The following is a 57001-nucleotide window of genomic DNA, read 5'->3' on the forward strand; positions in this document are numbered from 1 at the left end:
CCCCTTCCCTCGGCTCAGCCGAGGGAAGGGGGCCTTCACGCGCGTCCGGTCAGGATGGTGGCGAGCTCCGCGGGGCGCGACATATGCGGGCAGTGCCCGGCGTCGACCTCGACAGCGGTGACCCCGAGCCGTTCCCGGGCGGCCCGCCGCAGCCATTCCGGCCGAAGAGCGCGGTCCCGCGTGGGGACGATCACCGTCGACGGGATCTCCGGCGCCGCTCCGGCGGGATGCGCAGCCAGCACTGCGGGGTCGAACAGCCGCAGGCTGTCGAGCGCGAGCCGTTCGGTCTCGGGATCGCAGTCGTGGAAGAGGAACTCCGACGCCTTCGCGGGATCGGCCGCCGGGTCCACGCCGATCCAGTCCGGTTCGAGTACGTCCCGCGCCTCGTCCCGCAGGCTCCGCCCACCCGCGAAATCGGGGATGTAGGCGGCGAGCCATACCAACGCCCGCGCGTCGAGCGCTTCCGCGACCGCGGGCAGCAGGACCCCCGCGCCGGAATGGGCCACGACCACCGGCCGCTCGCCGTCGTACTGGTCTCGCGCGTGCTGCGCGTAGCCCTCGACCCGCAGCTCGACCGAGGTCAGCAGGTCCACCGCGATCGGCCGGTGCCCGGCGGCGGTGAGCAGCTTCGCCACCCGGTCCCAGCCCGCAGGGCTCTGCGTCGTGCCGTGCACGAGGACGAAGTCCATCGCACCATGCTGGCCTCCACCGGGTGAACGGTGAAGGCCAGCATCACGAGTCGTGACTAGGCCGTGTCCGGCAAGTCAGTTCGCGGTCTTCGCGCCCAGGTGGCCCCTGACGGCGCGGCCGGTCCGGTCGAGTACAACCCGGTACGAGTCCGAACCGGCCGCACCGTCAGGAACCACCTGGATCACGAAGCCCATCGAACCGACTTGCCGGACCCGACCTAGAGCTTCACCGGGTAGACGGGTTCCGGCACCTCGGGCTTGATGCGGTTCTCGACGAAGATGCCGTGCCACAGCATGAACACCAGCAGCGCCCACAGCTGACGGCTGCGGTCGAGCTGCCCGGCCTTGTGCTCTTCGAGCAGCGCCAGGACGGCCTTCTTGTCGAGCAGCGCGTCGGTCTGCGAGTCCGAGATGATGCCCTTGGCCCAGTCGTACATCTCGTTGCGCAGCCACAGCCGGATCGGCACCGGGAAGCCCAGCTTGCGCCGGTTCAGCACGTGGCCCGGGATGATCTTCGCCAGCGCCTGGCGCAGCGCGTACTTCGTGGTGCCGTGCGTGAGCTTCTGGTCGAGCGGGATGGTCGAGGCGACCTTGAACACCTCGGCGTCGAGGAACGGCACGCGCAGTTCCAGCGAGTTCGCCATGGTCACCTTGTCGGCCTTGACCAGGATGTCGCCGCGCAGCCAGGTGTAGAGGTCGACGTGCTGCATGCGCGCGACCGGGTCCCAGTTCTCCGAGATCTTGTACCAAGGCGCGGTGACGTCCTTGAAACCGATCCCGTCCTCGTACGTGCGCAGCACCTTGCGGAGCTGGTCGTCGCGGAAGTTGCGGGCGTTACCGTAGTAGCGGTCTTCCAGCGGCAGCGCCCCGCGGCGCAGCAGGTCCTTGCCGCGGGTGCCCTCCGGGATCTTCGTGGAGACCTTGCCGATGATCTTCCGCATCCCGCCGGGGATCTTCTCGAACGGCGCCAGCGAGATCGGCTCGTTGTAGATCGTGTAGCCGCAGAAGAGCTCGTCGGCGCCTTCGCCGGACAGCACCGCCTTGACGTGCTTACGCGCTTCGCGGGCGATGAACCACAGCGGCACGAGCGCCGGGTCGGCCACCGGGTCGTCGAGGTACCAGACGATGAGCGGCAGCGCCTCCATCATCTCGTCCGCCGACACCGTGCGGACCACGTGCTTCACACCGATCGCGGCGGCCGACTCGGCGGCGACGTCGACCTCGGAGTAGCCCTCGCGCTCGAACCCGGTGGTGAACGCGATCAGGTTCGGGTTGTGCTCCTTGGCCAGCGTCGCGGTCGCCGTGGAGTCGATACCGCCGGAGAGGAACGCGCCGACCGTGACGTCCGGGTCGGAGATCATGTGCTTGCCGACCGAGTCGCGCATCACATCGGCGATGCGCTCGTACAGCTCGTCGGCCTCGGCCTGGCTGTTCACCGGCTTCGCGTTGAAGGTCGGGTGGAAGTAGCGCGTGAACTCGACGTCACCGCCGGGGACGACCCGGAACGACGTGCCGGACTCGACGCGGCGGACGCCGGTGTGCATCGACTCGGGTTCCGGCACGTACTGCAGCACCAGGTAGTGCTGCAGGGCCGTCTTGTCCAGCTCGTCCTGGACGCCGAGCACGCCCGAAAGCTCCAGCAGGCTCTTCTTCTCGCTGGAGAAGGCGACCTTGCCGGGACCGGCCGAGTAGAACAGCGGCTTGATGCCGAACGGGTCCCGCGCGCCGAAGACGACCTTCTCCTGCGAGTCCCAGATCAGGAAGGCGAACATGCCGCGCAGCTTCTTGACCGCCTCGTCGCCGAGGTAGTGGTACGCCGCGACGATGGCCTCGCCGTCGCCTTCTGTGGCGAATTTCGCACCGTGCCCGGCGGCCAGCTCGTCGCGCAGCTCTTTGTAGTTGTAGATCTCGCCGTTGAAGTTCAGCGTGTAGCGCTCCGGAGCCTCCGGCGGGCCCCACACCAGCGGCTGGTGGGCGTGGTCGACGTCGATGAAGGCGAGCCGGTTGAAGCCGTAGACCACCTCGGCGTCGGCCCAGGTGTCGTGCTCGTCGGGGCCGCGGTGCCGCTGGCAGCGCATGGCCGCGTCGACGGCGTCACGGGCGCTCGCAGCGTCGGCTTCGGTCGAACAGATCAGTCCAAGCAGGCCGCACACGTCTAGTTCACACACCTCTTGTTGGCCGAGCGGGGAGAAGGGCCCAGTATGCCGGTGGGTGTGTACACCCGGATGTGGTGGGGGATACGCGTGTTGGGGTTACCCCTTAGTCAGCGCGGCGCCGCAACTCGGCTAGGCTCCGGCTGTCACGAAGATCGGTCGAGGAGGCTCTGGGTGAAAGGGCAAGGCGCAGTGGGAAATCCAGAGCGCACCCCAGTTAAGCGGGCTGGTCGCGTCGCAGCGCTCGCCGCGCTGGTGATGCTGACCGCGACGGGCTGTTCCGGGGACGAGATCCTCCGCTTCGGCTGGCCGGTCGGGGTGACCCCGCAGGCGCACGACATGCGGACGCTGTGGACGTGGACGGTCATCGCGGCGCTGGCCGTGGGTGTCATCGTCTGGGCGCTGATCTTCTGGACCGCGATCTTCCACCGCAAGAAGAAGACCGCCGACGGCGCGGAAGAGGAACTGCCCCGTCAGTTCCAGTACAACATCCCGCTGGAGATCTTCACGGTCGTCGTCCCGACGATCATGGTCTGCGTGCTGTTCTTCTTCACCGCGACCACCGAGAACCGGGTGCTCGCCGAGACGGACAACCCGGACGTCACGGTCGACATCGTCGCGTTCCAGTGGAACTGGGAGTTCAAGTACAAGAGCGACTCCAAGAACCACGAGGACCCCGAGATCACCACGGTCGGCAGCTCGACCGAGATCCCGCTGCTGGTCCTGCCGACGAACAAGACGATCCAGTACAACCTGCGGTCGGCCGACGTCATCCACTCGTTCTGGGTGCCGGAGTTCCACTTCAAGCGGGACGTCATGCCGGACCCGGAGAAGAACAACCAGGACTTCACCTTCCAGAACTCGATCGACAAGGAAGGTTCGTTCGTCGGCCGCTGCGCCGAACTGTGCGGCACCTACCACTCGGGGATGAACTTCGAGGTCAGGGCGCTCTCGCCGGACAAGTACGCGCAGTACATCCAGCTGCGTGGCACGGTGAACCCGAAGAGCGGCAAGCCGAACACGGCTTCCGAAGCGCTGACGGCGATGAACTGCGGCGAACTGTGCTCGCCCTACGCCGTCACCACCACCCCGTTCAACACCGACCGCACCGCGCGGGTCGCGTCCAACTGACCCGGCTGTTCGAGCCCGAAACAGGAGTGAGGCAACGTCCATGAAGGTCGAAGGACGGATTTTCTTCCTCGTCGCGGTCTTCTCCGTCATCGTCGCGGGTATCTACGCGTACATGACCGGAACGATGACCCGGGACGGCGTCGAGCCGGTCGGTGTGGTGGCCCTGATCCTCACCGGTGGCCTGGCCTTCCTGGCCGGGAGCTACCTGCAGTTCGTGGCGCGGCGCATCGAGCCGCGGCCGGAGGACCGGGAAGACGCCGAGATCAGCGACGGCGCCGGTGAGCTGGGCTTCTTCAGCCCCGGCAGCTACTGGCCGATCGGTCTCGCGGCGGCCGCCGCGCTGACCGGTGTCGCGCTCGCGTTCTTCCACATCTGGCTGCTGATCATCGCGCTGGGCCTGGTCATCATCGCCATCGGCGGGCTGGTGTTCGAGTACCACACCGGTCCGAACCACGAGTGACGTTCTGACGCCGGAAGCGGCGCCGCGGTCTTCGGACCGGGCGCCGCTTTTCGCATTCAGAGGACTAAACGCGGGCGGGCTGGGCCGCCGGGACGCGTTTCGGGGCCAGCGCGGCGGCCAGGACGGCCAGCATGCCGAGGCCTTCCGGCCAGGTCGGCCGGTGGCCGTAGGCGAGGACGTCGACGACCACCGCGACCACCGGGTAGACGTAGGACAGCAGTGCCACCGTCGTGGTCGGCAGCTTCCCGATGCTCGCGTACATCAGCACGTACATCAGCGCGGTGTGCACGGTTCCCAGCAGGACCAGCCACAGCAGGCCCGAGGTGTCCGTTGGCAGCGGCGTGACCAGCAGGGCGGGGGCGAGCACGATCGTGCCGGTCACCAGCTGTACGGCCGCGAGGACGTGCGGACGGACGTGTTTGAGCTGCTTCGCGACGAACGAAGCCCCGGCGTAGAGCGCGGCCGCGCCGAGGGCGAGCGCGATCCCCGCCAGTCGTACGGGCTTGCCGTCCGCGCCGTGCGCGGACAGTGAGATGAGGGTCACCCCGCCGAACGCGATCAGCGCCCGGACCAGCTGGCTCTTCGCCATCTTCTCGCCGAGGAACGCCGCCGCGAGACCGACCAGCATCAGCGGCTGAGTGTGGTAGATGACGGTGCTGACCCCGATCGACGACAGCGTGTACGAGGCGAACAGCAGCACCCAGTTGCCGACCAGGAACAGGCCGCCGAGCACGGCGAGCAGCAGGTCGCGGCGGCTGAGCGTCCATGGGCGGAGCCAGCCGCGAGCCGCGCTCCACACCAGGAGCAGCAGACCACCGACAAGGCTCCTCGCGAACGCCACGGCGGGGGCGTCGGCGCCGCTTTCGAGGACGACGGCGCCGATCGTTCCGGACAGCGCCATCGCGGCGGTCCACTGCAACACGGGGTTGTTCTTGTTCATGGCGACCACTTTCGCCGTCGCGTCCGCGTTCAACCAGTGTCAGAGATGACATCGACCGCAAAACTTGTGACACACTGCCCGCATGGATGTGAAGAAGGTCGCGGTGGTGCTCGCCGACCAGGTCTCGCCGTTCGAACTCGGGGTCGCCTGCGAGGTGTTCGGCACCGATCGCAGCGCCGACGGCATCGAGGGCTGGGACTTCGCGGTCTGCTCACCCGGCGGCGCGAACGTCCTGAGCTGGTCCGGTTTCGGGCTCGATGGGCTGCGGGGCCTCGACTTCGCGGCGTCCGCGGATCTGCTGATCGTCCCGACCTGCGCGCCGCGCAGCGCGAGCCCGCCGGAGCCGGTGCTCGAGGTCCTGCGTGACGCGGCCAGCCGGGGCGCCTGGGTGGCGGGCTTCTGCGCGGGTGTCTTCTCGCTCGGCTACGCGGGGCTGCTCGACGGGCGCAACTGCACCGTCCACTGGGTCTACGAGCAGGAGTTCCGGTCGCGTTTCCCGACGGCGAAGGTCGATCCGAAGGCGTTGTACGTCGACGACGGGGGCGTCCTCACCAGCGCGGGAACCGTCGCCGCCGTCGACCTGTGCCTGCATCTGGTGCGGGAGCTGCGCGGTGTCGCCGCGGCCACGACGCTGGCGAGACGGATGGTCGCGGCGCCGCACCGGGTCGGCGGGCAGGCCCAGTTCGTGCAGGCGCCGGTGCCCGAGACCGCCGCCCCGGACGACACGGTGCTCGCCGAAGCGCTCGAATGGATCGAGCGGCGGTTGGATCGGCCGTTCACCGTCGCGGAGCTCGCCCGTCGCAGCGGTTTGGGGGAGCGCACGTTCTTGCGCCGGTTCTCGGCGGCCACCGGTACGACGCCGCACCGGTGGCTCACCGAACGCCGCCTCGACCGCGCGCAGTCACTGCTCGAAGAGGGGCGTCTGTCCATTGAGGACATCGCGGTCGCCTGCGGATACGCCTCCGCCGCCGCGCTGCGGCATCAGTTCGGCAAGCTGCGCGGAACCAGCCCGAGCGCGTATCGCAGGACGTTTTCCGCCGGCTAGAAGGAGATTTCCTGTCCAACTGTCACTTGGACATGATCGGGGACCTCGTCGTGCTCGTCGCCGACGGAGAGTGTGCCGGTCGGCTCGAACAGCAGTAGCGACGCACTGTCCACTGAGGACGGTTTGTGAAATGTGCCGCGCGGGACCACGAACACCGAACCGCGCGGCAGCGTGACGACGCGTTCGCCGTCCTTTTCGCGCAACGCGATGTCCAAGGTGCCGTCGAGCACCAGGAAGAACTCGTCGGTGTTCTCGTGGACGTGCCAGACGTGCTCGCCGGCGACCTTGGCGAGACGGACGTCGTAGTCGTTGACGTTGGCGACGATCCGGGGGCTCCAGATCTCGTCGAACCCGGCCAGCGCGGTTTCCAGATCGATCGGCTGCTTGCTCATGTCCCGATCCTCGCCGCTGGACCGCAAGGGGAGTGAGTGCTAGGAATCGCATATGTCGCATGATTCCTCGCACAAGGTCGCCGTCCTGGTCGACGAGGGCTCCAACCCCTTCGAAATGGGCGTCGCGACCGAACTGTTCGGCCTGCGGCGGCCGGTGCTTCGCAAGCCTTGGTACGACTTCACGTTGTGCGCGGCCGAACCGTCCGTGCGCATGCACCTGGGCATGTTCACCCTCACCGGTGTCGCCGGGCTCGAAGCCGCGGAGACCGCCGACACGGTGATCGTGCCCAACCGGCCCGATCCCGAGAGCCCGGCCAGGGAATCGGTGCTGACTGCCATTCGCGCCGCGGCCGAGCGGGGAGCCCGGCTGGTGAGCTTCTGCACCGGCGCCTTCACCCTCGCTCAGGCGGGTGTCCTGGACGGGCGGCGCGCGACGACGCACTGGAAGTGGGCGGGGCTCTTCCGCGAGCTGTATCCCGAAGTGCTCCTGGAACCGGACGTCCTCTTCGTCGACGACGGCGACGTCCTGACCGCGGCGGGCAGCGCGGCCGCGCTCGATCTGGGGCTGCACCTGATCAGCCGCGACCACGGCGCCGAGATCGCGAACGCGGTGAGCAGGCGGCTGGTGTTCGCCGGGCACCGCGACGGTGGCCAGCGGCAGTTCGTCGAACGCCCGCTGCCGCCGGTGCCGGACACCTCACTGGCGCCGGTGCTCGCCTGGGCGCGCGAACGGCTGGACCGGCCGCTCACCGTCGCCGACCTCGCCGCGCGGGCGGCGGCCAGCCAGGCGACGCTGCACCGGCGTTTCCGCGCCGAACTGGGGACCACGCCGCTGGCGTGGCTCACGACGGAACGGATCGCGCTGGCCTGCCGGCTGATCGAGCGCGGGGAGCAGCGGCTGGACCTGGTGGCGCGGGCTTCCGGGTTCGGGACCGCGGCGAACCTGCGGACCCAGCTTCGGCGGGCCACGGGCCTGACGCCTACGGCTTACCGGGCGCGGTTCAGCACCGCCTCGTGAGTGGCAAGGACGGTTAGAACCGTCCTTGCCACTCACGAGGTCAGGCGAAGGCGATCCACCGGTTCAGCAGGTCCGCGGCGGCGCCCGAATCGATGGCCGCCGCGGCCCGTTCGAGCCCGGCGGCCAGATCGTCTTCCAGCGACCCCGAGAACCCGGTGAAAGCCGCCAGCGCGGCCGCCGAGTTGAGCAGCACCGCGTCCCGCACCGGCCCGGTCTTCCCGGCCATCACCTGACGGAACACGTCGGCGTTGTGTGCAGCGTCACCGCCGCGCAGGTCCTCCGCGGTCGCCCGCGCGATGCCCAGCGACGCGGGGTCGAAGCTCCGCTCGGTGATCTCGCCGCCGGAGACCACCCACACCGAACTCGTGGTCGTGGTGGTGATCTCGTCCAGCCCGTCGTCGCCGCGCACGAGCAGCACGGTCATGCCGCGCCGCGCGAACACCTCGGCCAGTACACGGGTCTTGTCCTGGTACGCGCAGCCGATCAGCGAGCTGCGCGGCTGCGCCGGGTTGGTCAGCGGGCCGAGCAGGTTGAACGTCGTCGGGACGCCCAGCTCGCCGCGGGTCGGGCCGGCGTGACGCAGGGCGGGGTGGAACTTCGGCGCGAAGCAGAAGCCGATGCCCAGTTCGTTCACGCTGCGCTGCACCGTCTCCGGCGGCAGATCGATGGTGACGCCCAGCTCCTCCAGCACGTCCGCCGCGCCGGACTTCGACGAAGCGCTCCGGTTGCCGTGCTTGGCCACCGGGGCACCGGCCGCGGCCGTCACCACCGTGGCCATGGTGGAGATGTTGACCGAGTTCGACCGGTCGCCGCCGGTGCCGACGATGTCCACCGACGGCCGGTCGATGGTCACCCGTTTGGCGTGCGCCAGCATGGCGTCGGCCATGCCGGAGATCTCCGCCGGTGTCTCGCCCTTCGCGCGCAGCGCGACGGCGAATCCGGCGATCTGGGAGGGCGTCGCCGCCCCGCTCATGATCTGGTCCATCGCCCACGCGGTGTCCTCCTCGGACAGATCCGTGCGCGCGATGAGCTGGTTGAGCAGGGACGGCCAGGTCTTCGCTGCCGAGCCCATCGGCTCAGCCGTGCACGGCCGGCACCCGCCGGGCGCGCAGCACGTCGGCGACGGTCTCGGCGGCGGTCAGCGGGTCGAGCGGGTGGACCAGCACCGCGTCGGCCTGCGACCAGGTCGCGAGCCAGCGGTCGTCCTTGCGCCGCACCGAGACCACGATGGGCGGGCAGTCCTCGATCTCGTTCTTCAGCTGACGGGTCAGCCCGATGCCGCCGGTCGGCTGGGCCTCACCGTCGAGGATGGCCAGGTCCACGTTGCCCGCGTCCATCTCGACGAGGACCTCGGAGATGCCGGACGCCTCGGTGTAGTCCACCCGGCCGAGGTCGGCGGCGGGCCTGCGGCCCACGGCGTTGATGATCGCCTCGCGCACCTCCGCCTTGTGGCTGAACACCAGGATCCGCATCGCCTGCTCGCCCATGAGCGCGCCTCCGCCTCGTCTAGTCATGTCGACCCCGCGATGTTATCCGCCATGACCGACATCACGTGGACGCACCCGACGGCTGGAGCGCGTCCCAGCCCAGCGAATCGCCGCCGAGCCGTTGCGCGAGCCCCGCCATCCGTGACCGTTCCTGCGCGCAGTGCAGCGCGTCGAGGGGCTGGACCCGCAGCGCGTGCGCGAGGACGAACCCTCCCTCGGGTCCCTGTTCTCGCAGCTCCCAGCCGTCCTGGGCGAGGATCGAGGCCGCCTCGGCGAGCTTTTCGGGCGGCAGCCTCAAGTAATGGCGCAGGATCGCGGGCGCTCCGGCGACCCAAGCGGGTGATCTCGCCAACGCCGACGAATCCGCCTCGGCCGGATCGAAGGCCTCCACGACGATCTCCACGCCGGGCGTGTCGACCGTCAGGCCCGGTACGGAAGGCTTCCTGACCAGGTCACGAAGCCGATCTAGTAAACCCATGAGTAGCCCGGTTCCCACTTTCGTTCAGATGTGACCCGACACGCACGCGACCCGCCGTGGACCCACCCGGCGGGCGCCATGCGTGAGAGGACATAATGCGACGCGTGACAACGGCAGCTCCCACCATCAGCCAGCGGGTCCACTCGCTGAACCGGCCGAACATGGTCAGTGTCGGCACCATCGTGTGGCTGTCCAGCGAACTGATGTTCTTCGCCGGACTGTTCGCCATGTTCTTCACCGTGAAGGCGCAGAACGCGTCCGGCCAGTGGCCGCCGCCGCTGCACGGTGAGCCCTTCCACCTGAACATCGCGCTGGCGATCCCGTTCACCGTGATCCTCGTGGCGTCGTCGTTCACCTGCCAGTTCGGCGTGTTCGCCGCCGAAAAGGGTGACGTGTTCGGCCTCCGCCGCTGGTACATCATCACGTTGATCATGGGCGCGATCTTCGTGGGCGGCCAGGGTTACGAGTACCTGAACCTGATCCACGAGGGGCTGACGATCCCGTCCGGCGCGTACGGCACGGTCTTCTACCTCGCGACCGGGTTCCACGGCCTGCACGTCATCGGCGGGCTCATCGCGTTCGTGTACCTGCTCATCCGCACCAAGCTGAGCAAGTTCACCCCGGCCCAGGCCACCTCGGCGATCGTCGTGTCGTACTACTGGCACTTCGTCGACATCGTGTGGGTGGGTCTGTTCGCGGTGATCTACATCCTTCCGTGAACGAAGCCGCCACCACGACCTATCGGCCTGAACTGACAGCAAGGGTTGCCGCAAGATGACCTCCAGCAAGAACAACACTCCGCCGACGGATTCTTCCGCGCGGAGGCGGGATTCGGCGCAGCGCCGCTTCCGCAAGCGGTCGAAGGCACGCAGGCGGTTCGCCGGCGCGCTGGCGCTCGGGATCGCGCTGCTCAGCGTGGGCGGGTTGTACGCCGTTTTCGCCCCGGAGCCGCAGACCGCGCAGGCGCAGGGCGAATCCGCCCTCCTGCGCGAGGGCGAGAAGCTCTACAACAACACGTGTATCGAATGTCACGGGCCGAAGCTCGAAGGTGTCACCGACCGTGGCCCGAGCCTCATCGGCATCGGCGACGCGGCCGTGTACTTCCAGACCTCCACCGGCCGCATGCCCGCGGTGCGTCAGGAAGCCCAGGCGCAGCGGAAGCCGCCGAAGCTGACCGAGGCCGAGATCAACGCGCTCGGCGCCTACATCCAGGCCAACGGCGGCGGCGCGCAGCGTCCCGCCGAGAAGGGTGACGCGCTGCGCGGCGAGGACGTCGCGCGCGGCAGCGAACTCTTCCGCCTCAACTGCGCCTCCTGCCACGGCTTCACCGGCCGCGGCGGCGCGCTCTCCTCGGGCAAGTTCGCCCCGAACCTGGACCCGGCCACGGAAGAGCAGATCTACACCGCGATGCTCACCGGGCCGCAGAACATGCCCAAGTTCTCCGACCGGCAGCTGTCGCCGGAGGAGAAGAAGGACATCATCGCGTTCGTGAAGTCCGTGAGTCACGGGAACAACGCACCCGGCGGTAGCTCGCTCGGCGGTCTTGGCCCGGCTTCGGAGGGCGCGATCGCGTGGATCGTCGGGATCGCCGCGCTGATCGGCGTGACGTTGTGGATTGGATCGAAGGCATGAGCGCCGAAGGGCCGAAGCCGCCGACAGAGGCGGAATTGGCGGACATGGATCGCGACCAGCTCGTCAAGCTGGGTACCGCGCTCGACGGGGTCGAGATCGTGGAGTACCCGAAGCCGTGGCCGGTCGAGGGGACACGGGCGGAGAAGCGCGCCGAGCGCGCCGTCGCCCTCTGGTTCGTGCTGGCCGCGCTGTCCGGCCTCGCGTTCGTGGTCCTCATCGCGTGGCCGCACTGGTTCGAGTACAAGGAGCCGGGTACGACCGGCTACACCAAGTACACGCTGTACACGCCGCTGCTCGGGGTCACCCTCGGGCTCGCCGTGCTCAGCCTCGGTATCGGTGTGATCCTCTACACGAAGAAGTTCATCCCGGCCGAGGTCGCGGTCCAGGAGCGCGGGGACGGCGGTTCCAAGGAGGTCGACAAGGCCACCATCATCGCCCAGCTCGCCGACTCGGGCAGCCGCAGCACCATCGCGCGCCGGTCGATGATCAAGCGGTCCGCGGGCGCCGGTGCCGGTGTGCTCGGCCTCGCCGTCGCGGCGCTGCCGGTCGCGTCCTTCATCAAGGACCCGTGGAAGGACACCGAGAACCGCGACTCGCTGTGGCACTCGGGCTGGAAGAAGAACTACCCGGACGAGGTCGTCTACCTGCGCCGCAACACCGGCCGTCCGCACGAGATCTCCCTGGTCAAGGCCGAGGACCTCGACGCGGGCGCGATGGAGACGGTGTTCCCGTACCGCAAGTCCGAGGAGCACGACGAGCACGCGCTGTCGGCCGCCTTCAAGCGGGTCGACAACCCGGTCATGCTGATCCGCCTCCGCCCGACCGACGCCGCCAAGGTCGTCAAGCGTCAGGGCCAGGAGGACTACAACTTCGGCGACTACTACGCGTACACGAAGATCTGCAGCCACGTGGGCTGCCCGACCTCCCTGTACGAGCAGCGGACCAACCGCATCCTCTGCCCCTGTCACCAGTCGCAGTTCGACGCGCTCCACTACGCCAAGCCGATTTTCGGGCCGGCGACGAGGCCGTTGGCCCAGCTTCCGATTACAGTGGACTCTGAGGGCTACCTGATCGCGCGCGGAGACTTCAACGAGGCCGTCGGACCGGCCTTTTGGGAGCGTAAGTCATGAGTTCACTCACCACCCCGACCAAGGGGACGAACCCGGTCGAGAAGGCCGCGGGCGCTGGTGCGAAGTGGGCCGACGACCGGTATCACCTGGCCAAGGGCATGCGGCACCAGCTCAACAAGGTGTTCCCGACGCACTGGTCGTTCCTGCTCGGCGAGATCGCGCTCTACAGCTTCATCATCCTGTTGCTGTCGGGTGTCTATCTCACGCTGTTCTTCGACCCCTCCATGGAGGAGGTCGTCTACAACGGCAGTTACACCGGTCTGCAGGGCGTCGAGATGTCGCGGGCCTTCGCGACCACACTCGACATCTCGTTCGACGTCCGGGGCGGTCTCTTCGTCCGCCAGCTGCACCACTGGGCCGCGCTGATCTTCGTGGCTTCGATGATGGTGCACATGTTCCGGATCTTCTTCACCGGCGCGTTCCGGCGCCCGCGTGAGGCGAACTGGGTCATCGGTGCGCTGCTGCTGGTCCTGGGCATGTTCGAGGGCTTCTTCGGCTACTCGCTCCCGGACGACCTGCTCTCCGGTACCGGTATCCGCGCCACCCTGTCGGGCATCGTGCTCTCGGTGCCGGTCATGGGCACCTGGATCCACTGGGCGCTGTTCGGCGGGGAGTTCCCCGGCAACGAGATCATCCCGCGCCTGTACACGATCCACATCCTGCTGCTGCCGGGCATCATGCTCGGCCTGGTGGCCGCGCACCTCGCGCTGGTCTGGTACCAGAAGCACACGCAGTTCCCGGGCGTGCGCCGCAAGGAGACCAACGTCGTCGGCGTCCGCATCATGCCGGTCTTCGCACTCAAGGGCGGTGCGTTCTTCGCGCTGGTCACCGGCGTCATCGCGCTGATGTCGGGCCTCTTCCAGATCAACCCGATCTGGAACATCGGCCCGTACAACGCGGCGCAGGTCTCGGCGGGTTCACAGCCGGACTGGTACATGGCCTGGGCCGACGGCATGCTGCGGATCTGGCCCGCGTGGGAGCTCTACCTCGGGAACTACACGGTCCCGGCGGTGTTCTTCCCCGGCGCGATCGGGATGCCGCTGCTGATCGGGTTGCTGGTGATGTACCCCTGGATCGAGCGAAAGCTGTCCAAGGACACCGCGCACCACAACCTGCTGCAGCGTCCGCGCGACGTCCCGGTCCGGACCTCGCTTGGCATCATGGCCCTGACGTTCTTCGCGGTCATCATGCTGTCGGGCTTCAACGACATCATCGCGTTCGCCTTCGACATCTCGCTGAACGCGACGACGTGGGCGGGCCGGATCGGTGTCCTGCTGCTGCCGCCGATCGCGTACTACATCACCTACCGGATCTGCCTCGGCCTCCAGCGGGCCGACCGCGAGGTGCTGGAGCACGGTGTCGAAACCGGCATCATCAAGCGCCTGCCGCACGGTGAGTTCATCGAGATCCACCAGCCGCTCGGCCCGGTGGACGACCACGGTCACCCGATCCCGCTCGAGTACCAGGGCGCGTCGGTGCCGAAGAAGATGAACAAGCTCGGCTCGGCCGGACACGCCGTCGCCGGTTCGACCTGGTCCCCGGACCCGGTCGAGGAGACGATCGCGCTGGAGCGCGCCCGGTCCAACGGGCACGGCAACGGCAAGGTCGACGACATCGGTGGCGAGCCCTCGGCGGAGCGCAAGGAGATCACCTCCGGGCACTAGCTCGTCAGCAACGTGTGAAGGCCCCCTTCCCTCGGCTCAGCCGAGGGAAGGGGGCCTTCACACGTTTGAAGCGTCAGCCGGTGACCTTGAGCTCCAGAGGACGCGTGTCGTCGTCGCTCGGGACGACGGTCAGACCCGCGGCGGTGAGGACGGCGGTGAGCGCCGTCCGCATCGCCGCGTGGACCGCGATCTGCTGCCGCACCCGGGGATTCTCCTTGTCGCCTGCCACCAGGAGCCGAAAGGCCTCATCACGCCAAGGCCTTGCCACCACCCAGTCGACCCAGACCCCGCAGGCACCCTCGAAGACGTCCACTTCGATCACGGCGCCCCCGGCGTCCCGGTGATCGTCCGGATCGGGCTCGACGATCACCGGGAATCCCGCCGTACGCAACACGGCTGCGGTCCGGTCGCCCAGAGCGAACAGCCGTTCCTGTTCGGCGGGGTGGACGCGGCGGAGCGAGGTCATCCGCCTGCTCCGCTGCCCACCAAGACACGCTGTTCCGCTTCGGCGGCCGTCGCCGAGCCGGCGAAGAGGCCGCGCCGCTTGTAGGACTTCTTGATCATGTCGATCAGGCTCCCCTTGTAGATCTTGTCGATCTCGGGATCACCGGTCCACGGTACCGAGAAGGACGTTTTGAGGTCTGGCGCCATCTTGCTGACCCAGTCCCGTTTGCAGTCGGGGCACGGTTCGCGTTCGCTGTAGAGGCCCTTGATGTTCTTGGGATCGAAACCCTGCTCGATGACCTGCTCGACGATGTGCTGCTCGGAGTGGCGGCCGGCGTCGTTGCTGTTGCCAGCCACGTAGCCGTCGGGGAGCTTCCCGTTCGGGTCCTTGTATCCGGGGAGATAGGCGACGGCGACGTTCCGGCTCGTTCCGTAGCCGTTTCCGATCCGGTAGTCGAGCGCGATGCTCGGCAACGTTCCCCCGTTGTCACCGTGATCCACGAGCCCGCAGGTGAAATCGGGGATGTCCGCGGCTTTCGCGGTGGCCGGTACCTGGCTGATCCGGTTGCACCATTTGCGGATGGCGTTGAAGAGCGGCTTGACCTTGTCCGCGACCTTCCGGAAGATCGCGGACTTGTTCAAGAACTTGGAAATGTTCTGGATGATCTTCACGACCGCCGAAGCCACCTTGGGCAGCTTCAGGAAGACGACGACGATCGACGCGACGTTGACCACGGTCCAAATACAGGCCTCGATGTTGCCTTCACCGAAGCACCGCTCCGCGTCACGCCAGCCGATCACCTCGAGCAGGACTTCGGCCCCGATCTCCACCAGGAACGACGTCACACTGCCGCCGTTCTTGGACTGCTCCGCGGCCTGGCGGTACTCGTCCAGCAGCATCCGCCCGAATTCGGTCGTCGAGAGCATGGCGATTTCTTCTTGGGTCAGATCGGGCAGCCCTGCCCCCGTTTCCGCTGCCGCGCGACGTCTCGCTTCCTCTTCCTCCTTGCGTTGCTGGTCCTCCGCCCGGTCGGCGGCTTGCTGGGCTTCGGTCGCGCTCTGCCGTGCCCGTTCCGCGGCGGCGGCCGCGTTGCGCGCGTGTTCTTCGGCCCGGTCGGCCGCCGCCCTGGCTTCCGCCGCCGAGGCTTCGGCGGCGGTCGCCGCGTCCCTGGCGAGTTGAGCGTCCCGTTCGGCACGCGACGCCGAGTCCCTCGCCGCCTGTGCCTCGCGTTCGGCCGCCGCGGCGCTCCGGCCGGCGATGGCGGCGTCGGCGTTGGCCTCGTTGGCCGCCGCACGCGCGGTCTGCGCGTCGGCGCGGGCGGCCGCGTCCGACGCGTTCGCCCGCTCGCCCGCGGCGCGAGCCAGCGCGCCTTCGGCCGCGGCCGCGGCCGCCGCTTCCTGCGCTTCGGCCGCCGAGTTCGCCGCCGCGGCGGCTGATGCCGCTGCCCGCGCCGCCGCTTCGAACGCGGGTTTCACCTCTTTCTGCGCCCGAGCAGCGGCTTCGGCGGCCCGATCCGCCGCCAGCCTCGCTTCGGTGGCCCGGTCGCGGGCCGCTTGCGCCTGCTCGGCTCCGACCGTCCTGGCCTGGTTGGCGACCAGGATGACGAAATCGGCGTCGAGGTCCGAACCCGCGTACGGCGCGACGACGGTGATCGCCCGGTTGGCCGGATCGGTGATCGCGCTCGACGACGACCGCGCGGCGGTGGACGCCCGCAGGGCGATATCCGCTTGCGTGGCCGCGGAGACCGACTCGGTGAACGCCGCGTCGGCCTCGGCGCGGGTACGCTCCGCCGCCATCAGCGAACGCATCGCTTCGCCGGCCGCTTGTTCCGCGAGCTGGATCGCGTTCCGTGCCGCCTCGGCCGCCTTAGTCTCCTCGGCGGTCGCCTCGGCCGCCTTCACGTTGGCCTGGGTGGCGTGGTGATGGGTCTCCGCCGCCGAGGACTCGGCCCGGTTGGCCGCGTGGTTGGCCGCGGAGGCGGCGGCACGGGCTTCCTGAGCCGCGGCGCGGGCCCGTGCCGCGGCTCGGGTCGCTTCGCCCGCCGCTTGCCTCGCGACCACGGCGGCACCGGTCGCCCGATTGGCGGCGTCGCGAGCCGCGGTGGCCGCGGCGGTCGCGTTGTTGGCTTCGTTCCGCGCCGCGGCGGCGGCGTTCTTCGCGTCGGTCTCCGCCGCGGTGCCCCGTGCGGCGGCTTCGGCCGCGTTCAGCGCTTCCGCCTTCGCCTGCGCGGTCTGCTTCAGCCGTTCCGCGGTGAAGGCGGCGTCGCGAGCGGCTTTCGCCTTCCCTTCTTCGCCCACCGCCCGCTGTTCGGCTTCCCCTGCGAGCCGTTCCTGTTCCTGCGCGCGGAGGTTGGAGTCGTTGGCGATGCCGGCTTGGCGCTGGGCTTCGCCACGATGACGACGTGCTTCCGCGGCCGCTTGGTCGGCACGCTGACGGGCGGCGGCCGCGTTGGCCCGCTCGGCCTCGGCGACCCTGCGGGCGCTCTTCGCCCTGTCCCGCTGCCGTTCCGCTTCCTCACGATGTGCGCGGGTGCGTTCGGCCGAGGCCCTGGCGGCGTTGGCCGCGGCTTCGGCCGCTTCACGAGCCTGCTTGGCCCGGACGGCCGCGTCCTTGGCCGCCACCGCCTGCACTCGTGCCGCTTCCGCCACCTGTGCGGCAGCGAGCGCGTGCTCTTCGGCGTGCAGACCCCATTGGCGAGCCTGCTCGGCGTGTTTCTCGGCGCGTTCCTGGGCGTTGCGTGCCTGGTCGGTGGCTTCGGTGGCGTCGATCGCGTGCTGTGCGGTCTCCGAGGCGTGGACCGCCGCCTGTCCGGCCGCACTCATGCCTCTCGCCATGTCGGCCCACTGAGTGCCGTAGGGGAGTCCGACGGCGACGAGTTCGGCGGCCTGGACGCCGGCCTGCTCGGCCGCGCGCACGCCATCGGCCGCGGCGTCGCGGGCGTTGCCGACCTGACGGGCGGCCTCGGCCTTGACCAAGGTGAAGGAGTCGGGAGGGTGGTTGCCCGCCGCGTCGTTCGCGTCCAGGATCTGCTTGGCCTTGCGGGCTTCGTTCCCCGCGAGCACCATCGCGTTCGCGATGCGCTGGAGCGCGCGCAGCGCGTCCCCGTGCGTCACCATGAGGTTCCGCCGCGCGGTCATCGCCCGCACGGCCCGCTTGGCGAGGTCGCTCAGCTGCTCGGCGGCCCGTGCCGCGGCCTCCTGATCACGGATCTGCTTTTCCCGCTCTTCGGCGTCACGTTTCGCCGCGGCGAGGTATCCGGTGTTCAGGAACTCCGCGATCGCCGCGTCACCCGCGTCGAGCGCGGCCTGGGCCGCCGTCTTCACGTGGTGCCCGGCGACGCCGAGCAGTGCCGTGACCCTGGCGCGCAACTGCTCGGCACGTGCCTGGCCGCCCGCCTCGATCTGTGCGTCGCGCTCCCTCGCGATCTCCTTGCCGTAGGCGAGGAACTGCTCGCGGTCGGTATCGCTTCCCGCGAGGACCCGCTGGACCTCGGCGGTGAAGATCGGCCCGCCGGTGCCCGCCATCGCCTGGATGGTGGCCCGGTTCTGGCGCGCGGTCTCGGCTTCCCGGGCCGCGGCCCTCGCCTTGGCGGCGTCGAGGCCGGTTTCGAGGAATTCGTGCAATGCGGCCTCGGTGCCCGCGTCGAGCGCCGCGCGCGCGGCCTCACGTACTTCGGGCTCCTCGGCCAGCTCGGCGTGATCGGCGATGATCTGCCGGACGACGGGACTGCCCACCAAGTCGGGTACGCCGGTCCGGCCGTCCCAGTTGCGGTACGGGTCTTCCGGTATGGGGCGGGCCGGGGACGTCGGTGGTGGCGTGGTCGGTGGTGGATCGTCGGCCGCGACCGCGGGCGCCGGTTGAATCAGCCCGGCGAGTACGGCGGTGGCCAAGAAGACAAGGAACGTTCTCAGTAGATATCTCGTTCTCGACATCAGAACCCCCAGGTATCGGTGAAAAGAACTACTGCGGGGTGAATGAGGTGCCTTGCCGGTGTACCCGGCAAGGCACCTCGGAATTGTCAGTTGTAGTACTCTTTCGCACCTTCGGCGGCGGTGTGTTCGATCCTTCCATGCTGGAAGTAGCTCACGCGTTTACCGGGTACGCCGGGGAAATCCATTTCGTCGGAAGTGGGATAGCCGAGCCTGCTTCGTTCGTATTGCAGTGCCGCCCACCGATCGAAAATGGCTCCGTAGATCAGCTTCGGGCCGATGTTCGGGTGGTACCAGATGCCTCGGGGGCCGGCGAACAGGTTGCGCATTCCCTTCCCGTCGGGCAGGTATCCCGTGTCCCCGCTGGGGATGAATCCCGGAATGTTCCGGCCGCCGGATTCGAGGTACTTGTCGAGCAGCGGGTCCATGATCCGGACCACGCCGTGCTGGGCCGACCAGAAGGCGCCGCCCTTCTGGAAGCGTTTGTACCGGATGCCGTTCAAGATGTTTTCCGGCTGCGTCTGCGGGCCGAGGCCGTTCCAGCCCCACCAGTCCTCGTTGAGCCAGCGCTCGTCGATCTTCGTGGTGATCGAAGGGTTGGGGCCGACGGGGATCCAGCTGATGTCGGCGGCGAAGTTGCCGTCGGTGTCGAAGTTGTTCTCCTTGCTCAAGCCGTTGGCCGCCCAGAGCTCGCCCCAGTACTGCCGCAGGTAGCGGCCCGGATGCGCCTTCGCCTCCAATGTCACGTTGGCCGGATTGCCGTCCCTGCCGGCCTTGGCGCACCAGGTGGCGTTGAGTTTGTAGCCGTCGGTGCCGTCGTTGCCCGCCAGCTGGACCCGCAGGTTGGGCGCGATGCGCAGGTAGCTGCCGACCCGGGTGGCCGATTCGAGCGAGAAGCAGTTCGCGTCGGCGAGCCCGGGGACGATCTTCCAGGTGGCGTCGCCCAGTGGTGCGGTGACGACATTCGACGGCTGGGTTCCCGGAGTGGCCCAGGCATCGCCGCCGGCACTGCGGACGTGCCAGCCTCGCCGCCCGGCGGTGACTCCGGCGAACGCCTGTTCCAGCACGGTGTACTGGCCCTTGGCGAGGAAGTCCTTGACCTGGTCCCATGTCCCGTTCGCGGCGACGTCGCCCGCCGCCGCGGCGAGCCGGGGACGGAGCCTGCTCGCGTCGGCCTTGGCCTTGATGTCGCGGACCTTCTGCCGGTCGGCCTCCTCCCGTTCCCGCAGGATCCTGGCGTCGTCCCTGGCGCGGGCCTCGGCGACCCCGGTCCTGATGTAGCGGTCCCAGTCGGCCGCCGCCCCGGCGAGGGCGGCGGTGGCCGCGTCCTTGATCTCGCGGTGCGCGGGGTCGGCGAGCTCCGGGGTCTTGAGCAGCTCGCGGATGAAGTCGTCGTCGGCGAGGTCGAGCCAGGCCGCGACGGCGATGACGGGAACCTTGTCGCAGGCGTCCTTCTTCGCCATCCTGGCGGCTTCCCTGCGGGCGGCCTCCTGGTTCTCCTGGTTCAACCGGTCGAGATAGTCGAGCTGGTCCTGGTGATTCAGCGCCCGGATCTTGTTCTCGATGAAGTCCTTCCACACCGCCGCGTCACCGCCGAACGCGTCGAAGGCGCCCTGCTTGAGCTTCGGCTGTTCCGGCTTCGCCTTCTGGTACACCTTGTAGATGAACATCTGATCGTTGTCGTTGAGCATGACGTCGTCGAAACCGACGATGTCGGCGTCGATCAGGATCTCCCGGCGCAGCTGGACGGTGCGGTCCCAGGCCTCCTGGCGACGCTGCCGTTCGACGCGGTCGCGGGAGGCGAAGTCGAAGACGCCGGTGCGGATGAACGCCGTGGCGTCGGGGGCGGCGTTGTTGTCGAGCATGACCTTGTAGACGCGGTAGGCCTCGGCCTTGGTGACCGGGAAGTTCGTCGCGTCGATCTTGTCGTAGACCTTGAAGACGAAATTCATGTCGGTGGCTTCGCGCCATTCCTTGGTGGCTTCACCGACTTCGATCTCGAAAACCGCGCGCACCTTTTCGGTTTCGGTCGCGCTCGGCAGTTCGGCCGCCGCGGCGTCCGGGCTTTCGCGGGGAACCTGTGCCTCGGGGGCGGACGGGGCGGGCGCCTCGACGGTCGGGCTCGACGGTGCCGGGGGAGCGGCGTACCCGGTGGCCGGGGTGAACAGGCCGCACAGCACGGTCACGGTGGTCAGGACGGCGATACTTCCGGCTGGTCGTCTGCCGACGATCAGTGATCTTCGCATTTCGCATACCTTTGTTCGGACGAAAAGGTCAGCCGGGGGCCAGGGAGCGTTTCCCAGGCCCCCGGCTGGAGCAGGACGGACTCGGTCAGCCGGCGGACATGAACACGAGGATTTCGTACGTGCTGGAGTTCCAGGTCATGTAGCCGTGTTCGAAATTGCTCTGGCGGCCGATGGGGATGGTGAACTCATCGCTGGTCGGGAAACCGAGCCTGCCGTTTTCCGCGCCGAGCGAATTCCACCGGTCGCGAATGGAGCCCATCACGAATTTGGCCCCGGTCGACGGCGTCCAGTAGATCGCCATGTTGTGGCCGTGGAAGTTGATCATCGACCGGTTGATCCCGTTGACCTGGTTGGTACTCGGCAGCAGCCATTTGTGCCCGCCGAGGCTCAGGTACCGGGTGAGGATCTCGCCGTTGATGAACTTCGCGCCGGTCTCCGGGCCCCAGTACAGGCGGCCGTTGGTGAATTCGCGGAACCGGACACCCGCGTCGTGGATTTCCGCCGCCTTCGGATTGCCGGCGAGCCCGCGCAGGCCGTCGTTGTTGAACCAGTCCAGCATCAGCGGCGTCGACACCTCGGGATTCGGTGCGACCACCCGCCAGTTCGAGTCCTCGACGAAGAGCCTGTCCGTGTCGAACCAGTTCCCGCCACCCTGCTTGGCGATCCAGAGCTGCGCGTCGATATGCCGCATGATCCGGCCGGGGTGCGCCTTCGACTCCAGCTGGACCTCGCCGCCGTTGCGCCGCGGGCACCAGGTGGCGTCCTTCTTGAACTGGTCGGTGCCGTCGTTGCCGTGCAGTTTGACCCGCAGATCCTGCTGCCGCAGGTAGTTCCCGGCGCGGTCGGTGGACTCCAGCGAGTAGCACAGCGGATCGGCGAGCCCGCTCGACACCTTCCAGGTCGCGTACGGCAACGGCTTGGTTCCGTCGGTGCCGGGGTTCCCGGTGGTGATCCACGCGTCGCCCCCGCCGGTGTGGACGTGCCAGCCCCGGACGCCGGGGGTGTAGGTCCCGAACGACTGGGTCAGCACCTCGTACTGGCCCGTGCGCAGGAACGTCACCACCGCGTCGCGGTTGCCAGCCAGCGCCACGTTGGCGGCCGCGACCAGCCGCGGCCGGAGCCCGCTGTTCTCCGCGCGGACCTTGAGCTGCCGGACGGCGTCCCGGTTGGCCTGGTCTTCCTGCGCTTCACGGCGGGCCTTGTCCCGTCCGGCCGCCGCCTTGAGCCCGGTGTCGACGAACGCCTTCCACACCGCCGGGTCCGTGCTGCGGGAGGCGCGCTCTGCCGCGTCCTTGACCTCGATGTTCGCCGGGTTGGCCAGTTCGGGCAGCCGCAGCAGCTCACGGACGAAGACGTCGTCCTCGGCGTCCAGCCAGACGTTCTGGAAGGTGGCCGGGATCTCGGCGACGGCGGTGCGCCGCTTGATGTCACGCTCTTCCCGGGCCGCCTTCTCGGCGTTCTCCTGCCGGAGGCGTTCCAGGTGTTCGATGATGTCCTGCTCGGCGAGGTCGAGGATGGTGACCTCGATGAAGGTTTTCCAAACGGCGGCGTCGCCCTTGTACGCGGTCATCGCACCGCTCTGGACCTTGGAGCCGCTCTTGGCCCGGCTGGCGACCTGGAAGACGAAGTTCCGGTCGGTGAGGTCGAGCAGCACGGGGTCCAACGGGATGATGCGGGCGTTCTCCAGCGCCTTCATCCGCGCGCCGATCCGGTCCCGCCGTTCGATGTCTCGGAGGATCTTCTCGTCGTGATCGCGCTGGACGAATTCGTGGATACCGGTCCGGATGAACGCCGAGGCGTCGGCGACGGTGAGACCGTAGATCCGAGACGCTTCCGCCTTGGTGCGGGGGAAGGCGTCGATGCTGATCTTCTCGTAGACCTTGAAGACGAAGTTCTTGTCGGACAGCCTCAGCCAATCGTCGGTCGCCTCACCGACTTCGATGGCCTCCACGGCCAGCACCTTGTCCCGCTGTGACGCCGGGGGAACCGTGGTCGACTCGAGGTCGGGTTCCGCGGTGGGCACGGCGGGCGGCACACCCTGGCCGGGTGGTGTTTCGGCCGCACCCGCCGGTGCGCCCACCAGCCCGGCGAACACGGCGGCGACGGCGGCCACCACGATGCCACGGCTGAGCCATGGCCTTGACATGGACGTTCTTCGCATACCCCAGTCACCTATTCTCGAGAGGAAGCCGCCGCGGGAAACCGGACGGCGGAATGATCAGCTCGGGTTCTTGATCCGCTGCTCGCCTTCGAGGGCCTTCCGCAGCAACGACTCCCAGTACTCGACGTTTTCGCCGGAAAGGGACCGGTTGTCCGTCCAGTCGCCTTCGACCGTCCTCGCGGGGTCGATGATCGCTTTCCAGTTGGGGTTCTGGGCGGCCTGCTGCGCGGCGAGCAGGATGGCGTGCCAGGTCTCCGCCTGCCGCTGGGCGAAGTCCCTCGCCTCTTCCCATTTCGACCGCACCGGCGAGACCTCGGTGCCGACCTTGCGCCAGGCGGCCGCGGCTTGGTCGCGGGCCTCCTTGCCTGCTTCGCCTTCGATTTCCCGTGCGGCCTTTTCGGCGGCTTCGGCGTCGACGATCAGCCGGGTGATCGTCAGTTGCCATTGGCGGTTCTGGCGCAACATCTCTTCGCGGAAGGTCTCGATGTCCAGCCGCGCGCCCTGTGCCCAGCCCCACGCGAAGAAATCGGTCAGGTCGTCGTCGGTCGATCCCTCGCGGACCGCGTAGGCCGCGGCGAATCTCACCTGGGTACCCGGATCCCGCTCGGCGAGCATTCGCACGTATCGGCGGTCCTCCTCGACGAGGGCGCGTTTCTGCTCGCCGAGGTCGGCGCGGAACTTCTGATCCCGCGCCTTCGCGGCTTCGTAGCCGCCGCCGTGACAGAACTGTTCCCGTTTGGACGCGGTCGCCGTCAAATGGTGGTTCGCCGCGTCGTAGACCTCCGGCGAGTAGGCCCGGAGATGGGTTTCCAGCAGTCGGCGGAGGAATCGCTTGTTGCCTTCGTCGCGGTTGAGCGCCCGCTGTGTCGCGTATTCGAGCCCGCCGCCGGGATAGCGGAGGAACTCGATGGACGCCGCCTCCGGGTCTTCGCTGAGCAGAGCGATCCACGCGTCCGTCTTCACCGTGCTGTGGACGCTGTACCTGGCGTGGGTCAGGACCTCCCAGCGGGCGATCTCACCGGGTGTCATCGCCGCGGCCGTGGCGTGTACTCCGGTTTCGGCGGCGAACCCCGCCGGAACGGCGACCGTCCCGGAGAACAACGCCGCGGCGCAAAGCGCGCAGGACAAAATACGCTTGTACACTCCAAGCCCCCAGTCAGCTTCGGTGCAGGTTGAATTAACGGGGACCCTTCCCGGACGGCGCCGGGAAAGGTGTCGGTGGCAACGGCATCCGGAATCGGGACCGGAGCCGGCGATGAATTCGAAGTTCTTCGAATCCTTGTCGGGAAAACGCCCGCGCTTACCCCGCGACTGTTTCAGTCGCCGGGAAAGGCTTCGTCAGTGGCCGCGTATCCGGCGGCTTCGGTGATGGATCGGCAAGCCGCTCCCGCCGACGGGCGGTGCGGTGGCTCGCGTGGAGTGAATATGGCGGCGATCGCCGCGATCCCATGACGGATCGATCATCGGTACGTACCCCGGAATCCCCAGTACCGGAATTCCCCCAGTGAAATTCCGATTCTGATCCCAGCTAACCGCGACTGGCCGGTTCGCGCAAGATGCGCCCCGCTGGTGAAAAAGTCACCGGCGGGGCGGGGTTCTTGTTTTTCCTCAAGCTCCTTCGACGCCGATGTCGAACGCGGACTCGCTGTCGGCCTTCGAGTACGAGCGGAACGCGATATGCGTGACGGTGCTCAGCACGCCGGGGACCTTGCCGATCTTCGCCGGGATCAGATCCGCGAGATCCTCGTGGGCCGCGACGCGGACCGAGGCGATCAGGTCGACGTCGCCCGCGCAGGAGTAGACCTCGCGGACCCCCTCGATGTCCGCGATCGCCTGCGCCGCCTCGGGGATGGCATCGGCTTCGACCTGGATCAATACGATCGCGGTGATCACTAGAGCGCCTCCTGTTTCACGGGAATCCGGTGCCGGAATCCTAGCCCGCCACGCGTTCCAACGCCGTCGCGCTCGCCGCCAGGTCAAGCCATTCCCGCCATCCGCCCGCGACAGCCGCCGGCTCCGCCCACGGATGCGTGGTGCGCACCAGCCGGACACCCGGACGGGTCAGCCAGCGCAGGAGGATGCCGATCTCCTCCGGGATCGCGCCGAAGAGCGGCCCGGGCCCAGGGATGACCGTCTCCGCCGAGGCCACGAGCATCTCGACGACCGGCATCGGCGGCACCCCGCGCCGCGCGACGCCCGCGGACGCGAGCCTGCCGTGCCGGATCACCGCCAGTTCCCAGCCGCCGTTCCCGTCCGGCCCGGCGGCGATGAGCTCGGGAATACCCGCCAGCGCCGACTGCCGGTGTGCCCGGCCGACCGCGCGGATCAGCCCGGCCAGCTGATCGCGATGCTGGGCGGCCTGTTCGTAGTGCTCCGCCGCGGCGAGCCGGGCCAGCTGCTCGGCGGCGGCCCGCAGCGGCCGCCCGTCGGTTCCGGCGATGAGGCCGGACACCGCCAGGACACCCGGCCGGTACGCCTCGACCGTCTGCTTCCCGGCACACGGCGCACCGCAGCGGCCGAGTTCGGCCAGGACACAGGGCGTCCCGTTCGGCGCGGTCGCCGAGATGCGTTGCGTGCACGTCCGCAGCCCCGAGGCACCGGCGAGGGTGTCCGCGGCGGACCGGGCGTCGGTCTGGGTGCGAAAGGGCCCCAGCATCCCGTCTCGCGGCACGCGGACCACCGACAGGCGCGGGAACGCCTCCTCGGTCAGCGCGACCCACCACGCGTGCCGTGGGTTCTTGGAACGGCGGTTGTACATGGGCCGGTGGGCGGCGATCAGCCGAAGCTCCCGGACGGCGGCCTCCAGCGCGTGCGCGCATTCCACCGCGTCGACCCGCTCGGCCAGCGCGACCATCTCCCGGATCCGGCCCCGGCTCTCCGAACCGGTGAAGTACTGCCGGACCCGGCGGCGCAGATCGGACGACGTCCCGACGTAGAGGACCTCGTCGCTCGGGCCCCGGAACAGGTAGACGCCGGGCCGCGACGGCAGATGCTCGGCCAGCGACCGTTTGCGGCGCTGGGCCGCGGTCACCTCCGGCAGATAGTCCAGCAGCTCTTCGAGGGTGTGGACGCCGAGATTGCCCACCCGTTCGAGCAGCGCGTGCAGGACGTCGACGGTGGCGCGCGCGTCCGCGAGCGCGCGGTGATTCGGCGTCGTGCGCGCGCCGAACAACGCCGCCAGCGCGGAAAGCCGGTAGCTGGGCGTCTCGTCGCGGGAGATGACCCGGCGGGCGAGCCGGACCGTGCAGACGACGGCCGTCTTGGGCCAGTGGTAGCCGTGCCCCTCGCAGGCCGCGCGCATGAATCCGGTGTCGAAGGCGGCGTTGTGCGCCACGAGCACGGCGCCGGAGATGAATTCGAGGAACGCGGGCAGCACGCGCTCGATCCGGGGAGCGTCGTAGACCATCGCCCCGGTGATGCCGGTGAGCTCGACGATCTGGGGCGGGATCGGCATCCCCGGATTGACGAAGGTGGCGAACTCGCCGACCACCTCACCCGCGCGGATCTTGACCGCGCCGATCTCGGTGATCCCGTCCGGACCGGGTTTCGTCCCGGTGGTCTCCAGGTCGAATACGACGAAAGTGATGTCCCGCAAAGGAGTTCCCAGCTCGTCGAAGGCGAGTTGCGCCGCGCCGGGCCGCCGTCCGGTGTCCATGGTCGGGCACAGTAGGGGCGGGCACCGACAATCCCAGGATGCGCGCACGCCGTCCCATCCAGCGCGCCCCGAGGGCATGGGGCCTACGCTGGAGCGATGCAACCGCAGCCCGCAGTGCCCGAAACGCCCGAGGACGCCACCGGCGGCCCCTCGGGTGTCGTGGCGTCCGCGGGCGCGACGGAGACGTCCGAAGAGGTGCCCGCCGAAGGCTGGACGGCCCTGCCGGAGACCGTACGGGAGCGGATCGCCGAGCTGGCGGCCGCCGCCGTCGGCAAACTGCCGGTCGCCGACGTGCCGAGGCAGCTGCGCCCGGTCGCGAAGTTCGCCCCGGCGAAACGCGCGAAACTCGGCGGGACGGCGTTGCTCACCGCGTTGGGGGAGTCTTCGCAGTTCCGGGTCGCGGTCACCGAATGGCTGCGCGACCACCGCAAGGACGCCCTCGACCCGAACGCCCCCGACTCCGTCGCCGCCGCGGCCGCCGCCGTGCTGCTCGGCGAGGCGGGCGCGGCCGGACGGGTCCGGCTGGTGGCGAAGAACGCCGAGGAGACGGCGTTGCGCGCCGAACGGGACGCCGCGCTGGCCCGCAACCAGCGGCTGGAGGCCGAGCTGGCCCAGCTGCGTGAAGAGCTGCGCGAGGCCAAGGAGATCGCCGGTGGTGCTCGTGGCGAACGTGACGCCGAGGTCGAAAAGCTGTTGAAGCGGCTCCGGGAACAAGGTGTCCAGCTGCGCCAGGCGAAGGACGCCGTCGCCGAGGCCCGCGCTGAGCTGGAGAGCGGCGGCGCCGAGAGCGCCGAAGAGATCAAGGCGCTGAAGGCCCAGTTGGACCGTGAGAGGCAGCGTGTCGCCACAGAGCGGGCGCGGGCGGAGAAGGCCGTCACGGACGCCGAGATCGCCCGTCAGTCCGCCCGTGAGGCGCGTCAGGCCGACGAGGTCAGGCTCGGGCTGCTGCTGGACACGATCGAAGGCGCCGTCGGCGGGCTGCGCCGCGAACTCTCGGTGAGCGCGCGGGGCCGTCGCCCGGCGGACATGGTGCGCGGCGCGACGTCGGGCCTCGGGGCGGGCGGCAAGATCCAGGACGTCACCGCGCTCGACCGGCATCTCGCGCTGCCCAACGTGCACCTGATCGTCGACGGCTACAACGTCACGAAGACCGGTTATCCGGAGCTGGCGCTTTCCGACCAGCGCGACAGGCTGATCCATCAGCTGTCCGCGCTCGCCGCGCGGACTTCGGCCGAGGTCACCGTGGTGTTCGACGGGGCCGGTGTGCTTTCCGTGCCCGCCGCCGTGCCGCGCGGGGTACGGGTGCTGTTCTCCGAACGCGGTGTGCTCGCGGACGACGTCATCCGGTCCCTCGTCGCGGCCGAGCCGCCAGGACGGCCGATGGTGGTCGCGAGCACGGACCGGGCGGTGGCGGATTCGGTGCGGGGCAAGGGCGCGCATCCGGTGCCGTCGGCGGTGCTGGTGTCGCGGCTCAGCCGGGTGTGACTCGTCTCGTGAGTGGTAAGGACGGTTAGAACCGTCCTTACCACTCACGAGCAGACAAGGCAGGTGACGTGCCGGGCGGCCGGTCGCCAGCCCTCCCGGACGAGGATCGCGCGGACCTCGGCCGCGACCTCGCACGGTGAGTCCCGGACGTCCTGCCAGCCGTAGACGAGGCGGGCCCGGCCGGCGAGTTCGGCGGCGTTGTCCCGTCGGCGGTCCCGGAACGCGACGGAGGCCATCGCGTGGGTCGCCCGCCCGTCCAGCCGGACGGTCAAGGCCGCCCCGTGCGAGTCATAGGTGACGTCCTCCCACAACGTCTTCCCGTCGACTTCGATCGCCGTCTGCCGGTCACCCGGTGGTAGCCCGTGCCGCTCCTCGACCTGTTCCTTGAACTCCACTTCGAGCGCCGACATGAGGCCTCCGTCCACCAGTTCGAGACCTCGCTGGATCTCGGCGCGGAAGCGGAACGGCGGGCGCATCGAGACGCAGTCGCGCATCGCGGACACCGGGACCTTGCTCCGGCTCACCAGATCGACGACGACGTTCACCGCGTCTCGAGCGGTGGGCTGGGAGACCGCCAGATCGACGATCGTGTCCGTGGGCTTGGTACGAGGCGGCCACGCCTCGGCCGTGGAGTACGGGAGCGCTCGCGACCGGTGGACCTTCACCAACGGGGATTGGGAAACGGCGGAGCCGGCATACGGCACGGTGATCTCGATCGGACCTTCTTCGATCGGAAGGAGACGCCATTCCTCGGCCGCCGTGCGATGGCTGAGAACCGCGTGTCCACCTCCATAACGGAGGGCGGCGTGCATTCTCGCGTTTCGCGGGAGGGGGCCGGTGAAGGTCGCGTAGACCCGCGGCAGGACACGCTGCCAGCGCCCGGCGTCCAGGTTGGCGACGATGTCCGCCTTGGTGTGTCCGTAGGCGAAGAGCTGAGCTCTGGTGACGATCCCGTGCTGCTCCTGCAGCAGGACAGGCCAGCTCGGCCGTTGTTCGGCCGGGATGGCTTCTTCCGACCAGCGTTTGTGTAGGGGCACGCCGTTCACACTGGCCCGAACGGAGCGTGGAGAGGGGCGACAGGCGCAAGTTGTGGATGGAGCAGGCGGTTGTGGATGGGTCGGGTCTCGTGAGTGGTAAGGACGGTTCTAACCGTCCTTGCCACTCACGAGGCCGAAACTGTCGGTGGTCGCTCTTAATGTGCACCTCACCACTGAAAGTGAGGAGTCCGAGATGGACGACAAGGCCATCGCCGATATAGCGGATATAGAGACGCTCGTCATCGATTGCGACCGGTGCGCGGTCCGCGGTGACGCATGTCATGACTGTGTCGTCAGTGTCCTGCTCGGCGCGCCGCTCGCGCTCGAATGGGACGCCGACGAGCGGAAAGCGGTCGACGCGCTCGCCGAAGCCGGGATGGTTCCCCGCCTCCGGATGGTCGAGATCGTGGAGCAGGAGCGCCGGAAATCGGCCTGACGACACGCCTCGACCGGGGCATTCGACGAGTGGTCGATCCGATCGGGTGAACGGTAGGTAGTCGTGATCAGCCCCAGGCTGTAACGCCCGTCACACCTTTCCGCTCATGCTGGTCCGAAGGTGTTTCGGCGCATCACGGAGAGTTTTTGCGCTTGCCATGGTGGACGTGGTGCCCGTGGTTTCGTAACCTGTCCGAGATCTCGTGGCCGGAAGCCGTCGCCAGACGGCGACACGGGATCGCCACTGAGGCAGCTTTGTCGGGGAGCTGCACCGGAACCAGCCAAGCGCCAAACCTGTTGCGATAGCACTCGGCCAGGCGCGAGGCGGGAACGCGGGGAACCGCGCGGGCCTCACGGTCGGCGTCGCGGCTCCGCGGAAGAGGGCCCCCGACCTCTTCGCCCGGGTTCCGAGTCGGTGGCCGACAGCAAAGGAGACACGCGCGACCGTGCAGTCGCATCCAGTCAAGCGCGTGGTGTCAGGAGCTTTGGCCGCGGCCGCGGTGATCACCGCGGTGACAGTGGCCCAGCCTTCCGCCACCGCTGCCCCAGGCCCCGCCCTCCAACAGCCCCCGTCCGGCTCGGACGCTCTCGCCAAGTACCGCGACCTCGCGGCACAGGCCGAGAAGGCGAACGAAGACCTCCTCAAGGCGAAGGACGACCTCGCCGCGAAGCAGGGTGAGCTCGACAAGGCGACCGCCGACGCCGCCGCAGCCAAGGAGCTCGGTATCAAGGCGGCCGGTGACGAGAAGACCTTCCAGGCCGAGGTGAACAAGTTCGCCGGTGCGTCGTTCACCAGCGGTGTGCAGCTGAACAAGCTGTCGTCGCTGCTGTCGGGCGCGTCGACCCAGGACTTCCTGGATCGTTCCTCGGCGCTCGAGGTGCTCGCCGCGAACAAGAACACCGCTCTGAACAACCTGAGCGGTGCCGTCGCCCAGGCCGCGGCCGCGGCCAAGCAGGCGGCGGACGCCCAGAACACGGCCACCGCGGCCCGTGACGCGGCCGCCAAGCTGACCACGGACATCGAGGCGCGCCAGAAGACGCTGGCCGACCAGCTCAAGGAGATCGAGCGGGCCGGCGGCAACCTGAGCGCCGCGGATCGCAACGCCCAGAAGGACAAGGGCGGCGCGTTCCCCAACCTGCCCGCCCCGGGTCCCGCCGCGGCGGCGGCCCTCGCGGCCGCGAAGAGCAAGCTCGGCAGCCCGTACGGCTGGGGCGACACCGGCCCGTCGTCGTTCGACTGCTCGGGTCTGATGCTCTGGGCGTACAAGCAGGCCGGTCTCACCCTGCCGCGGTCCAGCCGTCAGCAGTCGACCTTCGGCGCCCCGGTGCAGAGGTCGCAGCTGCAGCCGGGCGACCTGGTGTTCTACAACTCGCCGGTCTCGCACGTCGGCATGTACGTCGGCAACGGCATGATGGTGCACGCGCCGACCACCGGTGACGTCGTCAAGGTGTCGCCACTGCAGAACAACTACGTCGGCGCCCGTCGCCCGACGGCCTGACGAACAGACGACAAGGGGCGGTACCGCGCGAGCGGTGCCGCCCCTTTCGCATGCGGCGGGCCAAGTAGCCTGCAGGGGTGCTGAGGACGCTCCTGGTGACCAACGACTTCCCGCCCCGGCCGGGCGGTATCCAGAACTACCTGAACTCGCTGGCCACCCGCCTGCCCGCGGACGACCTGGTCGTCTACGCCCCCTCGTGGGAGTCGAGCACCGGCTCGCACGGCGAGTTCGACGCCGCCGCCCCGTTCGAGGTGGTGCGCCATCCGACGTCGCTGATGCTGCCGACCCCGGACGTGCTCAAGCGGGCCAAGGAGATCATGCGCGCCCGCGACTGCGAGGCCGTCTGGTTCGGCGCCGCGGCGCCGCTGGCGTTGCTGGGGCATCCGCTGCGTTCGGCGGGGGCGCGCCGGGTGCTGGCGTCGACGCACGGCCACGAGGTCGGCTGGTCGATGCTTCCCGGTTCCCGCCAGGCGCTGCGGCGGATCGGCGACACCGTCGACGTGATCACCTACGTCAGCAAGTACACGCGATCCCGCTTTTCGGCGGCCTTCGGCCCGATGGCGGGGCTGGAAATGCTGCCGTGCGGCGTCGACACCGCGCTCTACCGGCCGGATCCGGCCGCGGGCAAGGAGATCCGCGAGCGGCACGGTCTCGCCGACCGGCCGACGATCGTCTGCGTTTCGCGGCTGGTACCGCGAAAAGGCCAGGACATGCTGATCAAGATCCTGCCCGAGCTCCGCAAACGGATCCCGGACGTGGCGCTGCTGCTCGTCGGCGGCGGCCCGTACCGCAAGACGCTCACCGGGCTCGTCGAAGCGCTGGGGGTCGAAGACAGCGTCGTCATCACCGGATCGGTGCCGTGGAAGGAACTCCCCGCGCATTACAACGCGGGCGACGTCTTCGCGATGCCGGCGCGGACGCGCGGGAAGGGGCTCGACGTCGAGGGCCTCGGCATCGTGTACCTGGAAGCCTCGGCGACCGGGCTGCCGGTCGTCGCCGGGAATTCCGGTGGTGCGCCGGAAACGGTGCTGGACGAGGTCACCGGGCACGTCGTCGACGGCCGCGACGAGCAGCAGCTGCGGGAGACGCTGGCCGCGTTGCTGGCCGATCCGGTGCGGGCCCGGCGGATGGGGGCCGCCGGTCGCGACTGGGTGGGCGAGAACTGGCGGTGGGACACCATGGCCAGCAGGCTTTCCGGCCTGCTCGACGGTGATCCCGTCGCGGCGGTGCGCTGAGGCGTCAGGGTTCGTAGCGCGCCGGATGCTTCGGATCGTCGACGCGGATCACCACGTCCGACAGCGCCGACGGATCGACTTCCTGTTCGTAGCGCGCATAGGCGGGGAGCGCCCAGGCGTCGGGCACCCGCCGTTCGAGCGCTCCTGGCGAAAGCCACAGGTGCACGCTCAGGTCGAAGGCGAGCCCCGCGCCGAACAGGAACTCGCCGTCCAGCAGGACGACGCCACCCTCGGGCAATTCGACGCGCTCGGCGCGGGTGGCGCGATCGCGGACCGGGTCCCAGAGCGACGGGAGGACCAGGCCGCTGCCGTCCTCGGCGAGCGGGTCGAGCACTTCGCGGCGCAGGGCACCGAGGTCGAGCCAGTCGCTGTAGCGCGAGTCCGGATCCTCCTTGCCCCGTTCGAAGCGCAATGAGGCGGGGCGGAGGAAGTCGTCCGCCGAGATCCGCAACACCGCGTGACCGGCGATCCGCAGGGGATCGACCAGGGCGTCGGCGAGTTCTGTGGTGTTGGTCGCACCGGCCGCGCCGTCGATCGCGACCGCGATCCGGCGGCGGCCCGTGATCGAGGTGATGCGCTCGGTCAGTTCGGAGACCAGCAGAGCGGGAGAAATCGGACGGTAGCGCACGGAAAGACATCCTCCACCCGGACCGGTGACCGTCGCACGGTACACCCGATGGGATGATGGCCCGGTGGTGAAAGCAACGGCCAAAACAGCCGGAAGTGGTTGGCAGGTAGGCGTTTCCCAGACGGTGCCGTATACCAGCACCCAGGTGTGGGACTTCCTGGTCGGACGCGAGGGCGTGGGCATCTGGCTCGGTCCGGGCGCCGAACTCGGTCACGAGCTGGGCGCGGCGTACGAGACGGCCAACGGGACGACCGGCGAGATCCGCGGCCGTTCCGAGGGTGACAAGCTCCGGCTGACCTGGCGCCCGAAGGACTGGGACCACGACTCGACCCTGCAGATCACGGTGAGCGGCACCGACCAGAAGACCACGCTCCGTTTCCACCAGGAATGGCTCGCGGGCGCCGACGAGCGCGAGGAACAGCGGGCATACTGGACCGAGGTGACCGAGCGAGTGGTGGCCGCGCTGGCCGAACGCTGACCGGCGCGCCGGGGGAGGCGTACCGATGGGGGAACCGAAGAACCTGGACTGGGATCTCGTCCAGGATCCGCACCGGATTTCGGCGCTGCTGCGTGAGGAGGGCCCGGCCCGCAAGGTCCGGCTGCCGCGCGGCCTGGAGGTCTGGATCGTCACCGGGTACGCCGAAGCCCGCGCGATCCTCTCGGATTCCCGGGTGGGCAAGGATCCGGAGGCCATCCGGCGGCTCTTCGAACGCGACGGCTTCGAGTCCGCGGCCGACAACGCCGTACGCGCGCTCGGCGCGCATATGCTCAACTCGGATCCGCCGGACCACACGCGGTTGCGCAAACTGGTCAACCAGGCCTTCACCTCGCGAACGGTTTCCCGTCTGCGGCCGAGGATCGAGCAGATCACCGCGGAACTGCTGGACGGCATCGGCGACGCCGAGCGCACCGACCTCCTGCCCGCTTTCGCCGTCCCGTTGCCGATCCGGGTGATCTGCGAACTGCTCGGTGTCCATGCGGGCGACCAGCCTGCGTTCGCGACCTGGTCGAACACGATGGTCGCGTGGTCGACGCCGGAGGAACTCCAGGCCGCGGCCGCGAAGATGCACGCGTACCTCGTCGACCTCATCGAAGAGAAACGCGCCGAGCCCGCCGATGACCTGCTTTCGGCCCTGATCCACGCCAGCGACGAAGGCGATTCGCTCACCGCGGACGAATTGCTGGCCATGGCGTTCCTGCTGCTGGTGGCGGGGTTCGAGACGACGGTCAACCTGATCGCGAACAGCGTCTTGGCGCTGCTTCGTGAGCCGGACCAGCTGGCCGCCCTCCGTTCCGATCCCGCCCTGCTGCCCGGCGCGGTCGAGGAGTTCCTGCGTTACGACGGCGCGATCCACCTGGCGACCATCCGGTTCACCAAGGAAGCCGTGCCCGTCGGTGCCGTCGAAATCCCGGCAGGCGAGTTCGTGCTCGTTTCCCTGCTGGGCGCGAACCGGGACGCCGGACGGTTCGAAGACCCGGACCGCCTGGACGTCACGCGTTCGGCGTCGGGTCATCTCGCGTTCGGGCACGGCATCCACTACTGCGTCGGCGCCCCGCTGGCCCGCCTGGAGGCCGAAATCGCCTTGCGCGGACTGCTGGAGCGGTTCCCCGCGCTCGGCCTGGACGCCGAACCGGAAACCCTGCGGTGGCGGGAAAGCACCCTGGTCCACGGCCTGGAGACCCTCCCTGTGCGCCTGCGCTGAGGAGGGCGTGTCGTAGGGTCGCCGGATGGACGCCGCCGAACTCCTCGCGCTCGACGCGGAACACGTCTGGCACCCGTACGGGCCGATGCCGAGCACGATCGGCTCCCTGCTGGTCCGCGAGGCGAGCGGGGTGCGGCTCACCCTCGACGACGGCCGCGAACTGGTCGACGGCATGTCGTCCTGGTGGGCGGCGATCCACGGCTACCGGAACCCGGTGCTGGACGCGGCGCTGGCGGAGCAGGCGGGCCGGATGAGTCACGTCATGTTCGGCGGGCTCACCCACGAACCGGCCATCAGGCTGGCCAAGACGCTGGTCGACCTCGCGCCGGAGGGTCTGCGGCACGTCTTCCTGTGCGACTCGGGATCGGTGTCGGTCGAGGTCGCCGTCAAGATGTGCCTGCAGTACTGGCAGTCGGTGGGGCGCAAGGAAAAGCGGCGCCTGATGACCTGGCGCGGCGGCTACCACGGCGACACGTTCACCCCGATGAGCGTCTGCGATCCCGAGGGCGGGATGCACTCGCTGTGGCGCGGGATCCTGCCGGACCAGCTGTTCCTGCCCAAACCGCCCGGTGGTTTCGCCGACGAGCCGGATCAGGACTACCTCGAACTGCTCGCCACCGAGATCGAGCGGCACGCGGGCGAACTGGCCGCGGTCATCGTCGAGCCGGTCGTGCAGGGCGCCGGCGGTATGCGGTTCCACCCGCCCGCGTACCTGCGCGCGCTGCGCGAGATCACCGAGGCCAACGACGTCCTGCTCATCTTCGACGAGATCGCGACCGGTTTCGGGCGGACCGGCCGGATGTTCGCCGCCGAGCACGCCGGGGTCACGCCCGACGTCCTGTGCCTCGGCAAGGCGCTGACCGGTGGCTACCTGACGATGGCGGCGGCGCTGTGCACGCCGGAGATCGCCGACGGGATCTCTCGCGGTGAGCTGCCCGTGCTGGCGCACGGCCCGACGTTCATGGCGAACCCGCTGTCCTCGGCCGTCGCCAACGCCTCGCTGGGGATCCTGGCCGAAGGCGGCTGGAAATCCGACGTCCCGCGGATCGAAGCCGCGCTGAAGGCCGGGCTCGAACCGGCCCGCGAACTGCCCGCGGTCGCCGACGTGCGGGTGCTCGGTGCCATCGGCGTGCTCGAACTCGACCATCCCGTGGACATGGCAGCGGCGACGGAGACCCTCACCGAAAACGGCGTCTGGCTGCGCCCGTTCCGGAACCTGATCTACACGATGCCGCCCTACATCTCCGAGGCGGACGACCTCGCCGCGATCACTTCCGCAATGGTCTCGGCCGCACAAAAAGCGTAAAAACGGCGAAATTCAGCCCAAAGAGTGTGACAGCGACCACAGCAATCCGGAGAAGCCACGCTCGGTACAGAGCGTGGTCACGAGTTGATCTTGGTCAAGCGAACGGGCGAGTCCGATCGGGGTCCGTCTCGGGCGATTTGCCGCGAAAGCGTGCTATGCCCTAGTTCCCTGGTGCACAAGCAAACCTGAGAAACCTTTGCGTAGCGGACTTTTGCGCGCCGATCGGGTTTCCTGCCCCCATGATCGACTTCGTTGGTGACGAGCACGACACCGGACCGCCAGGCCGCCGCAATCCCGCATCGACCCTCCTGAAGAACCTTCGCCACGACGTCCCGGCTTCGGTCGTCGTCTTCCTCGTGGCCGTCCCGCTTTCGCTCGGCGTCGCGCACGCCGCCGGAGCCCCTTTGCTCGCCGGACTCGTCTCCGCCGTCGTCGGCGGGATCGTCGCGAGCTTCTTCGGTGCCTCCGTCCTGCAAGTCAGCGGCCCCTCCGCCGCTCTGACGATCGTCATCGCGGAGACCATCGCCACTTTCGGCTGGGCCGCCACCTGCGCGATGACCGCGGCGGCGGGCGTGGTCCAGATCCTCTTGGGCCTCACTCGTGTCGCACGGGCGACTCTCGCGATCTCGCCCGCGATCGTGCACGGCCTGCTCGCCGGGATCGGGTTGATCCTCGTCCTCGGCCAGCTGCACGTCGTACTCGGTGGCACGGCGCGGAGTTCCGCGATCGAAAACGTCCTCGCGCTGCCGGGCCGGATCGTCGGGCACCACGACCAGGCCGCGCTGATCGGTGTCGTCACCGTCGGCGTTCTGCTGGCCTGGACGCGGATGCCGCGTTCGGTGCGCCGCGTTCCCGGCCCGCTGGCCGCCGTCGCGCTGGCGACCGGGCTTTCCGTCGCGGCGGGGATGGACCTGCCGCGCGTCGACCTCCCGAACGGCATGCCGGGGCTGGGTTTCGTCCCCCAGGCGCCGACCGGGTCCTTGGCGGCGATCGTCACCGCCGTCCTCTCCATCGCGCTCATCGCCAGCCTGGAGAGCCTGCTTTCCGCCGTCGCCATCGACAAGCTTCGCGACGGGCCGCGCACCGACCTCAACCGCGAACTGGTCGGCCAGGGGCTGGCGAACGTCGCCGCCGGTTCGCTCGGCGGCTTCCCGGTCACCGGTGTCGTCGTGCGCACCATGACCAATTTCGAAGCGGGCGCCCGCACCCGGATGTCGGCGATCCTGCACAGCGTCTGGATCCTCGGCTGCTGCCTGTTCCTGGCGGGCGCGCTGCGGTTGATCCCGCTCGCCGCGCTGGCCGGTCTCCTCGTCTACGTCGGCGCCAAACTGGTCAACCTCACCAATCTGCGCGAGGTCCGCCGCCACCGCGACCTGCCGGTCTATCTCGCGACCCTGCTCGGCGCCGTCGCCGTCAACCTGCTCACCGGGGTCGCCGCGGGGATCGCGGTGGCGCTCGCGTTGATGCTGCGCCGGATGCTGTTCTCCGGTATCCACGTCGAACGGGACGGCTCGCGGACCCGCGTCGTCATCGAGGGCGCGCTCACTTTCCTTTCCGTGCCAAGGCTTACCACCGTGCTGGCCGAAGTGCCCGAGCGCGCGGAGGTGACGCTGGAACTGTTCGTCGACTACCTCGACCACGCCGCTTTCGACTGCTTGCGCGGCTGGCAGCGCGCGTACGAACGCGCCGGGGGAACCGTGATCGTCGACGAGATCGGGCATCCGTGGTTCGAACGCGGCAAGGCGGGCGTGCCGACCGTGCGCCGCGGTGTGGCGTCCCGGGTGGTGCCGCGCTGGCTCGCGCCGTGGTCGCAATGGCAGGCCGAACATCTCGAACTGCCGGGCCAGCGTGGTGGCAGCGTTCCGTTGTGCCGCGGCGCTTCCGAGTTCCAGCGGCGGACGGCGCCGCTGCTGCGGAGCACCTGGGACGGGCTGGCGAACGGGCAACAGCCGCATACGCTTTTCATCACCTGTGGCGACGCGCGGATCGTGCCGAACCTGATCACCACGAGCGGGCCGGGTGACCTGTTCACCGTGCGGAACATCGGGAACCTCGTCCCGCGCGCCGAAGCGGATTTCTCGGTGGGGGCGGCGATCGAGTACGCCGTCGGGCTGCTGCGGGTGCGGGAAGTGGTGGTGTGCGGGCATTCCGGCTGTGGCGCGATGAAGGCGTTGCTCGGGGACGCGCCCGCCGGTCTCGCGCACCTCGGCGGCTGGCTGCGCCACGGGGAGGCGACGTTGCTGCGCCGGGAAACCGAGGGGCCGGTGCTGCTCGACGGTGCCCGTCCGGAACACGAAGGGGATCGGCTCGCCTTGCACAACGTGGTGCAGCAACTGGAGAACCTGCGCTCGTACCCGGTGGTGGACGCCGCGCTGGCGCGCGGGGAACTCCGGCTGACGGGGATGTACTTCGACGTCGGGAAGGCGAACGTGTACCTGCTCGACGAAGCGCTGCGGTCGTTCACCTCCGCGGCGAGCCCGGTGAAGTCCTGACCCTCGTGAGTGGCAAGGACGGTTCTAACCGTCCTTGCCACTCACGAGGATCTTGACCGGGCACCCAACCGATATTTCCCAGAATTCGGGACCCGGTAAGGCTTTTCGCAATACATGGGTCATCTCCAGGCAACGAACTGGGGCGAAAGTGGGCCACGCCACCTGTCCGTCGGGTGGTATTCACTCGATCGGGTGGTGCATATCGGACAATTCACCAGTTTCCTGGTGATCATGAAACAACCTCTCGCCGTGCTTCGTCACGACCTGCCCGCCTCGTTGGTGGTGTTCCTCGTCGCCGTCCCGCTGTCACTCGGGATCGCTCTCGCGTCGGGGGCGCCGATCGTCGCGGGGCTGATCGCGGCCGTGGTGGGAGGTGTGGTCGCCGGAGCGCTCGGCGGCTCCGCGCTTCAGGTGAGCGGCCCGGCCGCCGGGCTGACGGTGATCATGGCCGAAACCATCGCGACCTTCGGCTGGGCGACCACGTGCGCGATCACCGTCGCCGCGGGCGCGCTGCAGATCCTCCTGGGGCTGAGCCGCATCGCCCGCGCGGCGCTCGCCATCTCGCCCGCCATCGTGCACGGCATGCTCGCCGGGATCGGCGTCACGATCGTTCTCGGTCAGCTCCATGTCGTGCTGGGCGGATCGGCGCAGAGCTCGGCGCTCGAGAACATCGCCGGACTGCCCGCGCAGATCGTCGGCCACCACGACACCGCCGCGCTGATCGGCGTGCTCACGATCGGCATCCTGCTGCTGTGGCCGCGGCTGCCCCAGTCCGTCCGCAAGGTGCCCGGCCCGCTCGCCGCGATCGCGCTGGTGACCGTGCTGTCCGTCGCCGCCGGGATGACGCTGCCCCGGGTCGACCTGCCGGGTGATCTGCTCAACATCCGTTTCGCGCCCGAATTCCCGGACACGGGCTGGGGCGCGTTCGCCGTCGCGGTCGTCACCATCGCCCTCATCGCGAGCGTGGAAAGCCTGCTGTCGGCCGTCGCCGTCGACAAGATGCACACCGGACCGCGGTCGAACCTCGACCGCGAACTGATCGGCCAGGGCGCCGCGAACATGGCCTCCGGCGCGCTCGGCGGTCTCCCGGTCACCGGTGTGATCGTCCGCAGCTCGACCAACGTGGCCGCCGGCGCCCGCACCCGGGCGTCGGCGATCCTGCACGGTGTCTGGATCCTCGTGTTCGTCGCCGCGTTCGCCGGGCTCATCCAGAACATCCCGCTCGCCGCGCTGGCCGGTCTGCTCGTCCACGTCGGCGCGAAACTGGTGAACCCCGGCCATATGAAGCAGGTCCTCAAACACGGCGACCTGGGGCTGTACCTGGTGACGCTCGCCGGAGTCGTCGTCTTCGACCTGCTCACCGGCGTCCTGCTCGGGATCGCGCTTTCGGTACTGCTGATGCTGCGCCGCACGGTGTGGTCCGGGATCCACGCCGAACGCGACGGCGACGAATGGCGCGTCGTCGTCGAAGGTGTCCTCACGTTCCTGTCGGTGCCGCGGCTCAGCCGGGTGCTCGCGACCGTGCCCAACGGCGCGAAGGTGACCCTGGAACTGGTCGTCGACTACCTCGACCACGCCGCCTTCGAGAGCCTCTCGAACTGGCAGCTCGGCCACGAACGCGCCGGCGGCACGGTGATCGTCGACGAGGTCGGGCATCCGTGGTTCGCCAAGGGCAAATCCGGCGATCCGACGCTGACCCGCACGGCCGCGGCGCGTTCGGTGCCTCGCTTCCTCGCGCCGTGGTCCGACTGGCAGGCCAAGGACGTCGAACTGCCCGGACAGCGCGGCGGGCCCACCCTGCGCGGGGCGACCGAGTTCCAGCGGCGCACCGCCGCGCTCATGCAGCCCGCGCTCAGCAAACTGGCCGGGGGCCAGTCTCCGCACACCCTGTTCATCACCTGCGGTGACGCGCGGATCGTGCCGAACATGATCACCACGAGCGGTCCCGGCGACCTGTTCACCGTGCGCAACATCGGGAACCTGGTGCCCGCCCGCCGGGCCGATCCGTCGATGGGCGCCACCGTCGAGTTCGCCGTCGGCGTGCTGAAGGTGCGCGAGATCGTGGTCTGCGGCCATTCCGGCTGCGGCGCGATGCAGGCGCTGGCCACCGGGGCCCCGGACGGCGCGCCGATGCTGGCCTCCTGGCTGCGGCACGCCGAGCCGAGCGCGCGCCGCGACGCACCGGTGACCCTCGACGGCGAACGGCCGGAGACCGAGGTCGACCGGCTGGCGCTCAAGAACGTCCTGCAGCAGCTGGAGCACCTGCGCCACTATCCGCTGATCGCCGAGGCGGAGGCGCGCGGCGAGCTGCACCTGACCGGGATGTACTTCGACGTCGGGGCGGCGCAGGTCTATCTGTCGGACGAGGGAAGCCCGTCGTTCACGCCGGTCGGGGCGGTCACCACATCCGGGGGCTAACGGACGCCGTTCAGCGCGGCTCGATCCGGACCCACTAGATTCAGTGCACGTGAGCATGCTGGTCATGACCGGCACCGGTACGGGTGTCGGCAAGACGATCTCCACCGCCGCCATCGCCGCCCTGGCCGCCGGTCAGGGCCAGCGTGTCGCCGTACTGAAACCGGCGCAGACCGGAGTGGGCCCGGACGAGCCGGGCGACCTCGCCGACGTCCTCCGCCTCGCCGGTCCGGTCACCACCCGTGAGCTGCGGAGATACCCGGACCCGCTGTCGCCGGAGGCGGCGGCCAGGCTCTCGGGACTGCCGGCGCTCGCCCCGAGCGAGATCGCCGCCGCGGCGAGCGACCTCGACGGCGAACACGACCTGACCCTCATCGAGGGCGCGGGCGGGTTGCTGGTCCGGTTCGACGCCGCCGGGGCCACGCTGGCCGACGTCGCGTGGTCGCTGGGGGCGCTGGTCATCATCGTGGCCGAGGCCGGGCTTGGCACGCTCAACGCGACCGCGCTGACCGCCGAGGTCGCCACCAAACGCGGGCTCACCGTGGCCGGGGTGATCATCGGTTCGTGGCCGGACGAGCCGGATCTGGCCGCGGTGTCGAACCTGGCGGACCTGCCGGTCGCCGCCGGGGCCCCGCTGCTGGGCGTGCTGCCCGCCGGGCTGGGCACGGCCGGGCCAGGGGAGTTCGCCGACCGGGCCAAGGCGGGTCTCTCGCCGTGGTTCGGCGGGGAGTTCGACCCGGAATGCTTCGTCGGCCGCGCCTCGGCACAGAAGTGACCTGCGTCGCTGTGGCCGAGCCGCCCGGTCGTGCACGATGATGTGCCTTTGCTTCACCGCCCCACCCCGAACAGGAGCCGCCTCGTGACCACAGCCCCGGAGACCGTCGACATCCTCGCCGTGGCGCGTGACCAGGTCCTCGAGCGTGGTGTCGGGCTCAGCGAAGAGCAGCTGGTGGAAATCCTGCGGCTCGACGACGACCACCTCACCGACCTGCTGGCGCTGGCCCACGAGGTCCGGATGCGCTGGTGCGGCCCCGAGGTCGAGGTCGAGGGCATCATCAGCCTCAAAACCGGCGGCTGCCCGGAGGACTGCCACTTCTGCTCGCAGTCCGGCCGGTTCCCGACGCCGGTGCGGTCGGCGTGGCTGGACATCCCCGGCCTGGTCAAGGCCGCCCGTCAGACCGCCGAGACCGGCGCGACCGAATTCTGCATCGTCGCCGCCGTCCGCGGCCCCGACAAGCGGCTGCTTTCGCAGGTCCGCGAGGGGATCAAGGCCATCCGCGAGGACGGCAACGACATCCAGATCGCCTGCTCGCTCGGCATGCTCACCCAGGAGCAGGTCGACGAGCTCGTCGAGATGGGCGTGCACCGCTACAACCACAACCTGGAGACCGCGCGCTCGCATTTCGCGAACGTCGTCACCACGCACACGTGGGAAGAGCGCTGGGAGACCCTGCGCATGATCCGCGAGGCGGGGATGGAGGTCTGCTGCGGCGGCATCATCGGCATGGGGGAGAGCATCGAACAGCGCGCCGAGTTCGCCGCGCAGCTTGCCGAGCTGAACCCGGACGAGTGCACGATGAACTTCCTCATCCCGCAGCCGGGCACGCCGTACGAGGGCTACGAGGTCGTCGAGGGCAAGGACGCGCTGCGCACCGTGGCCGCGTTCCGGCTCGCGATGCCCCGTCCGCTGCTGCGCTTCTCCGGCGGCCGTGAGCTGACCTTCGGCGACCTTGGCACCAAACAGGGCATGCTCGGCGGCATCAACGCGATCATCGTCGGCAACTACCTGACCAACCTCGGCCGCCCGGCCACCGCGGACCTGGCGATGCTCGACGAGCTGAAGATGCCGGTGAAGGCGATCAGTGACGTCCTCTGACCAAGCGGCGTTCTGCGTCCACTGTGGACAGCCGTCCGACGGTGGCGCCGAACATCCGGCCTGCCACAATCCGAGAACCGCACTCGAACCGCCGCGCTATTGCACGTACTGCGCGCGGCGGATGGTCGTCCAGATCACCCCGGTCGGCTGGACCGCCCGATGCAGCCGCCACGGGGAACTCGCCGGCTGACCTCCCGCGTTTCGTCCTCTGAATGCGGTCCTTGCGCGTGCAACTACCGCATTCAGAGGACGAAACGCGGTGGAGGCGCGTGCGCTGGGGGCGTCATTGGTTACGCTCTGCACAAGCAGCTCGAGGGAGGAGTCCGGGGTTGGGCGAGACGACCGGTAAACCGGCGCACCTGTCTTCCAGCGTGCCCGACCCATGGTCGGTACCCGTGCTGCCGCGGCCGCGCCGCCCGTACCCGAAGGTCGTCGTCAAGGCCGATCTGCTGCCAGCGGTCAGCGTCCTGTCGACGGCGGGGCTGCTCGGCTTCCCGCTGGCCTGGCTGTGGGCGCGGCTCGCGCCGCCACAGCGGATGCGGGTGATCAACGACCACGGCGGCCTCGCCCCCCTGGAGCTGGAGAGCTGGCACCGCTTCGACGACCTCGCCGTCTACGGTTTCCTCGCGCTCGGCGCCGGGCTGCTGATCGGCGTCGTGACCTGGCTGCTGCGGGAGCGCCGCGGACCGGTCGTGCTGATCGCCGCGACCGGCGGCGCGACCCTCGCGGGCTGGCTGGGGACGACGATGGGCGTCTCGTTCGCCAACGGCCGCTACGAGATCGGCGCGGCGCCCGCCGTCGGCGACGTCATCGCGAAGGCGCCGCAGATCGAATCCCCGTGGATCATGCTCGCCGCGCCGTTGATGACCACGCTGGCGTACACGTTGCTGACCGCGTGGAACGGACGGGAAGACCTGGGACGCCGCCTCGGCTGACGGATTTCCTCTAGGGTGGGCGGCAACATCTCTAGGGGGCATTCTCTTGACCGACGACATCGAGGTTTCCCGGCACAACGCCGTCCGCTTCCCGGGTATCAGCCCGCGCGCGTACGAACACCCAGTCGACCGCGGCGCATTGGCCACCTTGCGCGCGGTTCCCGGATTCGCGCAGGTCGTGAAGGCGGTTTCGGGTTTCTACGCCGAACGCGGCGAGCGGCTCATGGCCCTCGCGTCCGCGATCCGGGTCGGCCCGAAGCAGTATCCGGAACTGGACAAGCTGCGCCACGAATGCGCCGAAACACTCGACCTCGACCGCGTGCCGAACCTGTTCGTCGCCCGCAGCCCCGAGGTCAACGCGCAGACGATCGGGATGGACGAGCCGTTCATCGTGCTCAACACCGCGGCCGTCGAGGCGATGGACCTCGCGTCGCTGCGGTTCGTGATCGGGCACGAGATGGGACACGTGCTGTCCGGGCACGCGGTGTACCGCACCATCATGATCCGGCTGATCGGCCTGCAGATGTCGATGTCGTGGACGCCGGTGAGCGCGATCGGCATCCGCGTCGTCGTCGCGGCGCTGCGCGAGTGGTACCGCAAGGCCGAACTGTCCTGCGACCGCGCCGGGCTGCTGTGCTCGCAGGACCCGACGGCGGCGCTGCGCTCGCAGATCCTGGTCGCGGGCGGGATCGACCCGTCGAAGATCGACATCCCGGCCTTCCTGCAGCAGGCGTCGGAGTACGAGTCGGTCGACGACATCCGCGACAGCTACCTGAAGCTGCGTTACGTCGAGACGATGTCGCATCCGCTGGCCGTGGTGCGCGCCGCCCAGCTGCAGAAGTGGGCCGCGTCCGAGGAGTACCGGGGGATCCTGGCCGGCGAGTACCCGCGCCGCGACGACGACGCGCCTTCGTCCACCTGGACCGACGACCTGAAGTCGGCCGCGAAGTCGTACAAGGACTCCTGGAACAGCTCGACCGACCCGCTGACGAAGGTGTTCAGCGACGTCGGCGAGGCGGTGTCCGGGGCGGCGGGGAAGGTGTGGAGCAAGTTCGGTACCGACAAGGAACCGGAGTCCGGCAAGTAGTGGGTCTCGTGAGTGGCAAGGACGGTTAGAACCGTCCTTGCCACTCACGAGGTTGTCGGTTCAGGGAGGTCGTCAGTTCAGGTTCGACGGGCGTGTGAACTCGCCGAGTTCCCCCGGCGGCATCGGGACCGCGCCCAGCGTGCTCAGGAACCCGGCTTCCCGCGTCAGCAGGCGGCACGCGATCCGCAGCCGCCGCAGCGGGTTCGTCTCCTCCAGCAGGCGCTGCCGGTCCTCCAGCGGGAGCAGGCAGTCGGCGGTGAGCCGGTACGCGAGCGCCGCGATGTCGCCGTCCTCGGGCGGGGTGGTCCAGTCTTCGTCGTTCCAGGCGGACTCGCAGTAGCGCCGGTGCGCGGCCTTCGCGACGTCCGCGAGCCTGGTCACGGTGTCGCCGTGCACGGTGGAGACCCGGTCGTCGGGCACCCATTCGACCGAGCCGATCAAATACGGCGCGGAAACACGGTCGATCTCCAGCAGCCGGAACCGGCGCCGCGCGGTGGTGACGACGTCGAATCTGCCGTCCGGCAGCCGTTTCGCCTCGCGCAGCACCGTGCTGCAGCCGAACTCGTGGACGTGTTCCGGCCCGCTGACCTCCCTGATCATCGCCGAACGCAGCGCGACGACCCCGAACTCGCGGTCCGGGACGACTTCGGCGACGAGATCGGCCATCAGCTGCCGGTACCGCGGTTCGAAGATGTGCAACGGAAGGTGTGTTCCGGGCAGAAGCACGGTCTGTAGCGGGAACAGCGGCAAGATCGCCTTCCCGGTGGACTCCTCGCTCGGCTCGGTCACCCGTTCAAGGTACGGGGACCGGCAGGACTTCGCAGGGCGGTCACTTCCCGCCGGGCGGACGGAACACCGCGAACGGGTCGGTGATCTGCATCCCCTTGCCCGCGAAGGAGAACAGTGCCGCCGGACGGCCACCGCTGCGCCCGGGCGGGGCGGTGTGGCCGGTGGGCAGGAGCAACCCGCGCCGGGACAGCACCCGCTGCAGGTTCGTCGCGGACACGCGGTAACCCAGCGCAGCCGAGTACAGCCTCCGTAACGCCGAAACGGTGAACTCTTCCGGGGCGAGCGCGAAGCCGAGGTTCGTGTAGCAGAGCTTCGAGCGGAGCCGGTCCCGCGCGCGCAGGACGATGGACTCGTGGTCGAACGCCGTCCGGGGGAGCTCGGAAACGTCGTGCCACTCGGTGTCTTCGGGGATCTCGGGGTCCACATCGGACGGTACGAGGCCGAGGAACGCCGTCGCGACGACGCGCGGGCCCGGCACCCGGTCCGGCGCGCTGAAGACCGCCAGTTGCTCCACATGCTTCAGCTGGCGTACGTCGACCTTCTCCGCGAGCTGCCGCCGGATGGACGCCTCGACGTCTTCATCCGGGCGAAGCCTCCCGCCGGGAAGGGACCAGCGACCCAGATGCGGATCGAGCGCGCGCCGCCACAGCAGCACCCGGAGTGTGTCGGAGCGCACTTGAAGGACCGCTCCCAAGACCTCGTGGGCGAGGGGGGTCTGGGTGTTAAGATGACTTCGCACGGTTTTCGATTATAAGGCGAAAACCGGAGACAGGTCCAGGAGGGCCAGAACGATGACGAGCACTCTGCAGAACGACTTGACCCCGTACGGTGGCGTGGTCGCCGACGCGGCTTGGGCGGAGGAGGTGCGAAGCCTCGCGCGCAAACGCGACGCCGTCCTGCTCGCGCACAACTACCAGGTCCCCGAGATCCAGGACATCGCCGATTTCACCGGCGACTCCCTCGCGCTCAGCCGTATCGCGGCGAGCAGTGACGCGTCCACCATCGTCTTCTGCGGCGTGCACTTCATGGCCGAGACGGCGAAGATCCTGGCGCCGGAGAAGACGGTCCTGATCCCGGACGCGCGGGCGGGCTGCTCGCTCGCGGACTCGATCACCGGCGCCGAACTGCGCGCCTGGAAGGCCGAGCACCCCGGCGCGGTCGTCGTGTCGTACGTGAACACCACGGCCGAGGTCAAGGCGGAGACCGACATCTGCTGCACGTCGTCGAACGCCGTCGACGTGGTCGCCTCCATCCCCGCTGACCAGGAGGTTCTCTTCCTGCCGGACCAGTTCCTCGGCGCGCACGTCAAACGCGTGACCGGCCGGGAGAACATGCACATCTGGGCCGGGGAGTGCCACGTGCACGCCGGGATCAACGGCGCCGAGCTCGCCGAGCGGGCCTCGGAGAACCCGGACGCCGACCTGTTCATCCACCCGGAATGCGGCTGCGCGACCTCGGCGCTGTACCTGGCGGGCGAGGGCGCCGTCGCCCCCGAGCGGGTCAAGATCCTCTCGACCGGCGACATGGTCCACGCCGCCCGCGACACCAAGGCGAAGTCGGTGCTCGTGGCCACCGAGATCGGGATGATCCACCAGCTGCGCAAGGCCGCGCCGGAGATCGACTTCCGCGCGGTGAACGACCGGGCGTCCTGCCGGTACATGAAGATGATCACGCCGGCCGCCCTGCTGCGGTCGCTGCGCGAGGGTGCCGACGAGGTCCACGTCGACGCCGAGACCGCCGCCCGTGCCCGCGCTTCCGTGCAGCGCATGATCGAGATCGGGCAGCCTGGCGGCGGAGAATGACCGACCCGGTTACCGCCCTCCAGGCGAAAACCCACCCGGTCTGGGAGGCCGCCGCCGATCTCGTGGTGATCGGCAGCGGGGTGGCCGGGCTCACCGCCGCGTTGCGCGCGCGGGAACTCGGCCTGCACGTCCTGGTGGTCACCAAGGCGACGGTCTCCGACGGCAACACCCGCTGGGCGCAGGGCGGTATCGCGGTCGTGCTGGAGGGCGAGCACGAGCCGGGTGACTCGGTCGGCAAGCACGCCGAGGACACGCTCACCGCCGGCGCCGGGCTCTGTGACGAGGACGCCGTCCGGTCGATCATCGCCGGCGGCCCGGCCGCGGTGGCCCGGCTGCGTGTCGACGGGGCCCGTTTCGACCTGGCGGCCGAAGGGCGGCCTGAGCTGGCCCGCACGCGGGAAGGCGGGCACAGCGCGTTCCGCGTCATCCACGCGGGTGGTGACGCGACCGGTGCGGAGGTCGAGCGGACCCTGGTCGCGACGACCGGCGACCGGCGGATCCCGGTGCTGGAGCACCACATCGCCGTCGACGCGGTCCGCACGCCCGCGGGCGAGGTCGTCGGCGTGACCGTCCTTGACCACAACGGGGTGCCCGGCGTCGTCCGGGCGCCGGCGGTGCTGCTGGCCAGCGGCGGACTGGGGCAGCTCTACCAGGCGACGTCGAATCCGGAGCTCGCCACGGGGGACGGGCTGGCGCTGGCGTTGCGCGCGGGGGCGCAGCTCGCGGACGTCGAGTTCGTCCAGTTCCACCCGACGGTCCTGTTCACGCCCGGCGCGCGCGGCCGTCTCCCGCTGGTCACCGAGGCGGTGCGTGGCGAAGGCGCGACCCTGCACGACGCGACGGGCGCGTCGGTGATGCGCGGAGTCCACCCGCTCGGCGATCTCGCACCCCGGGATGTCGTGTCGGCGGCGATCACGCGCCGGATGACGCAGGCGCCCGGCGGCGTCGACGACCATGTTTTCCTCGACGCGACCGGGATTTCCGGGTTCGCCAAGCGGTTCCCGACCGTGCACGCGGCGTGCGCGGCGATCGGGCTGGACCCGGCGAAGGAGCCGATCCCGGTCACCCCCGCGGCGCATTTCGCCTGCGGCGGGGTGGTGACCACTGTGGACGGACGGTCCGGTGTCCGCGGTCTCTACGCCGCGGGCGAGGTCGCGAGGACCGGCCTGCACGGCGCGAACCGCTTGGCCTCCAACAGTTTGCTCGAAGGTCTGGTGGTCGGGCGACGGGCGGCCGAGGCGGTCGCCGCCGATCTCGCCACCGGGCGGCTCGCCGATCCGCGTCGCGGGGTGCTCGCGCCTCCGGTCAAGGCACCGGTGGCCGACCGTGACGCGCTGCAGCGGGCGATGAGCCGGTACGCCGCCATCGGCCGGGACGCCGAAGGGTTGTCGGTCGTCGGTTCGGTGCTGGATCTCTCGGTGGTCGAGAGTCCTTTGTGGACACCGCGCGCCGTGGAGGACGCGGCGCTCACCTTGGTGGCGGAGGCACTGGTCGCGGCGGCGGCGCGCCGGACGGAGTCCCGCGGCTGCCACGTGCGGACCGATTTCCCCGGCCGCGACGACGAGGTCCGGCAGCGCGGTCAGCTCATCCGGCTCAGCCCGTCGGGGCAGCCGGTGCTGGCCGATCCGATCGCTTTGGAGGGTGTGGCATGACCGAATTCTCCCCGTGGGCCGTCAAGGCGCTGGCCGATCACGGCCTCGACGTCGCCGATGTGCGGCGCGTCGTCACGACGGCGCTGGCCGAGGATCTGCGGTACGGGCCCGACGCGACGACGAACGCCACTGTGCCCGAATCCGCGCGTGCGCTGGCCGAACTCACGCCGAGGTCGGCCGGGGTGGTCGCCGGGATCCCGGTGGCGCTGGCGGTGTTCGACGTGGTGCTCGGTTCGGACCTGGAGATCCTGGCCGCGCGTGACGACGGCGATCGCCTGACCGCCGGTGAGCCGGCACTGGTCGTCCGCGGCCCGGTGCGCGGCCTGCTCACCGCCGAACGCACCGCGCTGAACCTGCTGTGCCACCTGTCCGGTATCGCCACCGCGACCGCCGCCTGGGTGGCCGCGGTGGAGGGAACCGGTTGCCAGGTCCGGGATTCCCGTAAGACCCTGCCCGGGTTGCGGCTGCTGGAGAAGTACGCCGTCCGCGCGGGCGGCGGGGTGAACCACCGGCTCGGGCTCGGTGACGCGGTGCTGATCAAGGACAACCACGTGGTCGCCGCCGGTTCGGTGACCGCCGCGCTCGCCGCCGCGCGCGAGCACGCGCCCGAACTGCACTGCGAGGTCGAGGTCGACGACCTGGCCCAGCTGGAGGAGGCGCTCACCGCGGGCGCCGACGAGGTGCTGCTGGACAACTTCACGCCCGACGAATGCGCGAAAGCGGTCGACCGGCGTGACGAGGTTTCCCCGAAGACCCGCCTGGAATCCTCGGGCGGTCTGCGGCTGGACGTCGCGCGGGCGTACGCGGAGTCCGGTGTGGACTTCCTCGCCGTCGGGGCACTCACGCATTCTTCCCCCGCGCTCGACCTCGGGATGGACCTGCGCTGACGTGGCGCACTAGAATTCCCTTGTGTGACAAGGGGATTCTGGAGGAATGGTGGGCTTTGCCGGTAAAAGTGCCGTCGCGGGATGCGTCGGTTTCGTGGCACTGCTCGGCACCCCCGTCCCGTCGACGGCGGTCGCCGAGCAGTGCGCGAACCCGACGGGCACCTACACCGCGGCCGTCCCGTGGGGACAGCGGCTGATCGATCCCGTGCGGCTCTGGCCGCTGTCCCGCGGCGAGGGCCAGCTGGTCGCGGTGATCGGCACCGGCGTCGACGGCGGCAACGGCCAGTTCGCGCCGGGGCAGCTGCTCGGCGGACAGGGCACCGAGGCCGAGGACTGCGACGGCCGGGGCACTATCGCGGCCGGGATCGTCGGCGCGCAACCGGATCCGTCCACGACCTTCACCGGGATCGCGCCCGGCGCCAAGATCCTGCCGATCCGCTACACCCAGGTGAACGGCGGTGGTGATCCCGGGCAGCTCGCGGGCGCCATCGAAACCGCGCTGAACCGCGGCGCCGGGATCATCCTGGTCGCCGTCCCGGCCGCCTCCGACAGCCCCGCGCTGACCGGCGCCGTCTCGCGTGCCAAGGAGAAGGGCGCGCTGATCGTCTCGCCCGCCGCGGGGACCCAGCAGGGCCAGACGTCGTACCCGACGGCCACGCCCGGAGTGCTCGCCGTGGGCTCGACCAACCAGGCAGGCGAGGCCGTGCAGACGGAATCCGGTTCGTACGTGGGGATTTCCGCGCCCGGCGCCGAATTGGTCAGCACGTCCGCCGGTGCGGGCGGGACGGTGGCGCACCGGTGGCCGGTGAGCGACCCGAGCCTGGCCGCCGCGCATGTCGCCGGTGTCGCCGCGCTCGTGCGCGCGTATCACCCCGAACTGTCGCCGGAGCAGGTCGTCGCGCGGCTGACGCTGACCGCGCACCGTGGTCCGAGTGGTGGCCACGATCCCCGCCGGGGCTGGGGCGCGATCGACGCGTACGCCGCCGTTTCCGCCTCGATCCCGGCCGGTACGCCCGGCCCGGGAGGACCGCCGAGCGTCGGTCCGGACACCTTCGTCGTCCCCGCGGCCGCCCCGGCTCCCACCAAAGCCGACAAGGTCTCCGGTGTGCTCGCCATCGCCGGGGTGGCGCTCGCCGTCGCGGCGGGCGTGGTGGTGGCCGCGGTCCGGCGGGGCAAGCGCCGGGGCTGGAAACCTTCGCGATTCCGCGCCTCGTGAGCGGCAGCGGTGTACTGGGGGACACCGCCACCGCCCACGAGGTCTTTCGCGACCCCCTGGGGTTTTAGGGGACGGATACGCAGGCCGTCGAGCCCACGATGGCCACGCCGTCGCCGGCGCGGGAGACGTGCACGTTGAAGTCGGCGCCGTCGCGGCTGAACTGTGCGATCAGCTCGCGCGGGTTGCTGCGGTCGCGCCACCGCCAGCCCTGGCTCTCCAGCATGGGCAGGACGTCGTCGACGAGTTTGCGGATCGAGTCGGTCGCGTCGTCCACGCGGAGGCCGTACTGCCAGCAGAGCGACCGGCCCGGCTGAGTGGGGTCGCAGTCCAGTTCGCCTTCCACGGTGCGCTCCGCGCTGGTTCCGAAGGTGCCCGCGACACCGTCGATGACCGCCGTGAGGTCCTCGGCCAGCGGGTCGAGTCCGGTGTGCCTCGTGATCATGAACAGTCCCTCACAAGCCTCGTCCGACGCCTTCGATGACCATCTCGCGCAGCGAGCCGCCGGTGAAGCCCTCGTGCGTGACCGCGCCGCCCGTGATCACACCGTAGATGTTGTTCCACGAATCGGAACCCGGTTTGAGCACACCGCTGTGGGAATCGAAACCCCACTGCAGATCGCCGTTCGCGTCGCGGCCGGTTTCCAGTTCGACGACGCCGGGGAAGCGGTCGGGGTCCGCTCCGTGCCCGGCGCCGAGCCATTCGACGAGGCCCGCGTTGCCCTGCGCGATCACGATCGGGTCGAAGGGCGCCGTCATGGAGTACCGCTGCACACCGGCCTGGCTGGCCGGGAGGTCGCTCGGGCTCCAGATCCCGTGTCCCATACCCGCGGACTCGACGTGCAGCACCTGATCGGCCCTGAGCCCGAGCTGCTCGGCGAGCCCGACGGTCGCGCCGCCGTAGCTGTGCCCGACGGCGGTGACCACGACACCTGGTCCGGCGTGGCTGTCGATCTGGCCGCGCAGTTCGTCTCCGAACGCCTTGAGATCGGGCGCCATCGTCTGCGCGTAGTGCGCGGCCGGGCCTTCGGTGACGACGTTCTGCGGGAAGACCCCGTCGGCCCAGACCACCATCGCGGTGCGTCCGGTGGCGTCCGCGGCGACCAGGCTCTTGCCGAGGTCGGCGTAGCTCTGGAAGTTGTCGAACGAGGTGTTGACGCCGGGGACGAACAAGCCGACGTTGCGCGTGCCCGGCTCGATGCGGCCGACCAGTTCGACGATGCGCCCGTTTCCGGACGGGTCGAACCGCAGGATCTGCCGGTCGTTGGCGAGGATGTCCTCGTACAGCGCGATCCGGGTGCGCGCGCTCGCGATGTCGTCGGCTTTTCCGCCCTGTGCCAGGAGGTTCGCGAGCCGCTCGCGTTCGGCGGTCAGCGCGTCGGCGACCTTCGTGCGGTTCTCGGCGATCGCGGTGGCCCACGAACCGGTGTCGGCCGCACCGCCGACGCCGGACGGATTCCCGGCCTTGGGCAACGGGTTCTCCGGCATCAGCGACCGGTACGAGGCGGCGACCTGGACGTCGGCGCGCCGGTAGCCGCCACCCGCGGCCGTCAGGCCCTGGTGGATCACCGTCGCCTTGGTGATCTGGCCGTCGAGTTTGCCCGCGACGTCTTTGATCGTCTTGGTGTACGTGGCCGAAGCCGCGCTGGAAGCCGAAACCTGGCCGAACGCGGTCGCGGGGACGCTCTCACCCGCCAGCGCGGTCTGCGCGGTCTTGAGCACGCCCGCGCGCTGTTCGAGTTCGGCCGCCGCCGCTTCGAGCCTGGCGGGGGCGACCCGGTAACCGCCCGCACTGGATGCCATCACCGAGCCGCCTCTCCTGGTCGGGAAGATCAGTACTGTTCGGGTTCTTCGCCGAGCACGGCGGGAGCGACCGGGGACGACTGGCCCCAGACGTTCTCGGTTTCCACGAGCCACGGCGGGATCCGCCGTCCGGAGCCCAGGTCGCCGCCCGCGCCCATGCCCATCGGCATCATGGGCATCATCGGCATCGCGCCCTTGGCCGCCGCCGCGCCCGCGGCACCGGCCGCTCCGCCCGCCAGGCCGCTCATCGCGCTGCCCGAGCCGCCGTCGCCCGCCAGGCCGGAGAACGCCGCTGGGGCTTCGCCGGGGCCGGAGAACCCGCCACCGCCTGCGCCGATCGCGCCACCGTCCAGCGACGGCGCTCCGCCACCGCCGATCGGGATGCCGCCACCGGAGCCGCCCGCGGTCGCGCCCGCCGCCCCGGCGCCGCCGCCGGCGGGCTCGCCGTTCTTGTCCTTGTCGTTCTTGCCGTTCGCCCACGCGGGCACCCGCGGCATGATCGAGCCGAACCGGCCGAACGCGGCGGCCGAAGCCGCGGCGAGACCGGCGGTGAACATGTCGCCGAACAACGGGTTCGACTTGGGCGGCTGGCCGGGCTGCCCGGTGGTGGGCGGCGTGGAGCCGTCCGAGGGCAACGGATGCGTGTTGTCGCCCGGAACGACGCCGACACCCGGCGTCCCGCCGATGTCGTTGCCGACCGAGCCGCCGGGGGTCGTGCCGCCACCGGTGACCGGAGGCGGGGCGACGGCGTTCGGCGAGGCCGGAATCGACTGCTCGGCCGTGGAGTACTCGCCCGCGAGCTGGGTCATCACCACGATCGCCTTGCTGTGCGCCGCGCTGGCCGCGCTCGCGGCCTGCTGCTGCGCCTCGACGTTCGCGATGGCCTGCTGGCGTTGCTGGGCGGCGTTGATGATCGTCGCCTGCGACGAATCCGGCGGCAGGAGCGGCGGATTGACGGCGAGCGCGAGATCGGCGGGGGAGACGTCCGGTACCGCGACCGGCGGCGGCATCTCCTTCTTGGCCTTCACGAGCGCGTCGGCCGCGTCTTCGAGGAGATGGTTCATCGCGTTCGCGGTCTGGGCGACCTTGCGGATCCCGCCGACGAGGTCGGTGATCATCGTGTGGTACTTGTCGGCCGCTCCGCCGGTCCAGCTGGTGGAGAAGTCCTTCAGCTCGCCGGTGAGGTTCTCGGCCTGCTCGAACAGCCCGGAGCCGGTGGATTGCCATTTGTGGGCCGCGTGGCGTGCCGTGTTGGGGTCGCCCGCCTGCAGCATCGCGTAGAGCTGCTGGTGCGAATACGCGGCGAAGTTCGTGTGCGCGGTGTCGGTCATCCCTTGTTCCCCCCGCCGTTCGAGCCGCTGTTACCGCCCAGCACGCCTCCGAGGACGTTGAGCAGCGGATCGAGCAGCCCGGTCTGCTGGCTCGAGTGGTGCATGTCGCCCGCCACCGAATCGTCGGCCGCCGCGTACCCGTCGGCGACGGTGGTCGTGACGTCCTGGGCGAACGTGATCGCGCCCTTGACCTGATCCAGCAGGCCCTGCATCTCGGCGACGGCCGCCTGGTGCGCCTTGTTGAGTGAACCCGCTTCCCCGAACTCGCCGAACAGCAGCGGCTGTTCGCTCAGGGTCAGCAGGAAGTCGTTCGGCTTGGACATCGCGTGGATCTGGGTCTCCAGTTCCCGCACGAAGTCCTTCAGTGATTCCAGATGGACGTAGTACGAGTGGTCTTGCATTGATCCCGGCTCTCTCGTGAACGGCCACGCCGACAAGGGGGACGACAACACGCGAAGCCGGCCGGCCGGTGCCGAGGGGGGTGAAAGCACCGGCCGGCCGACGGATGGGGATCAGCCGGCGAACAGGCCCTGGTTGCGGTTCTCCAGGCTGTGCTGGAGATCGTGGGCGTCGCCGACCTTGCCACCGAACTGCGCGATGATCGCCACGATGTCCGCGGTGGCCTGGCGCAGGCGGGTTTCAGACGCACGGGCGGCCTCACCGGCGGAGCTGCCGGAGGCGTACCAGGTCTGGGTGATCGGCTGCAGGTTGGTGTGCAGCTGTTCGAGCTGTGAGGTGAGCGCCTTGGCCTTGGCGGCCAGCGAGGCCGAGCTGTGCTGCAGCGCGGCGAAGTTGATTTCGACGACGTCAGCCATGATTGGTGGTCCTCTCGCGGATCAGGGGTTCAGCCGGTGGATCACGGTCTGGTCGACGACTCCGCTGACCCCGGTGAGGCTTTCCCGGACCTGCTCGTCACCCGAGTTGTAGTTCCGGTTGCTCTCGTGCACGAGGCGCGACATCGTGTTGAGCTCGTTCACCGCGATGGTCATCTTCTCCTGCAGGCGGCGCTGCAGGTCCCAGAACGCGACCGCCTGGTCACCCTTGTAGTTGTGCAGGGTCTGGGTCAGCTCGCTCTCCAAGCTGGCCATCGTGGTCTTGGCGTTCGACGCGGTTTCCTCGAACCCCTGGACGGCGCGCGCCATCGCAGCTGCGTCTGCCTGATATCCCGTACCGGTCATTGATGGGCCACCTCCTCTCATCTCGCTGGAAATCCCGGTGAGCACCAGGGGACGCCCTGTCTGCTCTTGTGAAGGACACGCTAGAAAAGAGGGGAGTGCGGTCAAACGGCACAACTGCCGGTCGCGGTGACGGCACTATTACCCACAGGTCGGCGGTAGGGCTTTCCCCACCCTCGATCAGGGGGAGTGCTCCAGTGTCCGGATCGGAGCTTCCCGGCACCCTCGAATCCATGGTGGACAAGGGATCCAGGACAGTACTCCATCGCCCGCTGATGATCTTGGCGGCGGCGATGGCGGTACTCGGCGTGATCGCGCTCGGTGGCCTGGTCTTCGACGATCGCAGCCTCGTCAACGCGCCCATTTGGCTCAAACCGCTCAAGTTCACGATTTCCGTCGGGCTCTACGCGGTGACGCTGGCCTGGCTGATCGGGCAGCTGACCCGCGGCAAACGGCTCGGCTGGTGGCTCGGGACGGTGTTCGCGGTCGGCCTCGGCATGGACATGGCGCTGCTGTTCTGGCAGATCGCCGTCCGCGGGCGGACGCTGCACTTCAACCGGGAGACCCCGGTCGACCAGTGGATCAACAACATGGTCGCGAACGGCGCCTTCACCGGCTGGGGAGCGACGGCGGCCATCGCGATTCTCCTGCTGTTCCAACGTCTTCCCGACCGGGCGATGAATTCCGCGTTGCGCGCGGGTGCCGCGTTGTCGGTCGCCGGGATCGGGATCGCGCTGCTGATGTTCGGGCCGAACGAGCAGCAGAAGGCCCAGTTCCGTGCCGGCGAACGGCCGTCGATCGTCGGCGCCCACGCGGTCGGTGTGCCCGACGGCGGCCCGGGGCTGCCGGTGCTGGGGTGGAGCACGGTGGGCGGGGATATGCGGATCCCGCACTTCTTCGGGATCCACGCGATCCAGGTGCTGCCGCTCGTCGCTTTCGGGCTGCTCAAACTCGCCAGGCGGTACCCGGTGCTCGAATCGGAGTTCGTCCGGCGGAACCTGGTGCGGACCGCTTCGGTGGGCTTCGCGGGGCTGCTCGTGCTGCTCACTTGGCAGGCTCAGCGAGGACAGTCCATCGTGCACCCGGATTTCTGGACGCTGGTCGCGGGTGCGGGAATCATCGCCGTCGTGGCCGCGGGTTCGGCGGTTTCGCTTCGGACTTCGCGGCCGATGCATCAATTGACGTGAGCGTCGGCGAAAAGGGACCGTTCGGGGTGAACGGTCCCTTTTCGGGTCAGACTCCCGCGGTGGTGCGGATCCAGTCGCGGCTCGCCGCGACACTGGCGTAGTTCTGGGTGCCCTGCGGGTTCGTGCCGGAGTTGCTGCCGGTCGAGCAGACGCCGACCTGGACGCCGTTCGAAAGCTGCGGGCCGCCGGAGTCGCCGTGCCAGGCGGAACCGTTGATGCCGACGCTGGCGATGGCCTGGCCGCCGTACGCGTCACTGCTGGTGCCCGTGATGCGGACGTCGGCCGTCTTCAAGACGCTCGAGGGCGGGTTGTTGCCTTGCGTGCGTCCCCAGCCGTAGATCTGGTTCGTGGTGCCGTTGGCCGGATTCGCGGTGC

52 protein-coding genes (1 of these 52 cut by a window edge) are annotated in these 57001 nt (G+C 69.5%); 27 read left to right on the forward strand and 25 right to left on the reverse strand.

Going from position 1 to position 57001, the window contains the following annotated elements; all coding sequences use genetic code 11:
• Positions 1-35 precede the first annotated feature (35 nt).
• Together ACFWIW_RS29160 and asnB are read right to left on the reverse strand one after the other, a co-directional pair.
• Positions 36-689, reverse strand: coding sequence for an alpha/beta fold hydrolase (locus ACFWIW_RS29160; protein ID WP_378371424.1), 654 nt, complete (start codon positions 687-689; stop codon positions 36-38).
• A 218-nt stretch (positions 690-907) separates the two neighbouring features.
• Entirely contained in the window at positions 908-2842 is a 1935-nt protein-coding gene (gene asnB, locus ACFWIW_RS29165) for an asparagine synthase (glutamine-hydrolyzing) (protein ID WP_378371425.1), read from the reverse strand.
• A gap of 192 nt (positions 2843-3034) precedes the next feature.
• On the opposite strand from asnB, the gene ACFWIW_RS29170 reads away from it, so the two are divergent.
• Both ACFWIW_RS29170 and ACFWIW_RS29175 read left to right on the forward strand, forming a co-directional pair.
• Positions 3035-3973, forward strand: a complete 939-nt coding sequence (locus ACFWIW_RS29170; RefSeq protein WP_378371426.1) for a cytochrome c oxidase subunit II — start codon at positions 3035-3037, stop codon at positions 3971-3973.
• Between the two features lie 40 nt (positions 3974-4013).
• Positions 4014-4433 carry a cytochrome c oxidase subunit 4 gene (locus ACFWIW_RS29175; protein WP_240594082.1) on the forward strand — a complete coding sequence of 140 codons (420 nt, stop codon included), beginning with the start codon at positions 4014-4016 and terminating at the stop codon, positions 4431-4433.
• Between the two features lie 64 nt (positions 4434-4497).
• Here ACFWIW_RS29175 and ACFWIW_RS29180 read toward each other — a convergent pair whose 3' ends face one another.
• The gene (locus ACFWIW_RS29180; protein ID WP_378371427.1) at positions 4498-5373 is read right to left on the reverse strand and encodes a DMT family transporter; all 876 of its coding nucleotides are present in this window, start codon (positions 5371-5373) and stop codon (positions 4498-4500) included.
• An 82-nt stretch (positions 5374-5455) separates the two neighbouring features.
• Here ACFWIW_RS29180 and ACFWIW_RS29185 point away from each other — a divergent pair, with 82 nt between their 5' ends.
• Positions 5456-6418, forward strand: a complete 963-nt coding sequence (locus tag ACFWIW_RS29185) for a GlxA family transcriptional regulator (RefSeq protein WP_378371428.1) — start codon at positions 5456-5458, stop codon at positions 6416-6418.
• On the opposite strand, the gene ACFWIW_RS29190 is transcribed toward ACFWIW_RS29185, so the two are convergent.
• The gene (locus ACFWIW_RS29190; RefSeq protein WP_378371429.1) at positions 6415-6810 is read right to left on the reverse strand and encodes a cupin domain-containing protein; all 396 of its coding nucleotides are present in this window, start codon (positions 6808-6810) and stop codon (positions 6415-6417) included. The genes ACFWIW_RS29185 and ACFWIW_RS29190 overlap by 4 nt on opposite strands.
• 52 nt (positions 6811-6862) lie before the next feature.
• Between ACFWIW_RS29190 and ACFWIW_RS29195 the strand changes: the two genes are divergently transcribed.
• Positions 6863-7828: a helix-turn-helix domain-containing protein gene (locus ACFWIW_RS29195; RefSeq protein WP_378371430.1), complete on the forward strand. Its 966-nt coding sequence runs from the start codon at positions 6863-6865 to the stop codon at positions 7826-7828.
• 40 nt (positions 7829-7868) lie between these two features.
• On the opposite strand, the gene trpD is transcribed toward ACFWIW_RS29195, so the two are convergent.
• From trpD to ACFWIW_RS29210, 3 genes are all read right to left on the reverse strand, one after another.
• Positions 7869-8900, reverse strand: a complete 1032-nt coding sequence (trpD, locus tag ACFWIW_RS29200; RefSeq protein WP_378371431.1) for an anthranilate phosphoribosyltransferase — start codon at positions 8898-8900, stop codon at positions 7869-7871.
• Positions 8901-8904: 4 nt separating this feature from the next.
• Complete coding sequence (locus ACFWIW_RS29205) at positions 8905-9315, reverse strand: hypothetical protein (protein ID WP_016336048.1); 411 nt, start codon at positions 9313-9315, stop codon at positions 8905-8907.
• Positions 9316-9376: 61 nt separating this feature from the next.
• A complete protein-coding gene (locus ACFWIW_RS29210) occupies positions 9377-9793 on the reverse strand; it encodes a hypothetical protein (protein ID WP_378371432.1) in 417 nt (138 codons plus the stop codon).
• 95 nt (positions 9794-9888) lie between these two features.
• Here ACFWIW_RS29210 and ACFWIW_RS29215 point away from each other — a divergent pair, with 95 nt between their 5' ends.
• Genes ACFWIW_RS29215 through ACFWIW_RS29230 form a run of 4 tightly spaced genes read left to right on the forward strand, consistent with a single transcriptional unit; the run spans position 9889 to position 14219 of the window.
• Positions 9889-10512 (forward strand): heme-copper oxidase subunit III, encoded by a 624-nt coding sequence (locus ACFWIW_RS29215; protein ID WP_076168078.1) that lies wholly within the window; start codon positions 9889-9891, stop codon positions 10510-10512.
• A 55-nt stretch (positions 10513-10567) separates the two neighbouring features.
• Complete coding sequence (locus tag ACFWIW_RS29220; protein ID WP_378371433.1) at positions 10568-11425, forward strand: c-type cytochrome; 858 nt, start codon at positions 10568-10570, stop codon at positions 11423-11425.
• The gene (locus ACFWIW_RS29225) at positions 11422-12555 is read left to right on the forward strand and encodes a ubiquinol-cytochrome c reductase iron-sulfur subunit (protein ID WP_378371434.1); all 1134 of its coding nucleotides are present in this window, start codon (positions 11422-11424) and stop codon (positions 12553-12555) included. Before ACFWIW_RS29220 ends, ACFWIW_RS29225 begins: the two co-directional genes overlap by 4 nt.
• Positions 12552-14219: a cytochrome bc complex cytochrome b subunit gene (locus tag ACFWIW_RS29230; RefSeq protein ID WP_378371435.1), complete on the forward strand. Its 1668-nt coding sequence runs from the start codon at positions 12552-12554 to the stop codon at positions 14217-14219. The genes ACFWIW_RS29225 and ACFWIW_RS29230 overlap by 4 nt, the downstream gene beginning before the upstream one ends.
• Positions 14220-14292: 73 nt before the next feature.
• On the opposite strand, the gene ACFWIW_RS29235 is transcribed toward ACFWIW_RS29230, so the two are convergent.
• The 7 genes from ACFWIW_RS29235 to ACFWIW_RS29265 all read right to left on the reverse strand — a co-directional run bounded on the left by ACFWIW_RS29235 (position 14293) and on the right by ACFWIW_RS29265 (position 26655).
• Complete coding sequence (locus ACFWIW_RS29235) at positions 14293-14685, reverse strand: hypothetical protein (protein ID WP_378371436.1); 393 nt, start codon at positions 14683-14685, stop codon at positions 14293-14295.
• Positions 14682-18554, reverse strand: coding sequence for a nucleic acid/nucleotide deaminase domain-containing protein (locus ACFWIW_RS29240; protein ID WP_378371437.1), 3873 nt, complete (start codon positions 18552-18554; stop codon positions 14682-14684). The genes ACFWIW_RS29235 and ACFWIW_RS29240 overlap by 4 nt, the downstream gene beginning before the upstream one ends.
• 128 nt (positions 18555-18682) lie before the next feature.
• Complete coding sequence (locus tag ACFWIW_RS29245; protein ID WP_378371438.1) at positions 18683-20839, reverse strand: AbfB domain-containing protein; 2157 nt, start codon at positions 20837-20839, stop codon at positions 18683-18685.
• An 85-nt stretch (positions 20840-20924) separates the two neighbouring features.
• Complete coding sequence (locus ACFWIW_RS29250) at positions 20925-22985, reverse strand: AbfB domain-containing protein (protein ID WP_378371439.1); 2061 nt, start codon at positions 22983-22985, stop codon at positions 20925-20927.
• 72 nt (positions 22986-23057) lie between these two features.
• Positions 23058-24143 carry a hypothetical protein gene (locus ACFWIW_RS29255; RefSeq protein ID WP_378371440.1) on the reverse strand — a complete coding sequence of 362 codons (1086 nt, stop codon included), beginning with the start codon at positions 24141-24143 and terminating at the stop codon, positions 23058-23060.
• 465 nt (positions 24144-24608) lie between these two features.
• The gene (locus tag ACFWIW_RS29260) at positions 24609-24893 is read right to left on the reverse strand and encodes an Lrp/AsnC family transcriptional regulator (protein WP_005154220.1); all 285 of its coding nucleotides are present in this window, start codon (positions 24891-24893) and stop codon (positions 24609-24611) included.
• A gap of 40 nt (positions 24894-24933) precedes the next feature.
• On the reverse strand, positions 24934-26655 hold the full coding sequence (locus ACFWIW_RS29265; RefSeq protein ID WP_378371441.1) for a DEDD exonuclease domain-containing protein: 1722 nt from the start codon (positions 26653-26655) through the stop codon (positions 24934-24936).
• Positions 26656-26751: 96 nt separating this feature from the next.
• Here ACFWIW_RS29265 and ACFWIW_RS29270 point away from each other — a divergent pair, with 96 nt between their 5' ends.
• Entirely contained in the window at positions 26752-28140 is a 1389-nt protein-coding gene (locus ACFWIW_RS29270) for an NYN domain-containing protein (RefSeq protein ID WP_378371442.1), read from the forward strand.
• A 44-nt stretch (positions 28141-28184) separates the two neighbouring features.
• Here ACFWIW_RS29270 and ACFWIW_RS29275 read toward each other — a convergent pair whose 3' ends face one another.
• A complete protein-coding gene (locus ACFWIW_RS29275) occupies positions 28185-29177 on the reverse strand; it encodes a hypothetical protein (RefSeq protein ID WP_378371443.1) in 993 nt (330 codons plus the stop codon).
• A 193-nt stretch (positions 29178-29370) separates the two neighbouring features.
• Here ACFWIW_RS29275 and ACFWIW_RS29280 point away from each other — a divergent pair, with 193 nt between their 5' ends.
• From ACFWIW_RS29280 to ACFWIW_RS29290, 3 genes are all read left to right on the forward strand, one after another.
• The gene (locus ACFWIW_RS29280; RefSeq protein WP_240594053.1) at positions 29371-29613 is read left to right on the forward strand and encodes a hypothetical protein; all 243 of its coding nucleotides are present in this window, start codon (positions 29371-29373) and stop codon (positions 29611-29613) included.
• A 445-nt stretch (positions 29614-30058) separates the two neighbouring features.
• Positions 30059-31111 carry a C40 family peptidase gene (locus tag ACFWIW_RS29285; RefSeq protein WP_378371444.1) on the forward strand — a complete coding sequence of 351 codons (1053 nt, stop codon included), beginning with the start codon at positions 30059-30061 and terminating at the stop codon, positions 31109-31111.
• A 77-nt stretch (positions 31112-31188) separates the two neighbouring features.
• A complete protein-coding gene (locus ACFWIW_RS29290) occupies positions 31189-32346 on the forward strand; it encodes a glycosyltransferase family 4 protein (protein ID WP_378371445.1) in 1158 nt (385 codons plus the stop codon).
• Between the two features lie 4 nt (positions 32347-32350).
• Here ACFWIW_RS29290 and ACFWIW_RS29295 read toward each other — a convergent pair whose 3' ends face one another.
• Positions 32351-32974 (reverse strand): uridine kinase, encoded by a 624-nt coding sequence (locus ACFWIW_RS29295; protein ID WP_378371446.1) that lies wholly within the window; start codon positions 32972-32974, stop codon positions 32351-32353.
• A gap of 124 nt (positions 32975-33098) precedes the next feature.
• On the opposite strand from ACFWIW_RS29295, the gene ACFWIW_RS29300 reads away from it, so the two are divergent.
• The 10 genes from ACFWIW_RS29300 (at position 33099) to ACFWIW_RS29345 (ending at position 44788) form a co-directional block, all read left to right on the forward strand.
• Positions 33099-33452, forward strand: a complete 354-nt coding sequence (locus ACFWIW_RS29300) for an SRPBCC domain-containing protein (RefSeq protein WP_378371447.1) — start codon at positions 33099-33101, stop codon at positions 33450-33452.
• A gap of 25 nt (positions 33453-33477) precedes the next feature.
• The gene (locus ACFWIW_RS29305) at positions 33478-34677 is read left to right on the forward strand and encodes a cytochrome P450 (RefSeq protein WP_378371448.1); all 1200 of its coding nucleotides are present in this window, start codon (positions 33478-33480) and stop codon (positions 34675-34677) included.
• Between the two features lie 25 nt (positions 34678-34702).
• Positions 34703-35983: an adenosylmethionine--8-amino-7-oxononanoate transaminase gene (locus ACFWIW_RS29310; protein ID WP_378371449.1), complete on the forward strand. Its 1281-nt coding sequence runs from the start codon at positions 34703-34705 to the stop codon at positions 35981-35983.
• 239 nt (positions 35984-36222) lie between these two features.
• The gene (locus tag ACFWIW_RS29315; RefSeq protein ID WP_378371450.1) at positions 36223-38475 is read left to right on the forward strand and encodes a bifunctional SulP family inorganic anion transporter/carbonic anhydrase; all 2253 of its coding nucleotides are present in this window, start codon (positions 36223-36225) and stop codon (positions 38473-38475) included.
• A gap of 231 nt (positions 38476-38706) precedes the next feature.
• Positions 38707-40893: a SulP family inorganic anion transporter gene (locus ACFWIW_RS29320; protein WP_378371451.1), complete on the forward strand. Its 2187-nt coding sequence runs from the start codon at positions 38707-38709 to the stop codon at positions 40891-40893.
• 49 nt (positions 40894-40942) lie between these two features.
• Positions 40943-41665 (forward strand): dethiobiotin synthase, encoded by a 723-nt coding sequence (gene bioD / locus ACFWIW_RS29325; protein WP_378371452.1) that lies wholly within the window; start codon positions 40943-40945, stop codon positions 41663-41665.
• A gap of 84 nt (positions 41666-41749) precedes the next feature.
• Complete coding sequence (bioB, locus tag ACFWIW_RS29330) at positions 41750-42766, forward strand: biotin synthase BioB (protein WP_240594034.1); 1017 nt, start codon at positions 41750-41752, stop codon at positions 42764-42766.
• Positions 42753-42956, forward strand: coding sequence for a hypothetical protein (locus tag ACFWIW_RS29335; protein WP_378371453.1), 204 nt, complete (start codon positions 42753-42755; stop codon positions 42954-42956). Before bioB ends, ACFWIW_RS29335 begins: the two co-directional genes overlap by 14 nt.
• Before the next feature lie 139 nt (positions 42957-43095).
• Positions 43096-43701: a DUF2567 domain-containing protein gene (locus ACFWIW_RS29340; RefSeq protein WP_378371454.1), complete on the forward strand. Its 606-nt coding sequence runs from the start codon at positions 43096-43098 to the stop codon at positions 43699-43701.
• A gap of 46 nt (positions 43702-43747) precedes the next feature.
• Positions 43748-44788: a M48 family metallopeptidase gene (locus ACFWIW_RS29345; RefSeq protein WP_378371455.1), complete on the forward strand. Its 1041-nt coding sequence runs from the start codon at positions 43748-43750 to the stop codon at positions 44786-44788.
• A 72-nt stretch (positions 44789-44860) separates the two neighbouring features.
• Here ACFWIW_RS29345 and ACFWIW_RS29350 read toward each other — a convergent pair whose 3' ends face one another.
• Both ACFWIW_RS29350 and ACFWIW_RS29355 read right to left on the reverse strand, forming a co-directional pair.
• Positions 44861-45577: an LON peptidase substrate-binding domain-containing protein gene (locus ACFWIW_RS29350; protein ID WP_240594031.1), complete on the reverse strand. Its 717-nt coding sequence runs from the start codon at positions 45575-45577 to the stop codon at positions 44861-44863.
• A gap of 40 nt (positions 45578-45617) precedes the next feature.
• Positions 45618-46253 carry an NUDIX domain-containing protein gene (locus tag ACFWIW_RS29355; RefSeq protein WP_240594029.1) on the reverse strand — a complete coding sequence of 212 codons (636 nt, stop codon included), beginning with the start codon at positions 46251-46253 and terminating at the stop codon, positions 45618-45620.
• Positions 46254-46368: 115 nt separating this feature from the next.
• Between ACFWIW_RS29355 and nadA the strand changes: the two genes are divergently transcribed.
• The 4 genes from nadA to ACFWIW_RS29375 are packed head-to-tail and all read left to right on the forward strand — an operon-like array spanning position 46369 to position 51134.
• On the forward strand, positions 46369-47379 hold the full coding sequence (nadA, locus tag ACFWIW_RS29360) for a quinolinate synthase NadA (protein WP_063277377.1): 1011 nt from the start codon (positions 46369-46371) through the stop codon (positions 47377-47379).
• Complete coding sequence (locus ACFWIW_RS29365) at positions 47376-49031, forward strand: L-aspartate oxidase (protein WP_378371456.1); 1656 nt, start codon at positions 47376-47378, stop codon at positions 49029-49031. Before nadA ends, ACFWIW_RS29365 begins: the two co-directional genes overlap by 4 nt.
• On the forward strand, positions 49028-49918 hold the full coding sequence (gene nadC, locus ACFWIW_RS29370) for a carboxylating nicotinate-nucleotide diphosphorylase (protein WP_378371457.1): 891 nt from the start codon (positions 49028-49030) through the stop codon (positions 49916-49918). The genes ACFWIW_RS29365 and nadC overlap by 4 nt, the downstream gene beginning before the upstream one ends.
• 46 nt (positions 49919-49964) lie before the next feature.
• Complete coding sequence (locus ACFWIW_RS29375; RefSeq protein WP_378371458.1) at positions 49965-51134, forward strand: S8 family serine peptidase; 1170 nt, start codon at positions 49965-49967, stop codon at positions 51132-51134.
• A 64-nt stretch (positions 51135-51198) separates the two neighbouring features.
• Here the strand turns inward: ACFWIW_RS29375 and ACFWIW_RS29380 are convergent, their stop codons facing one another.
• From ACFWIW_RS29380 to ACFWIW_RS29405, 6 genes are all read right to left on the reverse strand, one after another.
• The gene (locus tag ACFWIW_RS29380; RefSeq protein ID WP_378371459.1) at positions 51199-51576 is read right to left on the reverse strand and encodes a hypothetical protein; all 378 of its coding nucleotides are present in this window, start codon (positions 51574-51576) and stop codon (positions 51199-51201) included.
• Between the two features lie 10 nt (positions 51577-51586).
• On the reverse strand, positions 51587-52933 hold the full coding sequence (locus ACFWIW_RS29385) for an alpha/beta hydrolase (protein ID WP_378371460.1): 1347 nt from the start codon (positions 52931-52933) through the stop codon (positions 51587-51589).
• A 29-nt stretch (positions 52934-52962) separates the two neighbouring features.
• On the reverse strand, positions 52963-54264 hold the full coding sequence (locus ACFWIW_RS29390; protein ID WP_378371461.1) for a WXG100 family type VII secretion target: 1302 nt from the start codon (positions 54262-54264) through the stop codon (positions 52963-52965).
• Complete coding sequence (locus ACFWIW_RS29395) at positions 54261-54665, reverse strand: hypothetical protein (RefSeq protein ID WP_378371462.1); 405 nt, start codon at positions 54663-54665, stop codon at positions 54261-54263. The genes ACFWIW_RS29390 and ACFWIW_RS29395 overlap by 4 nt, the downstream gene beginning before the upstream one ends.
• Positions 54666-54776: 111 nt before the next feature.
• On the reverse strand, positions 54777-55079 hold the full coding sequence (locus ACFWIW_RS29400; RefSeq protein WP_005155348.1) for a hypothetical protein: 303 nt from the start codon (positions 55077-55079) through the stop codon (positions 54777-54779).
• 21 nt (positions 55080-55100) lie between these two features.
• A complete protein-coding gene (locus ACFWIW_RS29405; RefSeq protein WP_076153289.1) occupies positions 55101-55442 on the reverse strand; it encodes a WXG100 family type VII secretion target in 342 nt (113 codons plus the stop codon).
• Between the two features lie 230 nt (positions 55443-55672).
• Between ACFWIW_RS29405 and ACFWIW_RS29410 the strand changes: the two genes are divergently transcribed.
• Positions 55673-56626, forward strand: a complete 954-nt coding sequence (locus ACFWIW_RS29410) for a hypothetical protein (RefSeq protein WP_378371484.1) — start codon at positions 55673-55675, stop codon at positions 56624-56626.
• 46 nt (positions 56627-56672) lie between these two features.
• On the opposite strand, the gene ACFWIW_RS29415 is transcribed toward ACFWIW_RS29410, so the two are convergent.
• Positions 56673-57001, reverse strand: partial view of a S1 family peptidase gene (locus ACFWIW_RS29415; protein WP_378371463.1) — the end only. 370 nt of this gene lie beyond the right edge of the window; 329 of the gene's 699 nt are visible here — the last part of the coding sequence; its start codon lies off the right edge, out of view; the stop codon is at positions 56673-56675.

Origin of the sequence: Amycolatopsis sp. NPDC058340 (genome assembly GCF_042723975.1) — a bacterium.
GTDB lineage: Bacteria > Actinomycetota > Actinomycetes > Mycobacteriales > Pseudonocardiaceae > Amycolatopsis.

Excerpts from the sequence above, each read along its gene's own strand:
- nadA (WP_063277377.1), top strand. The coding sequence starts at position 46,369 with ATGACGAGCACTCTGCAGAACGACTTGACCCCGTACGGTGGCGTGGTC.
- ACFWIW_RS29310 (WP_378371449.1), top strand. The coding sequence starts at position 34,703 with ATGGACGCCGCCGAACTCCTCGCGCTCGACGCGGAACACGTCTGGCAC.
- ACFWIW_RS29215 (WP_076168078.1), top strand. The coding sequence starts at position 9,889 with ATGCGACGCGTGACAACGGCAGCTCCCACCATCAGCCAGCGGGTCCAC.
- ACFWIW_RS29270 (WP_378371442.1), top strand. The coding sequence starts at position 26,752 with ATGCAACCGCAGCCCGCAGTGCCCGAAACGCCCGAGGACGCCACCGGC.
- ACFWIW_RS29380 (WP_378371459.1), bottom strand. The coding sequence starts at position 51,576 with ATGATCACGAGGCACACCGGACTCGACCCGCTGGCCGAGGACCTCACG.
- ACFWIW_RS29280 (WP_240594053.1), top strand. The coding sequence starts at position 29,371 with ATGGACGACAAGGCCATCGCCGATATAGCGGATATAGAGACGCTCGTC.
- ACFWIW_RS29175 (WP_240594082.1), top strand. The coding sequence starts at position 4,014 with ATGAAGGTCGAAGGACGGATTTTCTTCCTCGTCGCGGTCTTCTCCGTC.
- ACFWIW_RS29210 (WP_378371432.1), bottom strand. The coding sequence starts at position 9,793 with ATGGGTTTACTAGATCGGCTTCGTGACCTGGTCAGGAAGCCTTCCGTA.
- ACFWIW_RS29395 (WP_378371462.1), bottom strand. The coding sequence starts at position 54,665 with ATGCAAGACCACTCGTACTACGTCCATCTGGAATCACTGAAGGACTTC.
- ACFWIW_RS29265 (WP_378371441.1), bottom strand. The coding sequence starts at position 26,655 with ATGGACACCGGACGGCGGCCCGGCGCGGCGCAACTCGCCTTCGACGAG.
- ACFWIW_RS29230 (WP_378371435.1), top strand. The coding sequence starts at position 12,552 with ATGAGTTCACTCACCACCCCGACCAAGGGGACGAACCCGGTCGAGAAG.
- ACFWIW_RS29190 (WP_378371429.1), bottom strand. The coding sequence starts at position 6,810 with ATGAGCAAGCAGCCGATCGATCTGGAAACCGCGCTGGCCGGGTTCGAC.
- ACFWIW_RS29205 (WP_016336048.1), bottom strand. The coding sequence starts at position 9,315 with ATGGGCGAGCAGGCGATGCGGATCCTGGTGTTCAGCCACAAGGCGGAG.
- ACFWIW_RS29405 (WP_076153289.1), bottom strand. The coding sequence starts at position 55,442 with ATGACCGGTACGGGATATCAGGCAGACGCAGCTGCGATGGCGCGCGCC.
- ACFWIW_RS29305 (WP_378371448.1), top strand. The coding sequence starts at position 33,478 with ATGGGGGAACCGAAGAACCTGGACTGGGATCTCGTCCAGGATCCGCAC.
- ACFWIW_RS29160 (WP_378371424.1), bottom strand. The coding sequence starts at position 689 with ATGGACTTCGTCCTCGTGCACGGCACGACGCAGAGCCCTGCGGGCTGG.
- ACFWIW_RS29250 (WP_378371439.1), bottom strand. The coding sequence starts at position 22,985 with ATGTCAAGGCCATGGCTCAGCCGTGGCATCGTGGTGGCCGCCGTCGCC.
- ACFWIW_RS29365 (WP_378371456.1), top strand. The coding sequence starts at position 47,376 with ATGACCGACCCGGTTACCGCCCTCCAGGCGAAAACCCACCCGGTCTGG.
- trpD (WP_378371431.1), bottom strand. The coding sequence starts at position 8,900 with ATGGGCTCGGCAGCGAAGACCTGGCCGTCCCTGCTCAACCAGCTCATC.
- ACFWIW_RS29225 (WP_378371434.1), top strand. The coding sequence starts at position 11,422 with ATGAGCGCCGAAGGGCCGAAGCCGCCGACAGAGGCGGAATTGGCGGAC.
- ACFWIW_RS29195 (WP_378371430.1), top strand. The coding sequence starts at position 6,863 with ATGTCGCATGATTCCTCGCACAAGGTCGCCGTCCTGGTCGACGAGGGC.
- ACFWIW_RS29400 (WP_005155348.1), bottom strand. The coding sequence starts at position 55,079 with ATGGCTGACGTCGTCGAAATCAACTTCGCCGCGCTGCAGCACAGCTCG.
- ACFWIW_RS29410 (WP_378371484.1), top strand. The coding sequence starts at position 55,673 with ATGGTGGACAAGGGATCCAGGACAGTACTCCATCGCCCGCTGATGATC.
- ACFWIW_RS29385 (WP_378371460.1), bottom strand. The coding sequence starts at position 52,933 with ATGGCATCCAGTGCGGGCGGTTACCGGGTCGCCCCCGCCAGGCTCGAA.
- ACFWIW_RS29315 (WP_378371450.1), top strand. The coding sequence starts at position 36,223 with ATGATCGACTTCGTTGGTGACGAGCACGACACCGGACCGCCAGGCCGC.
- ACFWIW_RS29320 (WP_378371451.1), top strand. The coding sequence starts at position 38,707 with ATGAAACAACCTCTCGCCGTGCTTCGTCACGACCTGCCCGCCTCGTTG.
- ACFWIW_RS29185 (WP_378371428.1), top strand. The coding sequence starts at position 5,456 with ATGGATGTGAAGAAGGTCGCGGTGGTGCTCGCCGACCAGGTCTCGCCG.
- ACFWIW_RS29220 (WP_378371433.1), top strand. The coding sequence starts at position 10,568 with ATGACCTCCAGCAAGAACAACACTCCGCCGACGGATTCTTCCGCGCGG.
- ACFWIW_RS29390 (WP_378371461.1), bottom strand. The coding sequence starts at position 54,264 with ATGACCGACACCGCGCACACGAACTTCGCCGCGTATTCGCACCAGCAG.
- nadC (WP_378371457.1), top strand. The coding sequence starts at position 49,028 with ATGACCGAATTCTCCCCGTGGGCCGTCAAGGCGCTGGCCGATCACGGC.
- ACFWIW_RS29375 (WP_378371458.1), top strand. The coding sequence starts at position 49,965 with ATGGTGGGCTTTGCCGGTAAAAGTGCCGTCGCGGGATGCGTCGGTTTC.
- ACFWIW_RS29180 (WP_378371427.1), bottom strand. The coding sequence starts at position 5,373 with ATGAACAAGAACAACCCCGTGTTGCAGTGGACCGCCGCGATGGCGCTG.
- ACFWIW_RS29235 (WP_378371436.1), bottom strand. The coding sequence starts at position 14,685 with ATGACCTCGCTCCGCCGCGTCCACCCCGCCGAACAGGAACGGCTGTTC.
- ACFWIW_RS29245 (WP_378371438.1), bottom strand. The coding sequence starts at position 20,839 with ATGCGAAGATCACTGATCGTCGGCAGACGACCAGCCGGAAGTATCGCC.